The sequence below is a fragment of the Mycobacterium sp. genome, from assembly GCF_032159765.1.
In the GTDB taxonomy this organism is placed as follows: Bacteria; Actinomycetota; Actinomycetes; order Mycobacteriales; family Mycobacteriaceae; genus Mycobacterium.
This window is the reverse complement of the sequence record NZ_JAVHWM010000026.1, coordinates 55,459-100,242: the sequence shown is the minus strand read 5'-3', so window position 1 is coordinate 100,242 and position 44,784 is coordinate 55,459. Positions and strand designations below refer to the sequence as shown.

Annotated in this window: 46 protein-coding genes and 1 pseudogene (1 of these 47 only partly in view); 20 read left to right on the top strand and 27 right to left on the bottom strand. The window is 67.1% G+C overall.

Annotated features, from left to right (window positions below):
- Window positions 1-162: 162 nt before the first annotated feature.
- The 5 genes from QOH60_RS03420 to QOH60_RS03400 form a co-directional block, all read right to left on the bottom strand.
- Window positions 163-2,100 (bottom strand): peptidoglycan D,D-transpeptidase FtsI family protein, encoded by a 1,938-nt coding sequence (locus QOH60_RS03420; RefSeq protein WP_526417089.1) that lies wholly within the window; start codon window positions 2,098-2,100, stop codon window positions 163-165.
- Window positions 2,097-3,011, bottom strand: a complete 915-nt coding sequence (gene ftsL / locus QOH60_RS03415; RefSeq protein ID WP_526417087.1) for a cell division protein FtsL — start codon at window positions 3,009-3,011, stop codon at window positions 2,097-2,099. The genes QOH60_RS03420 and ftsL overlap by 4 nt, the downstream gene beginning before the upstream one ends.
- Window positions 3,008-4,213, bottom strand: a complete 1,206-nt coding sequence (rsmH, locus tag QOH60_RS03410) for a 16S rRNA (cytosine(1402)-N(4))-methyltransferase RsmH (protein WP_526417085.1) — start codon at window positions 4,211-4,213, stop codon at window positions 3,008-3,010. The genes ftsL and rsmH overlap by 4 nt, the downstream gene beginning before the upstream one ends.
- Window positions 4,188-4,619 carry a division/cell wall cluster transcriptional repressor MraZ gene (mraZ, locus tag QOH60_RS03405; RefSeq protein ID WP_526417101.1) on the bottom strand — a complete coding sequence of 144 codons (432 nt, stop codon included), beginning with the start codon at window positions 4,617-4,619 and terminating at the stop codon, window positions 4,188-4,190. Before mraZ ends, rsmH begins: the two co-directional genes overlap by 26 nt.
- 204 nt (window positions 4,620-4,823) lie before the next feature.
- Window positions 4,824-5,216, bottom strand: coding sequence for an SCO2097 family morphological protein (locus QOH60_RS03400; RefSeq protein WP_526417082.1), 393 nt, complete (start codon window positions 5,214-5,216; stop codon window positions 4,824-4,826).
- Between the two features lie 181 nt (window positions 5,217-5,397).
- Between QOH60_RS03400 and QOH60_RS03395 the strand changes: the two genes are divergently transcribed.
- The 4 genes from QOH60_RS03395 (at window position 5,398) to QOH60_RS03380 (ending at window position 9,376) form a co-directional block, all read left to right on the top strand.
- The gene (locus QOH60_RS03395) at window positions 5,398-5,985 is read left to right on the top strand and encodes a GNAT family N-acetyltransferase (protein ID WP_526417080.1); all 588 of its coding nucleotides are present in this window, start codon (window positions 5,398-5,400) and stop codon (window positions 5,983-5,985) included.
- A gap of 9 nt (window positions 5,986-5,994) precedes the next feature.
- Window positions 5,995-6,669, top strand: a complete 675-nt coding sequence (locus QOH60_RS03390) for an LppM family (lipo)protein (RefSeq protein WP_526417078.1) — start codon at window positions 5,995-5,997, stop codon at window positions 6,667-6,669.
- Window positions 6,670-6,818: 149 nt separating this feature from the next.
- Complete coding sequence (gene idsA2, locus QOH60_RS03385) at window positions 6,819-7,835, top strand: bifunctional (2E,6E)-farnesyl/geranyl diphosphate synthase (RefSeq protein ID WP_526417099.1); 1,017 nt, start codon at window positions 6,819-6,821, stop codon at window positions 7,833-7,835.
- The gene (locus tag QOH60_RS03380) at window positions 7,832-9,376 is read left to right on the top strand and encodes an alpha-(1->6)-mannopyranosyltransferase A (protein ID WP_526417076.1); all 1,545 of its coding nucleotides are present in this window, start codon (window positions 7,832-7,834) and stop codon (window positions 9,374-9,376) included. Before idsA2 ends, QOH60_RS03380 begins: the two co-directional genes overlap by 4 nt.
- Here QOH60_RS03380 and QOH60_RS03375 read toward each other — a convergent pair.
- Window positions 9,294-9,698 carry an Rv2175c family DNA-binding protein gene (locus QOH60_RS03375; protein WP_526417074.1) on the bottom strand — a complete coding sequence of 135 codons (405 nt, stop codon included), beginning with the start codon at window positions 9,696-9,698 and terminating at the stop codon, window positions 9,294-9,296. The two genes, QOH60_RS03380 and QOH60_RS03375, sit on opposite strands and share 83 nt — an antisense overlap.
- Window positions 9,699-9,733: 35 nt before the next feature.
- On the opposite strand from QOH60_RS03375, the gene QOH60_RS03370 reads away from it, so the two are divergent.
- Window positions 9,734-11,011 carry a protein kinase domain-containing protein gene (locus QOH60_RS03370; protein ID WP_526417072.1) on the top strand — a complete coding sequence of 426 codons (1,278 nt, stop codon included), beginning with the start codon at window positions 9,734-9,736 and terminating at the stop codon, window positions 11,009-11,011.
- Window positions 11,012-11,041: 30 nt separating this feature from the next.
- On the opposite strand, the gene QOH60_RS03365 is transcribed toward QOH60_RS03370, so the two are convergent.
- Genes QOH60_RS03365 through QOH60_RS03355 form a run of 3 tightly spaced genes read right to left on the bottom strand, consistent with a single transcriptional unit; the run spans window position 11,042 to window position 13,847 of the window.
- Entirely contained in the window at window positions 11,042-12,430 is a 1,389-nt protein-coding gene (locus tag QOH60_RS03365; protein ID WP_526417070.1) for a class II 3-deoxy-7-phosphoheptulonate synthase, read from the bottom strand.
- A gap of 34 nt (window positions 12,431-12,464) precedes the next feature.
- A complete protein-coding gene (locus QOH60_RS03360) occupies window positions 12,465-12,962 on the bottom strand; it encodes a polyadenylate-specific 3'-exoribonuclease AS (protein ID WP_526417068.1) in 498 nt (165 codons plus the stop codon).
- 9 nt (window positions 12,963-12,971) lie between these two features.
- On the bottom strand, window positions 12,972-13,847 hold the full coding sequence (locus QOH60_RS03355; protein ID WP_526417066.1) for a hypothetical protein: 876 nt from the start codon (window positions 13,845-13,847) through the stop codon (window positions 12,972-12,974).
- 64 nt (window positions 13,848-13,911) lie between these two features.
- Between QOH60_RS03355 and QOH60_RS03350 the strand changes: the two genes are divergently transcribed.
- Complete coding sequence (locus QOH60_RS03350) at window positions 13,912-15,063, top strand: glycosyltransferase 87 family protein (protein ID WP_526417064.1); 1,152 nt, start codon at window positions 13,912-13,914, stop codon at window positions 15,061-15,063.
- The gene (locus QOH60_RS03345; RefSeq protein ID WP_526417062.1) at window positions 15,060-16,325 is read left to right on the top strand and encodes a glycosyltransferase 87 family protein; all 1,266 of its coding nucleotides are present in this window, start codon (window positions 15,060-15,062) and stop codon (window positions 16,323-16,325) included. Before QOH60_RS03350 ends, QOH60_RS03345 begins: the two co-directional genes overlap by 4 nt.
- Here QOH60_RS03345 and QOH60_RS03340 read toward each other — a convergent pair.
- The 5 genes from QOH60_RS03340 to QOH60_RS03320 all read right to left on the bottom strand — a co-directional run bounded on the left by QOH60_RS03340 (window position 16,285) and on the right by QOH60_RS03320 (window position 19,565).
- Entirely contained in the window at window positions 16,285-16,983 is a 699-nt protein-coding gene (locus tag QOH60_RS03340) for a lysophospholipid acyltransferase family protein (protein WP_526417060.1), read from the bottom strand. The genes QOH60_RS03345 and QOH60_RS03340 overlap by 41 nt on opposite strands.
- A gap of 100 nt (window positions 16,984-17,083) precedes the next feature.
- Window positions 17,084-17,449 (bottom strand): hypothetical protein, encoded by a 366-nt coding sequence (locus QOH60_RS03335; protein ID WP_526417058.1) that lies wholly within the window; start codon window positions 17,447-17,449, stop codon window positions 17,084-17,086.
- Window positions 17,446-18,693 carry an ArsA family ATPase gene (locus QOH60_RS03330; protein WP_526417097.1) on the bottom strand — a complete coding sequence of 416 codons (1,248 nt, stop codon included), beginning with the start codon at window positions 18,691-18,693 and terminating at the stop codon, window positions 17,446-17,448. Before QOH60_RS03330 ends, QOH60_RS03335 begins: the two co-directional genes overlap by 4 nt.
- A 25-nt stretch (window positions 18,694-18,718) precedes the next feature.
- A complete protein-coding gene (locus QOH60_RS03325) occupies window positions 18,719-19,156 on the bottom strand; it encodes an SRPBCC family protein (protein WP_526417056.1) in 438 nt (145 codons plus the stop codon).
- A 19-nt stretch (window positions 19,157-19,175) separates the two neighbouring features.
- Window positions 19,176-19,565, bottom strand: coding sequence for a polyketide cyclase / dehydrase and lipid transport (locus QOH60_RS03320; RefSeq protein WP_526417054.1), 390 nt, complete (start codon window positions 19,563-19,565; stop codon window positions 19,176-19,178).
- A gap of 16 nt (window positions 19,566-19,581) precedes the next feature.
- Between QOH60_RS03320 and QOH60_RS03315 the strand changes: the two genes are divergently transcribed.
- Both QOH60_RS03315 and QOH60_RS03310 read left to right on the top strand, forming a co-directional pair.
- Complete coding sequence (locus QOH60_RS03315; RefSeq protein WP_526417052.1) at window positions 19,582-20,388, top strand: CDP-diacylglycerol diphosphatase; 807 nt, start codon at window positions 19,582-19,584, stop codon at window positions 20,386-20,388.
- Window positions 20,389-20,416: 28 nt separating this feature from the next.
- Window positions 20,417-22,213, top strand: coding sequence for an AMP-dependent synthetase/ligase (locus QOH60_RS03310; RefSeq protein ID WP_526417050.1), 1,797 nt, complete (start codon window positions 20,417-20,419; stop codon window positions 22,211-22,213).
- 6 nt (window positions 22,214-22,219) lie between these two features.
- Here QOH60_RS03310 and QOH60_RS03305 read toward each other — a convergent pair whose 3' ends face one another.
- The 4 genes from QOH60_RS03305 to QOH60_RS03290 form a co-directional block, all read right to left on the bottom strand.
- Window positions 22,220-23,350, bottom strand: coding sequence for a glycosyltransferase family 4 protein (locus tag QOH60_RS03305; protein WP_526417048.1), 1,131 nt, complete (start codon window positions 23,348-23,350; stop codon window positions 22,220-22,222).
- Window positions 23,351-23,361: 11 nt separating this feature from the next.
- Complete coding sequence (locus QOH60_RS03300; RefSeq protein ID WP_526417046.1) at window positions 23,362-24,189, bottom strand: hypothetical protein; 828 nt, start codon at window positions 24,187-24,189, stop codon at window positions 23,362-23,364.
- Entirely contained in the window at window positions 24,158-25,318 is a 1,161-nt protein-coding gene (gene ripC / locus QOH60_RS03295; RefSeq protein ID WP_526417044.1) for a peptidoglycan hydrolase RipC, read from the bottom strand. The genes QOH60_RS03300 and ripC overlap by 32 nt, the downstream gene beginning before the upstream one ends.
- Window positions 25,319-25,467: 149 nt before the next feature.
- Window positions 25,468-25,671: a hypothetical protein gene (locus tag QOH60_RS03290; protein ID WP_526417042.1), complete on the bottom strand. Its 204-nt coding sequence runs from the start codon at window positions 25,669-25,671 to the stop codon at window positions 25,468-25,470.
- 69 nt (window positions 25,672-25,740) lie between these two features.
- Between QOH60_RS03290 and QOH60_RS03285 the strand changes: the two are divergent.
- Window positions 25,741-27,510 (top strand): annotated as a pseudogene (locus QOH60_RS03285) (DEDD exonuclease domain-containing protein); the annotation flags it as partial.
- Here the strand turns inward: QOH60_RS03285 and trpD are convergent.
- On the bottom strand, window positions 27,439-28,494 hold the full coding sequence (gene trpD, locus QOH60_RS03280) for an anthranilate phosphoribosyltransferase (RefSeq protein ID WP_526417040.1): 1,056 nt from the start codon (window positions 28,492-28,494) through the stop codon (window positions 27,439-27,441). The pseudogene QOH60_RS03285 and the gene trpD sit on opposite strands and share 72 nt — an antisense overlap.
- Before the next feature lie 85 nt (window positions 28,495-28,579).
- On the opposite strand from trpD, the gene ctaE reads away from it, so the two are divergent.
- The 4 genes from ctaE to qcrB are packed head-to-tail and all read left to right on the top strand — an operon-like array spanning window position 28,580 to window position 32,878.
- A complete protein-coding gene (gene ctaE, locus QOH60_RS03275; protein WP_526417038.1) occupies window positions 28,580-29,191 on the top strand; it encodes an aa3-type cytochrome oxidase subunit III in 612 nt (203 codons plus the stop codon).
- Window positions 29,188-30,030 (top strand): cytochrome bc1 complex diheme cytochrome c subunit, encoded by an 843-nt coding sequence (gene qcrC / locus QOH60_RS03270; RefSeq protein WP_526417036.1) that lies wholly within the window; start codon window positions 29,188-29,190, stop codon window positions 30,028-30,030. The genes ctaE and qcrC overlap by 4 nt, the downstream gene beginning before the upstream one ends.
- Window positions 30,027-31,202: a cytochrome bc1 complex Rieske iron-sulfur subunit gene (gene qcrA / locus QOH60_RS03265; RefSeq protein ID WP_526417034.1), complete on the top strand. Its 1,176-nt coding sequence runs from the start codon at window positions 30,027-30,029 to the stop codon at window positions 31,200-31,202. Before qcrC ends, qcrA begins: the two co-directional genes overlap by 4 nt.
- A complete protein-coding gene (gene qcrB, locus QOH60_RS03260) occupies window positions 31,199-32,878 on the top strand; it encodes a cytochrome bc1 complex cytochrome b subunit (RefSeq protein ID WP_526417032.1) in 1,680 nt (559 codons plus the stop codon). The genes qcrA and qcrB overlap by 4 nt, the downstream gene beginning before the upstream one ends.
- On the opposite strand, the gene QOH60_RS03255 is transcribed toward qcrB, so the two are convergent.
- The 4 genes from QOH60_RS03255 to ctaC all read right to left on the bottom strand — a co-directional run bounded on the left by QOH60_RS03255 (window position 32,875) and on the right by ctaC (window position 36,073).
- The gene (locus QOH60_RS03255; RefSeq protein WP_526417030.1) at window positions 32,875-33,522 is read right to left on the bottom strand and encodes a DUF2561 family protein; all 648 of its coding nucleotides are present in this window, start codon (window positions 33,520-33,522) and stop codon (window positions 32,875-32,877) included. The genes qcrB and QOH60_RS03255 overlap by 4 nt on opposite strands.
- On the bottom strand, window positions 33,522-34,427 hold the full coding sequence (locus tag QOH60_RS03250; protein WP_526417028.1) for an MmpS family transport accessory protein: 906 nt from the start codon (window positions 34,425-34,427) through the stop codon (window positions 33,522-33,524). Before QOH60_RS03250 ends, QOH60_RS03255 begins: the two co-directional genes overlap by 1 nt.
- Window positions 34,428-34,574: 147 nt before the next feature.
- Entirely contained in the window at window positions 34,575-34,994 is a 420-nt protein-coding gene (ctaF, locus tag QOH60_RS03245; protein WP_526417026.1) for an aa3-type cytochrome oxidase subunit IV, read from the bottom strand.
- A gap of 11 nt (window positions 34,995-35,005) precedes the next feature.
- A complete protein-coding gene (gene ctaC, locus QOH60_RS03240; protein WP_526417095.1) occupies window positions 35,006-36,073 on the bottom strand; it encodes an aa3-type cytochrome oxidase subunit II in 1,068 nt (355 codons plus the stop codon).
- A 45-nt stretch (window positions 36,074-36,118) separates the two neighbouring features.
- Here ctaC and asnB point away from each other — a divergent pair, with 45 nt between their 5' ends.
- Window positions 36,119-38,050, top strand: a complete 1,932-nt coding sequence (gene asnB / locus QOH60_RS03235) for an asparagine synthase (glutamine-hydrolyzing) (RefSeq protein ID WP_526417024.1) — start codon at window positions 36,119-36,121, stop codon at window positions 38,048-38,050.
- Window positions 38,051-38,088: 38 nt separating this feature from the next.
- On the opposite strand, the gene QOH60_RS03230 is transcribed toward asnB, so the two are convergent.
- A complete protein-coding gene (locus QOH60_RS03230) occupies window positions 38,089-39,063 on the bottom strand; it encodes a carbohydrate kinase family protein (protein WP_526417022.1) in 975 nt (324 codons plus the stop codon).
- 93 nt (window positions 39,064-39,156) lie between these two features.
- On the opposite strand from QOH60_RS03230, the gene QOH60_RS03225 reads away from it, so the two are divergent.
- The gene (locus QOH60_RS03225; RefSeq protein WP_526417020.1) at window positions 39,157-39,768 is read left to right on the top strand and encodes an Rv0361 family membrane protein; all 612 of its coding nucleotides are present in this window, start codon (window positions 39,157-39,159) and stop codon (window positions 39,766-39,768) included.
- A 3-nt stretch (window positions 39,769-39,771) separates the two neighbouring features.
- On the opposite strand, the gene QOH60_RS03220 is transcribed toward QOH60_RS03225, so the two are convergent.
- Complete coding sequence (locus tag QOH60_RS03220; protein ID WP_526417018.1) at window positions 39,772-40,134, bottom strand: HesB/IscA family protein; 363 nt, start codon at window positions 40,132-40,134, stop codon at window positions 39,772-39,774.
- 56 nt (window positions 40,135-40,190) lie between these two features.
- A complete protein-coding gene (locus QOH60_RS03215) occupies window positions 40,191-41,252 on the bottom strand; it encodes a glycerate kinase (RefSeq protein ID WP_526417016.1) in 1,062 nt (353 codons plus the stop codon).
- A gap of 35 nt (window positions 41,253-41,287) precedes the next feature.
- On the opposite strand from QOH60_RS03215, the gene QOH60_RS03210 reads away from it, so the two are divergent.
- Genes QOH60_RS03210 through QOH60_RS03195 form a run of 4 tightly spaced genes read left to right on the top strand, consistent with a single transcriptional unit; the run spans window position 41,288 to window position 44,287 of the window.
- Complete coding sequence (locus QOH60_RS03210; RefSeq protein WP_526417014.1) at window positions 41,288-41,962, top strand: DUF3043 domain-containing protein; 675 nt, start codon at window positions 41,288-41,290, stop codon at window positions 41,960-41,962.
- 4 nt (window positions 41,963-41,966) lie between these two features.
- A complete protein-coding gene (locus tag QOH60_RS03205) occupies window positions 41,967-42,509 on the top strand; it encodes a bifunctional adenosylcobinamide kinase/adenosylcobinamide-phosphate guanylyltransferase (protein ID WP_526417012.1) in 543 nt (180 codons plus the stop codon).
- On the top strand, window positions 42,496-43,548 hold the full coding sequence (cobT, locus tag QOH60_RS03200) for a nicotinate-nucleotide--dimethylbenzimidazole phosphoribosyltransferase (RefSeq protein ID WP_526417010.1): 1,053 nt from the start codon (window positions 42,496-42,498) through the stop codon (window positions 43,546-43,548). Before QOH60_RS03205 ends, cobT begins: the two co-directional genes overlap by 14 nt.
- Before the next feature lies 1 nt (window position 43,549).
- Window positions 43,550-44,287: an adenosylcobinamide-GDP ribazoletransferase gene (locus QOH60_RS03195; protein WP_526417008.1), complete on the top strand. Its 738-nt coding sequence runs from the start codon at window positions 43,550-43,552 to the stop codon at window positions 44,285-44,287.
- Here the strand turns inward: QOH60_RS03195 and QOH60_RS03190 are convergent.
- Window positions 44,284-44,784, bottom strand: the 3' portion of a protein-coding gene (locus QOH60_RS03190) for a branched-chain amino acid aminotransferase (protein WP_526417006.1). 606 nt of this gene lie beyond the right edge of the window; 501 of the gene's 1,107 nt are visible here — the last part of the coding sequence; its start codon lies beyond the right edge, outside the window; the stop codon is at window positions 44,284-44,286. The genes QOH60_RS03195 and QOH60_RS03190 overlap by 4 nt on opposite strands.

Below are 44,784 nucleotides of genomic sequence, written 5' to 3'. Positions count from 1 at the left end.
GTGTCCTGCGCGCGCAGAGTCACACCCGAGACGTCGATAGCGGCATCACCATCGCGCTCGACGCCGATGCATTCGGCGAGCTCGCGCAGCGTGACGGACACCGCCGAGCGAGGCTTGTCCGAGCGAGCATTCACTGAAGAACCGTACCGAGTCGCCCCGACGTCACGCTTGCAGCGTCAGGCGCGGTCCCGGATCGGGCGACAGCGGGATCTTCTCGCGCTGTAGCAGCCACGCGGCGATGTTGTGAAACAGCGGCGCCGCAGAACTGCCGGGATTGCCATCGGCGGCGCGATGTGGGTTGTCCATCATCACCCCGACCACGTATCGCGGGTCGTCGGTGGTGGTAATGCCTGCGAACGTCGTCCAGTAGACGTCGTCGTAGTAGCAGCCGCAGCCCGGGTTGATCTGCTGTGCCGTCCCGGTCTTTCCGCTGATCTGGTAGCCGTCGACGGCGCCCGACGCCCCGGTGCCCTGCTGCACTCCTGTCGGGTCACGTTGCAACACAGCGCGCAGCATGTTGCGCACGGCCACGGCGGTTCCGGCGTTCACCACCTGAACTCCATCGGGCCTCGGCTCCTGCGTGCGCTTGCCGTCCGGGCCGATCGTCGCCCGAATGATCCTCGGCGGCACTCTGATCCCGTCGTTGGCGATCGTCTGGTACATCCCCGTCATCTGCAGCAGGGTCATCGAAAGGCCCTGCCCGATAGGAAGGTTGGAGAACGTCGAGCCCGACCACTGGTCGATCGGCGGGACAAGGCCTTCGCTCTCACCGGGCAGCCCGACGCCGGTGCGCTGACCGAGACCGAACTTGTCGAGCATCTCGGAGTAGCGCTGGGGGCCGATTCGCTGCGCGAGCATCAGCGTGCCCACGTTCGACGACTTGCCGAAGATTCCGGTGGTGGTGTACTGCGCGGTGCCGTGTTCCCACGCATCGTGGATTTGCACGCCGCCCATGCTGATCTCTCCCGGCACCGAGAGCACCTCGGTGGGGTTCGACAGGTCGTATTCGATCACGGTCGCCGCGGTGACGATCTTGTTCACCGAGCCGGGCTCGAACGGGCTGGACACCGCGAGGTTGCCGAGCTGCCTGTCGTCCTGGCGCCCGATATCCTGCGACGGGTCGAACGTATTGTCGTTGGCCATGGCCAACACCTCGCCGGTCTTCGCGTCGAGCACGACCGCGGCCACATTGCGCGCCCCGGAGTTGCTCTTGGCGACCTCGACCTGTTGCTGCACGAGGAACTGGATGTCGTCGTCGATCGTCAGCTCGACCGTGGATCCGTTCACCGCGACGTGCCTGTTGCGGTAGCTGCCCGGAATCACCACCCCGTCGGAACCGCGGTCATAGGTCACCGCGCCGTCGGTGCCGGCCAGCTGGCCGTCCATCGCGCTTTCGAGTCCGAGCAAGCCGTGGCCGTCCCAGTCGATGCCGCCCACGATGTTGGCGGCCAGCGAGCCGCCGGGGTATTGGCGAATGTCCTGGCGCTCGGCGCCGACTTCCGGGAACTTCGTCGTGATCGCCGTCGCCACAACAGGATCCACCGCGCGCGCAAGATAGACGAAGTTGTCGTTGCCCTGCAATTTCTTCAGAATCGTTGCCGCATCGGGCTGGTTGTTGAGGCGCCCGGCCACCCCGTTTGCGATGTCACGCAGGCGCACCGCGGGGTCGGGCGAATCCGGCTTCTTCTGCTTGGCCTCGGTCAGTTGCTTGCGTATCTTGACCGGCTGGAAAGTCAGCGCGCGGGCTTCGGTGGTGAACGCGAGCTTGTTGCCGTTGCGATCCGTGATGCTGCCGCGGATGGCCTTCTCGGCGTCTGTCACCTTCAGCTGGCTCGCCGCCTCAGCGCGTAGTTTCGCCGCACCGGGCACCTGGAGGTAGAACAGCTGCGCCGCCGCGAGGACGAGCAGCAGCAGGATCACGACGTTCCCGGCCCGGTGCCGCGCGACGAACGACGCACCCTGTCGGCTGGCATGCACGATCGGGCGGATGCGGCGGTCGCGTGCCGAGTGCGGCGCCTGGCGGGCCTTCGGCCGTGTGCGTGCGTCTTTCCGCCGGGCAGCGGCGGTCCGACCATCGCGCGATCGGCCGCCTGTTCTCACGTCCGCGGCACAGTGGTTGGGACAGCCACGTTGAGCGATTGTTCCGGCGCAGGCTGCGGACTCGGCGCATTTGCCGGCGGCGGCGCGTCGGGCGCGGGTCCGGGCAGCGGGCCGGTGGGCACGATCGGCTCAGCCAACGGCACGCTCACGGGCGGACGTACCAAGACCTCTGGGTTGGGAACTCCGGGAATGCCTTCCGCCGTCACCGCGGGCTGTTGCGGGCGGGGCACGAGCACGGGGACCTCGGTGCGATTGACCGGCACCGGCGGCGGAGCGGGCGTGGGATCCGGCAGCTTGGTGTTGAGCGGCGGCGCGGGCGCGCCCTGCGCGGGCTTGGGATCACCGACCACCACCCAGTTGCCGGACGGGTCCTGCACGAGGTGAGCGGTGTCACGCGACGGGATCATTCCCAGGTTTCGGGCGGACTCGGCGAGCGCAGGGGCGGCCTGCGCCTCGAGGACCTGACGCTCCAGCGATTCCTTCTGCTGGGTAAGCGCCCGGTTGCGTTCGCGGGCGTTGCCGAGCTCGTAGGACCGCTCCGCAGAGTCGGTGGACAGCCACAACGTCAGCGCCAGGCCGATACCGAGCGATCCGATGACCAGCACGACGAACGGCACCTTGGTCGCCAGCGTGCGAGGGTCCAGCTCGATGGAGGAGATTCGCGCGATCAGCCGTTCGCGCAGCGGCACACGAACGACCTTTGGCGCCTTGGCTTTTCGCGCCTTCGCCCGCGCCCTTGCCTGGCCGGTACTTGCTGCGGGCGACGTGCGCCCGACGCCGGTGGCGGGCGGGCCGGGGCGACGTGGACGCGTGGCCCGTTCGTCGCTGGTGCTGCGTTCGGGTCGCTTGCGTGCGTTTCGGTCCCGCACAGGTGCACCCCTGCCCGAGGGTGTTTGGCGCTTGGTCGTCATGAATCCCCCTTCGGGTCAACCTTTTCCAGTGCGCGCAGGCGCACCGAGGCACTGCGCGGATTGCTTTTCACCTCGGCGGCGCCGGCTTTCTCTGCACCACGGGTCAATGCCACGAACGGTGCCTCGTGACCGGGCAGCTCGACGGGTAGGCCGTGCGGCGTTCGCGACGACGACGCCTCGGCGAACAGATTCTTCACAATCCTGTCCTCCAGCGACTGGTACGCCATGACCACGATGCGGCCGCCGGGCGTGAGTGCCGACATCGCCGCCGGAAGGGCGTCCCGCAGCGAGTCCAGCTCGCCGTTGACGGCGATGCGCAGCGCTTGGAAGGTCCGTTTCGCCGGGTGCCCGCCGGTGCGCCGCGACGCCGCGGGGATCGCCTCGTAGAGCAGCTCGACGAGCTCGCCGGTCCGGGCGAACGGCTGCGCGGCCCGGCGGCGGACCACCCGCGCGGCGATGCGCCGGGCGAATCGCTCCTCGCCGAACCGGTGCAGGACGTCGGCCAGCGCCGCCTCGTCGTAGGTGTTGACGATGTCGGCCGCGGTCAGCTCGGCATCCGGGTCCATCCGCATGTCCAACGGCGCGTCGGCGGCGTAGGAGAATCCGCGGTCCGCGCGATCCAGCTGCATCGAGGACACGCCGAGGTCGAAGAGCACCCCGTCGACGGATTCGCCTGCCCAGTAACCGGATTGGGCCAGCACACCCGGGATCGCGTCATAGCGGGCCCTGACCATGACGACACGGTCGGCAAACGGCGCGAGTCTTTCGCCCGCGATCCACAACGCGTCCGGGTCGCGGTCCAGGCCGATGACCTTCACACCGGAGAACTCCGAGAGAAACCGCTCAGCGTGCCCGCCGGCACCCAACGTGGCATCCACCAGCACTGCGCCCGACCCGTCAGCGCTGTGCCGGGTCAACGCGGGCTCGAGCAGCTCGACGCATCGGTCGAGCAGCACCGGAATGTGCGCGGTCACCACTGATGAGCCCTTGCGCGAAGAGGAAACAAGCGATGAGCGCTTGCGCGAACAGGACACAAGCGATGAGCGCTCGCGCGAAGAGGAGACGACGATCGCCGCCCGCGCACCCTGGTCCCTGTCCGATGACACGGACCTGGCGTTGGGGAAGTACGCCAGGGCCGGATCGGGCAGAGGCCACGGTGCACGGGCGGCATGCTCCTTAAAGGAGGTCACGCAGCGTGTCATGGGTGGCCGCGGAGAAGTCGTCTTCGTGGGCCTGCTGGTATTCCTGCCAGGCCTGTGCATCCCAGATCTCCATGTAGTCAACTGATCCCGTCACCACGCAGTCCTTCGTCAGGTTCGCGTAGCCGCGGTGCTCGGCGGACAGGGTGATCCGGCCCTGCGCGTCGGGGTGCTGCTCGTCGGTCCCGGCCGCCAGGTAGCGCAGGAACGCCCGTGCCTCCGGGTTGCTCCGCGAGGCAGCCGATGCCCGCCGCGCCATCTGTTCGAACGTCTCGCGTGGATAGACGGCGAGGCTGCGGTCTTGGCTCTTGGTGACCATCAACCCTCCCGCCAGCGCATCCCGGAACTTCGCGGGCAGAGTGAGCCGCCCCTTGTCGTCGAGCTTGGGTGTGTACGTGCCGAGGAACACGTCGCGTCCTCCTGCCACACCCTCGGAGCCCCTGGGGGCCCCGATGACCGCCACTTTACCCCACAATCCCCCACTTCGCTCCCCATCGTACCAATTATGGGTGTGTCTTCACCACTGCTCCCCACACGCAGGACAGAGCCAGGCGCGTCAAACCACAAAAAAGGGGCGACCCGAGTGGGTCACCCCTCCAGAGGAGGCAGGTGGTTAGTCGTCGAAACGGCGCCGGAACCGGTCTTCCATCCGGCTGGTGAAGGAGCCACCACCCTTGGTCCGCCGCTGCTTGCCGCCCGACGACGTGCGATCCCCCGTCTTCGATACCCGGGGACCGGTGATCGCGTAGACGACGCCGCCGAACATGACCAGGAAGCCGATCACCGACAGAACCGGGAAGCCGTGAATGATGGTGGCCCGAATCGCAATTCCGGATACCAGCATCGCCAGCCCGATCACGAAAAGCGCAGCGCCCTGGATCCGTCGGCGCGTCGACGGCGCGCGCAGCGTTCCGCCGCGAACGCTCGAGGCGAATTTGGGATCCTCGGCATACAGCGCGCTCTCGATTTCGTCGAGCATGCGCTGCTCATGATCGGAGAGTGGCATACGTCCCTCCTCTTGCCGCCGATTTGAATCCAATGATACGAGGCCACCGGACGCCGTACCACCCAGTTGATCGGCCGATTCTATCGGTGTCCCAAGGGGTGGCGGGCAGCACGGGTCAGTGGCGCCACACCCAATGATAATGATCGGTGACCGATGCGGACGCTTCAGGGAGGACCGCCACGTGGCGACATTTCTCGTCGATCTGTTGCCGCACGACATGCAGCGCCGACTATCCGAGGCGCTCGCGATCTACGTCGACGCGATGAGATACCCGCGGGGAACCGAGGAACACCGCGCGTCGATGTGGATGGAACACACTCGACGGAAAGGCTGGCGGGCAGTCGCTGCGGTCGACGCGCCCGAGGATCAGGCCGGCGGCGAGCTTGTCAACGCGCCGATGATCGGCGTCGCCTACGGCTATGGCGGAGCCCCCGACCAGTGGTGGCAGCAGCAGGTCGTGGCCGGCATGCGCCGCGCCGGGCTGGCGCCGTCGGCGATCGGCTCGTTGATCAGCAACTATTTCGAACTGACCGAGCTGCACATCCGCCCGCAGGCACAAGGCCGGGGTCTCGGCGAGGCGCTTACCCGACGGCTTCTGGCCAACCGCAGCGAGAACAACGTGCTGCTGTCGACGCCGGAGATCCGCGGCGAGAACAACCGGGCCTGGCGCCTCTACCGCCGGTTGGGCTTCGCCGACATTGTGCGAGGGCACCACTTCGCCGGGGACCCACGACCGTTCGCAATTCTAGGCCGCCAGCTCCCCCTCTAAGATGAGCCGGTGAGAATCCCGCGGCGTCGTCTTGTGTCTGCGCTTCTGGTGTTTTTCATCCTCGTGCCGCTGGCGTCCGGCTGCGTCAGGGTCCACGCCACCGTCACGATCTCGCCCGACGACCGGGTGTCCGGCAATATCACCGCGGCGTCGAAACCGCGCGACGGCAACGACAAAGGCCCGCAATTCAACGGCGGCGGCCTGCCGTTCAGCGACAAGGTGGCGATCTCCGAATACTCCAACGACGGCTACGTCGGATCACAGGCCGATTTCTCGGATTTGACCTTTGCCGAGCTGCCCCAGCTCGCCAACATGAACCACGACGCGGCGGGGGTCGACGTGTCGCTGCGACGCGCCGGCGACTCGGTGATTCTCGAGGGCAGAGCCGATCTGACGTCACTGACCGACCAGAGCGCCGAGGTGTCGTTCACCGCCTCGTTCCCGGGTGAGGTGACATCGACCAACGGCAATCAGCTCGACACCCAGGTGGTCGAGTGGAAGCTCAAGCCGGGGGTCGTCTCGACGATGAGCGCAGCGGCCCGCTACACCGATCCGAGCGCCAGGTCGTTCACCGGCGCGGCGACGTGGATGGGGGCCGCGGCCCTGCTGGTGGCCGTGCTGATCGGCGGCCTGGCCTGGACGAGTCGCGATCGGTCGCCGCGGGTAGGCCAGCCAGAGGATTAGTCGACCTGCCGCGATCGGTTGGCGCACCTTACCCTGAATGCGGCCCTGGGACGTAAGGAGCAACTGGACTGAGCGTGAAAACAGAGGAATCGGCCGCACCGTCGGCTGTGCAGCTCGCCGCGGCGATCACCGATCACCTACGCGAGTACATGCGCGGGCGACGCGAAGACGCCGCGTACATCGGCGCCGAGTACGCCGCGATCACCGGCGCGCTCGAAGAGTTCGTCCTGCGCGGCGGCAAACGACTGCGGCCGGCGTTCGCGTACTGGGGCTGGCGCGCGGTGGCCACGCCCTCGCAAGAGAACCCGGAGGTGCTGCGGCTGTTCTCGGCCCTGGAGCTCCTGCACGCGTGCGCGCTGGTGCACGACGACGTCATCGACGAGTCCGGAACCCGCAGAGGCCTGCCGACCGTGCACATGCAGTTCGCCGACGTACACCGCGAGAGCGGCTGGCGGGGATCGGCGCGGCAGTTCGGAATCTCTGCGGCGATCCTTCTCGGGGACCTGGCGCTGGTCTGGGCCGACGACATCGTCGCCGCCGCCTCGCTGGCCGCCGACGCGCGCCGCCGGGTCCAGCAGGTGTGGGCCGACATTCGCACCGAAGTCCTCGCCGGCCAGTACCTCGACATCGTGGCCGAGGCCAGCGGGGCGCATTCCATCGCGTCGGCGATGACCGTCAACACTTACAAGACGGCTTCCTACACGGTGTCGCGTCCCCTGCAGATGGGAGTCGCGGCGGCCGCAGACCGCCCGGACGTCCTGCGCGCCTTTCACCAATTCGGCACTGATCTCGGGGTGGCGTTTCAGCTCCGCGACGACGTGCTCGGGGTGTTCGGCGACCCGGAGGTGACGGGAAAGCCCTCCGGCGACGACCTGCGGTCCGGCAAGCGCACCGTGCTGCTCGCCGAAGCGGTCGAACGCGCAGAGCGCGACGATCCGGCGGCCGCCGAGATGCTGCGCACGTCGATCGGCACCGACCTGACCGAGGGCCAGGTACGCCAGCTGTGCGACGTGATCACCTCTGTGGGAGCACTGTCGGCGGTCGAATCGCGAATCGAGTCCCTCACCCGCCGTGCGGTCGACGTGCTGGATACCGCCTCGATCAACCCGCAGGCGAAGGTCGGGCTCTTGGAGCTCGCCAGATTGGCCTCTAACCGGTCGGCATGACCATCATCTCGCGGTTGATGAGCCGCTTGCGCGAAGAGCCAAAGGTGGAGCATTTCATCGCATCTCGCGCCGGCCGACCGGCGCTGCTCGGCTTTGTCGGCGCACTGCTGATCACCCTGGGCGGCCTCGGCGCGGGCAGCACCCGGCTGCACGATCCGGTGCTGGAGCACCTGCACCTGGCGTGGCTTCGCTTCGGTCACGGTCTGGTCTTCGCGTCCGTGCTCCTGTGGGTCGGCGTGGCGCTCATGCTGGCCGCGTGGGTTTCGTTGGGGCGCTGGGTAATCGAGGGCACAGCCGATGCCCGTTCGATGATCGCCACGACGGGCGTCTGGCTGGCGCCGCTGCTGCTGTCGGTGCCAGTGTTCAGTCGGGACACCTACTCTTATCTCGCGCAGGGCGCATTGCTGCGTGACGGTTTCGACCCCTACTACGTCGGCCCCGTGGACAACCCGAACGGGTTGCTGGACAACGTGAGTCCGATCTGGAGCACCACGACGGCACCATACGGCCCGGCATTCATTCTGGTGGCCAGGTTCGTCACGATGCTGGTGGGCGACAACGTCGTGGCAGGCACGCTGGTGCTGCGGCTGTGCATGCTGCCGGGGCTGTTGTTGCTGATCTGGGCCGCTCTGCGGATCTCTCGCCACATCGGCGCGAACGGTGCTGCGGCACTGTGGATTTGCGTCCTGAATCCGCTGGTGATCATTCACCTCATGGGCGGTGTGCACAACGAGATGCTGATGGTCGGCGTGATGATGGCCGGCATCGCCCTCACGCTCGACCGCCATCCCATCGCCGGTGTCGCGGTCGTCGGCCTGGCGGTCGCCGTCAAGGCCACCGCCGGAGTGGCATTGCCGTTTCTGGTCTGGGTGTGGATGCGCCAGATGCAGCAACGGCGCGCGATGAGCCCGACGGCCGCGTTCGCCTCAGCCGCCGCTGGGTCGGTGGCGGTGTTCGGCGCTGTGTTCGGGGCGTTGTCGTGGATTGCGGGCGTGGACCTCGGATGGCTCTCGGCGCTCGCCGGGTCGGTGAAGATCATCAACTGGCTCACAGTGCCCACCGCGGCGGCCAACGTCATCAGCCTCGCCGGTGGACTTTTCACCACGGTCGACTTCTATGCCGTGCTCGAGATCACGCGTCTGCTGGGCATCGGCGTGATCGTCGTGGCCCTGCCGTTGCTGTGGTGGCGATTCCGTCACGACGACCGCGAAGTGCTCACCGGTATCTCGATCGCGATGGTGGTTGTCGTGCTGTTCGTGCCCGCCGCATTGCCGTGGTACTACACGTGGCCGCTGGCCGTGATGTCGGCACTGACGCAATCACAGCGGTGGATCGCCGCGATCGCGGGATTTTCGACGTGGGTCATGGTGATCTTCAACCCGGACGGCTCGCATGGCATGTACTCGCCCGTGCATGCGGCGGTCGCTACCGTGTGCGCGGTGGTCGCGTGGCGGATGCTCAGTACGCCAACGCCTGAGCCCGCCGCACCACCTCGCGAGCCTGATGAGAGTGCAGCGCATCGACAGGCCGAGCATTCGTAAGCTGTTCGCGCGACTTGTCGGTGGTCACCGTCAGCGACTCGTCGGCGGTGAACAGCCACCGCAGGATCTCCGTGTCGTGATAGCCGCCGTCACGCAGCACGGCAAGCAGCCCGGGCAGGCTTTTGACCACGTGCCCGGTGTCGGTGAAGAAGGCCTGTGGCACCGCCACCGCGCCGTCGCGGCGGATCGCGAGCAGGTGGCCGTCACGCAGATGTTGATGGACTCTGGTCACCGGAATGCCGAGCAGCTCGGCCACTCTGGGCAGGTCGTAGCACGGTTCGTTGGGGTCCAACACATCGTCACCAGCTGGAACACTGCTCACCGCGCTGAGTCTAGAACGGTGCGCGCCTGACTACCATGAATCCGGTGGAGGCTCCCCAGATGAAACCCGGCCCGCTGGTGGGCGTGGTTCTGGACAGCCGCTACCGAGTCGACGCGATCATCGCCACCGGAGGAATGTCCTCGGTGTACCGCGGCCTGGACACCCGCCTCGACCGCCCGGTCGCGATCAAGGTGATGGAGTCCCGCTACGCCGGGGATCAACAGTTTCTGACTCGTTTCCAACGCGAGGCCCGTGCCGTCGCCCGGTTGAAAGACCCTGGCCTCGTGGCGGTTTACGACCAGGGTGTCGACGGGCAGCACCCGTTTCTGGTGATGGAGCTGATCGAGGGCGGCACGTTGCGGGAACTGCTGCGCGAGCGCGGCCCCATGCCGCCGCACGCCGTCGCCGCCGTGCTGCGCCCGGTGCTGAGCGGATTAGCTGTCGCCCATAGAAGAGGGCTCGTGCACCGTGACGTCAAACCGGAGAACGTCCTGATCTCCGACGACGGCGACGTGAAGATCGCCGACTTCGGGCTGGTGCGCGCAGTCGCCGAAGCGAAGATCACCTCGGACAGCGTGATTTTGGGCACCGCGGCCTACCTTTCCCCCGAACAGGTGAGCACCGGCGACGCGAGTCCCCGAAGCGACGTGTACTGCTGCGGAATTCTCGTCTATGAGCTGCTGACAGGCGCCACCCCGTTCTCCGGCGACAGCCCGCTAGCCGTGGCCTACCAGCGGATGGACAACGACGTGCATCCGCCGAGCGAGAAAATCCCTGGAGTGCCAAGGCAATTCGACGAGCTGGTTGTTCAATCGACCGCGCGCGATCCCGCCCTCCGGTTCGCCGACGCGCAGGAAATGGGCGCGCAGCTGGATCAGATCACCGACGAACTCGGACTGCCCGATTTCTGCGTTCCCGCCCCTCGCAACTCGGCTCAGCACGCGTCGGCGGCGCGGTACTTCAGCCAGCGGTACGCCGCACCGCCCGCGCCCGACCCCACGCAACCGGCAGCGCCACCCGCACCGCTGCCACCGCCGCAGCCGGCAGCGCAGCCGCCTCGGCAACCGACGAAGCAGCTGACCCGTGGCCACGGGGACTGGCCGTCTGCCCAATCCGTTGCCAAGCAACCCGTCGCTGCCCAACCCAGCACAGCGGCAGGACAATTCGCGGGCATCGACCTCCAAGAATTCCACTCGGCACGGCAACGGGCCAGACGCATGATGGGGTACTGGATCGCAGCCGTGCTGATCCTGACGGGCATCGTCTCGGTCGGCGCGTGGGTGCTCGGCACCAATATCGGCAGTTTGTTCTAGGGCGGCTAGCGGGCCGGATTGCCGGGCTAGCTAGCCGCGCAACATCTCCGCCACGAGGAACGCCAGCTCCAGCGACTGCTGGGTGTTCAGCCGCGGATCGCACGCGGTTTCGTAACGGCCGGCCAGGTCGCTGTCCGAAATGTCCTGTGCCCCACCAAGACACTCGGTGACGTTCTCACCGGTGATCTCGACGTGGATACCTCCTGGGTGTGTGCCCAGCGCCCGGTGCACCTCGAAGTAACCCTGCACCTCGTCGACGATCCGGTCGAAATGCCGCGTCTTGTAGCCGGTGGACGACTCGTGGGTGTTGCCGTGCATCGGATCGCACTGCCAGATCACCTGGTGACCTGTGGCCTGCACCTTCTCGATGATCGGCGGCAGCAGATCGCGAACCTTGTTGTTGCCCAACCGACTTACCAACGTGAGCCGTCCGGGTTTGTTGTTGGGGTCGAGGCGTTCGACGTATTCGACAGCCAGCTCCGGGGTCATCGTCGGGCCGATCTTCACGCCGATCGGGTTGGCAATCACCTCGGCGAAGGCGATGTGAGCGCCGTCGAGCTGACGCGTGCGCTCCCCGATCCACACATAGTGGGCCGAAAGGTCGTACAGCGCGGGCTCCCCGGCTTCGTCCTGCGCGAGCCGCAGCATCGCGCGCTCGTAATCGAGCACCAGCGCCTCATGAGACGCGTAGATCTCGGCGGTCTGCAGGTTGCGGTCGTCGACGCCGCACGCGCTCATGAACGTCAGGCCCCGGTCGATCTCGCTTGCCAGCGCCTCGTAGCGGGCACCCGCGGGTGACGTCCGGACGAACTCGCGGTTCCAGTCGTGCACCAGGTGCAGCGATGCCAGGCCTGACGACGTCAGCGCCCGGACCAGGTTCATCGCCGCGCTGGCGTTCGCGTAAGCGCGGACGAGGCGGGACGGGTCGTGCTCGCGGGCAGCGGCGTCCGGCGCGAACCCGTTGATCATGTCGCCGCGGTAGGACTTCAGCCCCAGCGCGTCGGTGTCCGCCGAGCGCGGCTTGGCGTACTGGCCCGCGATCCGCGCGACCTTGATCACCGGCATGCTGGCGCCGTACGTCAGCACCACCGCCATCTGCAGCAGCGCGCGGATATTGCCGCGAATGTGCGGCTCGGTGTTGTCTACGAAGGTCTCCGCGCAGTCGCCGCCCTGCAGCAGAAACGCCTTGCCCTGCGCGACGTCGGCAAGTTGACCCTGCAGTTTCTGGATTTCCGATGGCACGGTGACCGGCGGCACGCTCTCGAGCACGGTGCGCATCGCCTTGGCCGCGTCGGCCGGCCAATTGGGCTGCTGGGCCGCCGGCTTCGCCAGCGCGGCGTCCAGCCGTGCCCGCAGATCCGCAGGCAGCGGCGGTAGCGACGGCAACTGGTCGATCGGTACGTCAACGGTCCAGTTCACCCGTCCATGGTAACCAGGCGAGACCAGCGAGTTTTCATGCCTGGGCGGCTGCGTCCCCCGCGGTCATCAGCTGGAACCGTCGCAGGTTGTGCCGTGCGTCGACCAGCGCGTCATGCGCATCGCGGGGTCGGGGCGGCATCCGCGGGCACCCCCGCTCCTCCCAGAACTGGCGCAGCTCGCGGGTGAACCGTGGAATCGCCGGCGGCAGGCTGGTCATCGGCCCCCACAACTGGCACAGCACCACGTGGTCGTAGGCGCCCACCCACGCCCAGAGCTCGATCTCCTCGTCGCCGTCTACCCCGAGGAAGTTCTCCAGTTCGTCGCGGATCTGCGAGCGCGAGCGCCACAGCTGCGACGACGGCGACGGCAGTTTGGGCAGCACGTTGGTGCGAACCCAGCGGCCTGCACTCTCCGGATTGAATTCTGTTGATATGGCGTAGTATTCGCGGCCATCCTCGGCGACGACGCCGATGGAGATCAGATCGATGACGCGGCCGTTGTCGATGAATTCGGTGTCATAGAAGTACCTCACGCCGCGCCCCTAGACCGCGACTTCAATGTCGTCTCGCAGCCGCCTCGCCGGCGGCGGAGCGGCGTGGATCTCACGGTCCAGCTGCTCGTTGACTTCCTTGTCGTCGGGAAAGTGCGGCATCCCCGCGAGCGCGTCCTGCAGCCACAGTTTGGCCTGCACCACGGGCCGGCGCATGTACCGCTCCCGCTCGAGCGCCCGGTGCATCTTCTTGGGCTTGTGGCTGTAGCGCCAGCGCGCCCACGGCGCGTGGGGGCGCGACAGCCGGATGGCACCCACCAGCAGAAGAGGTGTGATGAACATCCCGACCAGCCCAGTCCACACCTTGCCTTTGAGCAACACGATCACTGCCAGCAGCAACGTGAGAACGGCGAACGCGACCACGGACACCCTCTGCCAGATGCCGCTGTCGTCGCGCCACACGGTGATGTCGAAGAACGACAGCGGGTTGAAGCCCAGGATGAGCAGCCCCGCCACGCCCACCGCGGCGAACACCGCGTCCACCGACGTGCGGCCGTCTTCGGACCAGTACACGTCGTCGAGGTGCAGGATCAGCGCGAACTCATCCAGGACGAGCGCCGCTCCGATCCCGAAAACGATTGCCGTGACTCTGAATTCGGTTTCACCGCCGTTGACTGCCAGCGTCACCATCGTTACCCCGGACAGCATCACGAGGATCACACCGAACACCACGTGGTGAATGTGCAGACCACCGTGCCCGATGTTGCGCGGCTGCCACCACTTCCGTGGGGCGTCGCTGTTGGCGTGAGCCCGGATATACCGAACGATCGTCCGCGTGATCAGAAACGTCGCCAAGAACGCCACCAGGCACAACAGCAGCGGCAGCCGTCCTCGATCAACGAGGCTCTGCCAGAACGAATGAAACACCGGGCCTGCCCTTCGCGTCGCAGTCAAACTACCGGGTTGGCGCCTCGATAGGCTGCTCTCCGCAATGAATCCATGGCTGCGCCGTCTCGCGCTGGTGGTCACATTTGCGGCGCTGGCATATCTGACGTGGCGCGCCGTGTTGTCACCGCCGGAATACCACGTCGACACCGATGTCTACCGCGACGGCGCGCGTGCGTGGCTGGACGGCCGGCCGCTCTACGGCGACGCCGTGTTCCCGACCCAGACCCCCGACGGTCCGTTGCCGTTCACCTACCCGCCGCTGGCCGCGATCGTTTTCACCCCGCTCACCTGGGTATCGCTGCCCACGGCATCGGCGGCGCTGACGGTGACGACGATGGTGCTTCTCGTGGTGTGCCTCGCGATCACGCTGCCCGGTCGATGGGCGCTGTGCGCGGGCTTCGCGGCGGTGGCCCTGTGGCTGAAGTTCGAGCCACTGTGGGCGACATTGGCATACGGGCAGATCAACGTGGTGCTGATGACGCTCGTGCTCGCCGATTGCGTACCTCGGCGACCATGGTGGCCGCGGGGTATGGCCGTCGGGCTGGCGATGGCGGTGAAGTTGACCCCTGCGGTGTTTCTTCTCTATTTCGTGCTTCGCCGCCAGTACCGGGCGGCGGCGACCGCCGTCATCACGTTCCTAACAGCGACCGGCGTGGCAGCGGTATTGGCACCCGCCGACTCGTGGGAGTACTGGACGAAAAGCGTGCGGCAGACCGGGCGGATCGGGTACATCGCGTTGTCCACGAACCAGAACATCACGGGCGCGCTGGCGCGGCTGGCTGTCCCGTCCACAACCGCCACCGTGATCTGGGTGATCGCGAGCGTGGCGATGCTGGCGCTGGCGGTCTGGGCCGCCCGCCGGGCGTTGGAGGCCTCGGAGCCTGTCCTGGCGCTGATGTGCGTCGCGTTGTTCGGGCTCGTCGTCTCTCCGGTGTCGTGGTCCCACCACTGGGTGTGGCTGTTGCCCGCGGTGGCCAGCGCGGCTGCGGTGGGCTACCGGCGCCGCAGTGTGCCGTTGATGGCCGTGGCGCTGATCGGTTTGCTTCTGGTGGCGTCGCCAGCCGTGCTGGCGCTTTTCGACGAGCGCTCCGAGGCGTTGTTCTCCTACCTGGGCCTGCCGTACGTATTGTTCGCGATTGCTTACTGTTTCGCCGTTCGGAGTTCTCGAGTGCCCGATAAGCTGGCCGGGTCATGACGAGTTGGCGCACCCGTGTGTGGACCGCGTGCTGGTGGGTCTTTACGGTCGTGACGGTTGTCGCCGTGGTGCTGTCCACCTGGAAGCTCTTCACGCACCTGCCGTACCAGATCGACGTCGACGTGTACCGGCTCGGCGCGCGGGCCTGGCTGGACGGCCATCCGCTCTACCAGGACCACACGGTGTTCCCCACCCAGGTGGGCCTGGACCTTGCGTTCACCTATCCGCCCGTTTCGGCCATCGTGTTCAGTCCATTGGCGTGGCTCTCGCTTCACGGAGCCACGGTCGCGCTGACGGCGGTGATCCTGGTCCTGTTGGTGGTGTCGACGATGCTCGTGCTGAGCAGGCTCGACGTTCCACCGACGTCACACGGGCCCATCCGCGACGTCTGGCTGCGGCGGGGCGTGCTCGCACTGGCGATCTCGTTCGCGGCACCGTTTTTGGAGCCGTTCGAATCGAACCTCACGTATGGCCAGATCAACGTGATCCTGATGACGTTGGTCCTCGCCGACTGCCTCCCGCGCCGGACCCCGTGGCCACGCGGACTGCTGGTGGGACTCGCGATTGCGCTGAAGCTCACCCCGGCGGTGTTCTTGCTGTATTTCGTGCTGCGGCGCGACGGCCGGGCCGTGTTGACCGCGGTCGCGTCATTTGCCGGAGCGACGTTGTTGGGGTTCGCGCTGGCGTGGCGCGACTCAGTCGAGTACTGGACGACGACGGTGCGCGACACAGGCCGGATCGGTACCGTCGGATATCGCAAGGACCAGAACATCGCGGGCGCATTGGCCCGCCTCGACCTCACGCACACACAGCAGTTCGCGATCTGGGCGGTGGCCGGTTGTGCGCTATTCGCGGTGACGGTGTGGGCGACGCGGCGGGTGCTGCGCGCCCAGGAGCCGGTGTTGGCATTGTGCTGCATCGCGTTGTTCGGCCTGGTGGTCTCACCGGTGTCGTGGTCGCACCACTGGGTGTGGGTGCTCCCGACGTTGATAACGACCAGCGTGCTGGCCTACCGGCGCCGCAGCCTCCCGCTGGCCGCGGTCACGGCGGTGGGGCTGGCGTTGTTGGTGTGGGCGCCGATGGACTTGATGCCGGCGAACCAGGAGTTCACCGCCACGGCGTGGCGCCAGATCCTCGGCGCTTCCTACGTGTGGTGGGCGGTCGCCGTGATCGTGGTGGCCGGCGCCACGATGACGGCGCCGAAACTCACCCAGCCGCGACCTACGCGGCAACCGCGGGCGGCTGCGTCGCCTGTTCCTTGACGTCGGCGGCGTAGAGGTCGACGTACTCCTGGCCCGACAGCTGCATCAGCTCGTACATCACTTCGTCGATCACGGCGCGCTCGATGAACCGGTTGCCTGCGAGCCCCTCGAACCGGGAGAAGTCCAGCGGCTTGCCGACCCGAACCGTGACCCTTCCGAACCGCCACATCGTGCTGCCCGGCGGGTTGACTGCGTCCGTTCCGATCATCGCGACGGGAATCACCGGCACGCCGGTTTCCAGCGCGAGCCGCGCCAGTCCCGTCTTGCCCTTGTACAACCGGCCGTCTGGTGACCGGGTGCCCTCGGGATACATCCCCATCAGCTTCCCGTCGTCGAGCAGCCTCTTGGCGGTGTCCAAGGCCGCCTGGGCGGTATCGGCGTCGCTGCGGTCGATCGGCACCTGCCCGGCCACGGTGTAGAACCAGCGCTGGAACCACCCTTTGAGTCCGGTGCCGGTGAAATATTCGGACTTCGCCAGGAAAGTGATGCGGCGTGATTCGACCAGTGGCAGGTAGAAGCTGTCCGCGACGGCGAGGTGATTGCTTGCCAGGATTGCCGGGCCGGAGTCCGGAATGTGTTCAAGCCCTTCGGTTTTGGGCCGCCCCAACAGCCGCAGAAGTGGACCCATGAAGATGTACTTGAACAGCCAATACCACATGGACCCTCCTTGCTTGGGGCACCCCGTTGAGCAGCTTTGGGCCAACTGTACCCAGGCGTTGTTGGCTCGACCACAATTACGCGGCTTCTCCCAATGAGATTTACGGGTCTTCTACGGAGATGGGAATGTGCTCATACCGGCCGTTCGGCGGCGGTTGGGGAGGACCGCCGTCCGGCCCGTCGCCGTCGGGTGGCGGGGGCGGGTCTGCGTCGACGAGCGCGCGCACCACGGTGAGTAGCGCGATGCTGTGTTCGGCGATCACATCGAGCATCGGGTGTTGTTCACCCGAGGCCAGCGCGGCCAGCGCGCACACCGGGCACCAGACCAGCTGGCAGGGTCCCGGCGAGTCGGACCGGCCTGCTGCGACGGCAGCGGCGGCCCGCACCGCCGGGTCGAGACGGTCGAGGATCGCCTGCGCCAATTGCCGAAGCTCCGGCGGGAGGTCGGGATGACGACGGCCACTCATACGGGCCACACGTTCGGATCGGGTCGGAATCGCACCGTCAGCTCACTCCCCCGCAGTTGTGCGTCGGTGACAATGCATCGTCGAAGCACTGACGCGAGCCGTACCCGGCGCTTCATGCCCGAGGCGCCGATGATCAGGTCGTCCTCGACGCGGCCCAGCGTGAGCGAGCCGGCGTCGACCTGCGGCAACTCTAGCCGCAACCGGTAGACCGCATCGACTCCCGATCCCGACTCCCGATCGACTACGGGCCGAAGCGGCCCTGGCGGAGCGGCTCCGTCGTGCCGGCGCACCGTGTCGAGCAGCTCGATGAGCCCCTTCGGGCCGATCGGCTCTATCGCGAGGTGCGGTGCCAGCACCAGTGCGGTCCCGCCGATCTTTGCGGCCAATTCGTCGAGCACAACCCGCTGCTCGGCGATCCGCTCGGCGTACCAACCGAATGCCGGATGATCGGGCAGATTCTGATACTCGTACGAATCGTCTTTCATCAGAATCTGATTCACGATGAGTTCCTCGACCCGCACCCCCATCAACGACAACGCTCCCAGTGTGCGCACGGCTTCTGCCGCGACCACGCGTTCGGCGGTCAGCACCAGGTGTGCCCCCACCCGCGACCCGTCCGTCAGCAGCGCGTTGAGGTTTTCCAGCTCGGCGGTGACGTTCTCGAGCGCGTGCACGATTGCCGCCGACGCGGGATTCTCAGCAGGGGCGGCCAGCCTGCGGTGCCGTGGCCACGCGCGCTCCAGGTACAGGCCGAATGTCGAAGGCAGGGTGAGCATTCGCAACGCGTCGGCCGTCGACGCGCAGTCCACGACCACGTGATCCCACTGCCCCGACGCTGCCAGTTCGCCCACCTCGTACAACCCGAGAACCTCCTGGACCCCGGGTAGCGCTGACAGTTCTTGGGGCGCAACGTCTCCCAGGTCCGAGTCGGGAAAGCGGCGCGCGAGCGGCTGCACGGCCTGCGGCCATCGAGACTCGAGCAGGGCCAATGTGTCCAGTGCCAACGCATCGAGGAAGCCGCCACCGGCGTCGGCGTCGTCCTCGAGGATGCGTGTGACATTGCGCTCACCGGTCGGGATCACCGGCACCCCGAGCACGTCGCCGAGCGAGTGCGCCTGATCGGTGGACAGCAGCAGCACCCGGAACCCGGCGCGCGCGTCACTGACCGCGGTGGCCGCGGCCAGCGTCGACTTTCCTACCCCGCCCTTGCCTACGAAAAGACTGATCCGAAGCGCAGCGGGCAGCTTCTCACGCGGGGCGGTCGGGAACTCACTCAGCCTCGACTCGTTTCTTCAGGTCCTTCAATGCGGTGTCGGTCAACCTACGCTCGGCTTTGCGCTTGAGCAATCCGATCATCGGGATAAGCAGGTCGACCGAGAGCTCGTAGGTTACTTCGGTACCAGATCCCTTGGGGGACAGTCGATATGCGCCGTTCAGCGACCGCAGTAAGGAACTGGAAACCAGGTGCCATCGTACCGACTTGTGGTCGGGCGGCCAGTCGTAGGACAGCACCATGGTGTCCTTGAGCACCGTCGCGTCCAGCAACAGCCGTGCCGTCTTCGGATACCCCTCGTCGTCGGCTTCGAGTACCTCGGTCTCCTTGTACTCCGACACCCACTGCGGGTAGGAGCCGATGTCGGCGATTACGTCCATCACTGTTTTCGGATCCGCGTCGATGTAGATCGTCTGCGCCGTCGTGTCCGCCACGTCAGGAAACGGTACCCGCTCAGAGAAGCACTGATCCCCCGAGCGGCCGAGAGGCCTCGAGCGTCGCCTTGACCTCGAACGCCATCCGTTTTCCCGCCACCCTGCGTTGGTGGGTCATCTTGGCCAGCTTCATCCGCGCCACCTGCCATGCCGCAGCGCCTGCGGGCTCGGCGTGCAGGAAATAGTTCATCACCACGCCGTCGAGCATCGGCTCGAGCCACACCTCCATGGTCCCCGTCAGCGCGCCGGTGACTGTCCACCGGATGCCCTTCTCGCCGCGGTTCTCGACCACTTCCAACAGCAGGTCGGGCCACCAGCGGCGCCAGTTCGCGGCGTTGCTCACCGCGTTGCCGACCGCGGCGGGCGCGGCGGCCACGAATGTCTGGTCGGCGACCTGGATGCTGTGCATGGCCTAACAGCATCCCATGGCGGATGATGCGGCGGTGTTATGCGTGAGGCGCAGCGCTCGTGGCCTTCTCATCGCGGTTGTGCTCGCCGTCTGTGGCGCGGGCGGCGCGCACGCAGGCGGACCGACCGATCCCGATGCGCTATGGAAGATCGTTGCCGGCCAATGCGTTCCCGACGAGACCGCGCATGGCGATCCTGCCCCTTGCGCCGACGTGGACGTGGCCGCCGGGCAGCCGCGCGGCTACGCCGTCCTCAAGGACATCGTCGGGGCGACGCAGTTCCTGCTGATCCCGACCGCACGCGTCGCAGGCATCGAAAGCCCGGAGCTGTTGGCGCCGGGCGCGCCGAACTACTTCGCGGCGGCATGGCGGGCTCGCAGGTTCGTCGAGCAACGCGCCGGACGGGCGCTGCCGCGGGACTGGGTCAGCCTTGCGGTCAACTCGGCGATGGCGCGGACACAGAACCAGCTGCACATCCACATCGACTGTGTCGCCGACGACGTGCGCGACGCACTCGCCGAACACACCGGCGAGGTGGGCACGTCGTGGGCGCCGTTCACGGTGCCGCTGCGCGGGCACCGCTACGACGCGATCGCGGTCCAGGGCGACGACCTGGACGGCACCGACCCGTTCACGGTGCTGGCCGACGGCCTGGCGGGTGCTCGCGCGAACATGGGCGCCCAGACACTCGTCGTGGTGGGTGTCCTGCGCGCCGACGGCCAACCGGGTTTTGTCATCCTTGCCGATCGCGCAGATCCCGCCGCTGGCGATCCCGCTGCCGGCGAAGAGCTGCAGGACCATTCTTGTGCCCTCCTCGGTCGGTAGCTGGCAATTCGATAGCTAGGCTGGACGCGTGAAAGAGCTGACCGCAGAAGCCGCCTTCACCGTCGGCGAACACGACAGCGTTGTGCACGCCGTGTTCGCACACGAACGCGAGGATCCCGACTACCCGCTCTTCCAACGCGTCGTCGACGGCACCTGGACCGATGTGACGAGCGCCGAAGCCGTGGCCCAGATCCGTTCAGCCGCTCTGGGATTGATCGCCGAAGGCATACAGCCCGGAGACCGGGTGTCGATCTTCTCGGCCACCCGCTACGAGTGGGCGATCCTCGACTACGCGATCCTGTCGGTCGGCGGGGTCACTGTCCCGATCTATGAGACGTCGTCGGCCGAGCAGGTGCGCTGGGTGCTCGAGGACTCCGGCGCGGTGCTGGCGTTCGCGGAGTCCGACGCGCACGGCAAGAAGATCGACCAGTTGCTCACCGACCTTCCCGGCCTGCGCAAGGTGCTTCGGATCGACGGAGCCGGAACCGCGGCGCTGGACACCCTCGCCGAGGCCGGCAAGTCGGTGGACGCATCCGAGCTCGAGGCGCGGCTCTCCGCGATCAAGTCGTCCGACCCGGCGACGCTGATCTACACGTCGGGCACCACGGGCAGGCCGAAGGGCTGCCAACTCACCCACACAAACTTCGTCTCCGAGACCCGCGGCGCGAAGGCCTGCTTCCCGACGCTGCTCGGGGAGGGAGAGCGAATGCTGGTGTTCTTGCCGCTGGCGCACGTCTTGTCACGGGCGATCTCGGTGGCTGCGGTCGAGAACAAGGTGACGGTCGGCTACACCAGCGACATCAAGAACCTCGTCGGCATGTTCGGGGCGTTCAAGCCGACGCTGGTGGTGTCGGTGCCCCGGGTGTTCGAGAAGGTCTACAACACCGCCGAGCAGAATGCGCGCAGCGACGGCAAGGGCCGCATCTTCGCGATCGCCGTCGACACGGCGATCGAGTGGAGCAAGGCGCAGGATTCCGGCGGGCCCGGCATCGTGCTGCGGGCCAAGCACGCGGTGTTCGACCGGCTGGTGTACGGCAAGCTGCGCGCCGCGCTCGGCGGCAACTGCCGCGCGGCGATCTCCGGCGGGGCGCCGCTGGGTGTCCGGCTCGGCCACTTCTACCGCGGCGTCGGGCTGACCATCTACGAGGGCTATGGGCTTACCGAGACCAGCTCGGCAATCACGGTCAACCGGCTCGACGACATGAAGGTCGGCTCGGTGGGTAAGTTGTTGCCCGGCAACAGCATGCGTATCGCCGACGACAACGAGCTGCTGGTCAAGGGCGGCGTGGTTTTCCACGGCTACTGGCACAACGACCAGGCCACCAAGGAAGCGCTCGTCGACGGGTGGTTCCACACGGGCGACCTCGGTGCGATCGACGAGGGCGGGTTCCTCACGATCGTCGGCCGCAAGAAGGAGATCATCGTCACCGCCGGCGGCAAGAACGTCGCACCGGCGGTCCTCGAGGACCGGCTGCGCGCTCACCCGTTGATCAGCCAGGCGATGGTCGTGGGTGACGCGAAACCCTTCATCGCGGCGCTGATCACGATCGACCCCGAAGCCTTCGCCGGCTGGAAGCAGCGCAACGGCAAGTCCGCCGAAGCGTCGTTGGGCGATCTCGCGGACGACCCCGACCTCACAGCCGAGATCGACCTGGCCGTCAAGGACGCCAATCAGGCTGTCTCGCATGCGGAGTCGATTCGCAAGTTCACGATCCTGCCGGTCGATTTCACCGAGGACACCGGCGAGCTGACGCCGACCATGAAGGTCAAGCGCAAGGTCGTCGCCGAGAAGTTCGCCAGCGAGATCGAGGCGCTGTACGGCTGACGCGCACTAGCGCAACAGCTGGGCCAGCCGGACCGCGCGCAGCGGCCATCGCCACTTCTCGACAATCCAGCTGCGGCCCGCGGCACCCATGCGGCGGGCGAGGTCGCGATCGGCCAGGATGGCACTGACCGCGTCGGCGATCTCGTCGACCGACGTGCCGTCGACGACAAGCCCGGTGCGTCCGTCCTGGACGGCTTCGGGCGCACCTCCTGATCGGCCCGCGACGACGGGCACTGCGCTGGCCGACGCCTCGAGGTAGACGATTCCCAGCCCTTCGACGTCGAGCCCGGCGCCGCGCGTGCGGCACGGCATCGCGAACACGTCGGCCATTGCGTGGTGTGCGGGCAGCTCGTCCGGCGCGACGCCCTCGGTGAAGATCACGTGGTCGGTGACACCGGCGCGATCTGCGAGGGTCCGCAGCGTACCCAGGTACGGCCCCCCGCCGACGACGACGAGCGCGGCACCGTCGACGCGCGACCTGATCGCGGGCAACGCACGGATAAGCATGTCCTGGCCTTTGCGCGGAACGAGCCGCGACACGCACACGATCACCGGCCGCTCCCCCAGCCCGTACCGGGCCCGCATCTCGTCTCGCGCCGCGGTATCGGGGAAAAACCGCTCGACGTCGACTCCGGGCGGCAGGGCCTCGAGCGCGGCGCGGGCACCGAACGCCGACGCGAAGCGGTCGCGGGTGTAGCGGCTGATGTAGGTGACCACATCAGCGTCCTGGCCGATCCGGCGCAACGCCGAACGTGCCACCGGCAGCATCGACCAGCCGACCTCGTGCCCGTGAGTGCTGGCCAGAACGCGATGTGCCCCGGCCCGCCGTGCCCTGCCGGCGAGCAGCCCGAGCGGCGCCGCCGCACCGAACCACACGGTGTCGATGTCGCGGTCGGTGATCAGCCGCCGAATGCGCGCCTCCACGTCCGGGACCGGCAGCATCAGCGTGCCCGGGTGGCGGACGACCTCGAAAGGCGCACTGGCATCGTATTGTTTGGCGCGCTTCCACCGTGGCGCATACACCGTGAGCTCGTGTTCGCCGAGCTGCGCCAGGTTCGTCGTCAACGCCTCCAGATATGCCTGGATGCCGCCGGGACGCGGCGGAAAGTCATTGGTGACCAACAGGATCCGCGTCACGGGTGGTCAATCTACCCAGCGAGCCAGCGCTGCCAGCCCGACACCAGGTCGGGCAGCGACACGCCGAGCGCTGTGCGCGTGGCGGTGTCGGCGTCGGGGTGGCCCGGCTGGCATGCCGCAACGTAGAGCCTTCGCAGGCCGTCGGACCCATACGTGTGGGCGACGAACGTGGCAAACCACCACGCCCGGTCGTAGGCCGCCGATTCGGCGGTGCCTCCTGCGTCGAGTTCGACATCGGACGGCAGCTGCACGAGCCCGGCGGGCGCGCGCGGACGCGAGTCGGCTGGACGGCCGACGTAGTCGGCGACGCCTTCTTGCAGCCATCGCGGCGCATCGGACGCGGTCTGCGCGCGGCTTGCATAGTGAAAAAGCTCGTGGCGCAACACGATCCGCAATGACGCGTCGCTCATCGAATTTGCCCCCGGCGCGAACACGATTCGCTGACCGAACGCCTTCCGGCGGTCGGGGTCCACCCGATCGGCCACCGCGACCGCGGCGACACCCGTCCAGTTCCGGTCCGGCATCCCGGTATGTGCCGCGAACTCCTCATCGGTTCCCGTGGTGACGACGACGATCTCGCGCGGCCAGTCGTCGCCCCAGAACGCCGACACCGCGTCGATTGCGCCCGGCATCTCGGCAGTGATCCGCGCCGACAGCGCCGCGGGACCACCCCGGTCCACGAGCAGCAGCTGGTGCGCATTAACAGGATCCGACACCGATCGCGCGAGCAACGTTGTCGCGGTGACCAATTCAGCGATCAACGCAAAGCCCAGGACGACGGCAAGAACCCGTCGCGACGGACGAACCTCAGTAACGGCGGACGTTGTAGATCGGGGCATTCCCCACCGGCGCCACCCTCACCGGCGTGCCATACGTGGACGCGTGCACCATCATCCCGTCGCCGATGTAGATCGCGGCGTGGCTGGCATCGCCGTAGTAGGTGACCACATCACCGGGCTGCATCTGAGACAGGTCCACAGGCTGGCCGCCGTGCGCCAAGGCCTGGCTGGAGTGCGGAAGCGCGATGCCTGCCTGCCGGTAGGCCCACATCACCAGGCCGGAGCAGTCGAACGCGTTCGGGCCGGACGCGCCCCACGAGTACGGCGAGCCGATCCGGCTCAGCGCCGCCTGGACGACGATCGCACCCTCCGGTGCGCTGCCGCCGCCGTGCGGCTGCTCGCCCATGTCGCCGGGCGGGATCGCGCCGTCGGGCGACGGCGCCATCGCGTTGATGTCTACCTCGGGGGGCGGCGGGAGGTCGGTTGGCAGAGCTTCCGGCGCGTCGGGCAGCGTCGTCGGTGGCGGCACACCGGGGCCGGCCAACGTGGCCCGCTGGGTGGGACTGAGCGCCAGGTATTGCGACTTCACGATCGCGATCTGGACCTGCAGCTTGGTCTGCTTGGCCTGGACATCCGACCGGACGGCCGCGGCCTGCTGCGCAGCCGTGCGGGCATCATCCGCGGATTTCGACGACGTGGCCTCGGCGGCGGCGGTCTTCGCGCTCAGCGCGCGGTAACTGGCCATCTGGGAGGCCATCTCGTTGGCTACCGATGCCTGGGCGGTCATCTGATCGATGAGGTTCTGCGGCGAGGTCGCGGTCAGGATCGCGCTCAGGCCGTCGGTGCGTCCGCCCATGTACATCGCGGCGGCCAGCTTGTCGACCACGACTTGGTACGAATCTAACTCCGTCTTCGCGCTGCCGGCGGCGGCGACGTCGGCGTCGTGCTTGTTCTCAGCAACCTTTTGCGCGGCGAGCTTCTTGTCGAGATCGACCTGCGCGGTGTGCATTTCCTCGGTGGTCTGCTCGGCCTGGCGCGACAATTCGTTGAGTTTGGCTAACGCGTCGGCCGCCGGATCGGCGTGCCCGGTGCCCGTGACGAGAGCCCCGGTCACCGAAACCACTGCGATCGCAGCGAATATCGCTCGTCGGGGTCGACGACTCGTCCACTGCGCACGGTCGAAGCTCAAGCTGGAGATTCCTTAAGGTGCCGCGGCCAAGGCCATCGCTGCTTAGGTCTCAGATAGGTTACGAAACGGCTTCCGGCTTGTCCAACAAGACAGCAAATCTAAGACGCAATCTTAGAAGTTACATCTGACCGCGTGTTTGCCACGTCGGCTCAGGCGACTCCTGGATTGTCCCGCCGATGGATCGGCACGAGCCGAAGGCGCGGCGCCATGCCCGCGTCGGCCAGCGCTTCCAACGCCGCGCATTCGTCCTGGCTGAACGAGGGCGCAGCATCGGGTTCGCCGATCAACACACTGATGACACAGTCCTTGCAAGCCGCGCCGCGCACCGCGCAGTTGTCGCAGTCGATGATCATGTCTGCGACGGTAGCGGCACCCACCGACAAGAGAGCAACGTTGTCGGTGCTGGTGCCTACGGTCAGGCCATGCAGCAGCTCAGCTTCGCTGACGTCGACCCTTCGGCGGCAGTGACGCTACGGGCTACGACGTTCGTCGTGGTCGACCTCGAGACCACTGGCGGCAGGCACACCTCCGCCACCGGCCGATGCGACGCGATCACCGAAATCGGGGCGGTCAAGGTGCGCGGCGGGGAGGTACTCGGCGAGTTCGCGACGCTGGTCGATCCGGGTCGCGACATCCCGCCTCAGATCGTCCAGCTCACGGGCATCACCTCGGCGATGGTGTGCGACGCGCCGAAGATCGAGGCGGTGCTGCCGATGTTCCTGGAGTTCGTGCGCGGCGCGGTGCTGGTCGCCCACAACGCCGGGTTCGACGTCGGATTCCTCCGGGCGGCGGCGAGGCGTTGCGACATCGTGTGGCCGCGGCCTGCCGTGCTGTGCACGGTGCGCCTGGCCCGCCGGGTGCTTTCGCGTGAGGAAGCACCCAGCGTGCGGCTGGCCTCGCTGGCGAAGTTGTTCGCCGTGTCCACCCAGCCCACCCACCGCGCGCTCGACGACGCCAGAGCCACCGTCGATGTACTGCACGCGCTGATCGAGCGGGTCGGCAACCAGGGCATCCACACCTACGCGGACTTGCGTGCATATCTGCCGAATGTGACTGCGGCGCAACGACGCAAGCGCGTGCTCGCCGAGGGGCTGCCCGAGCGGCCCGGTGTGTACCTCTTCCGCGGCCCAGCCTCGGAAGTGCTGTACGTCGGTACGGCCGTGAACCTGCGCCGGCGGGTCGGTCAGTACTTCACGGGCGGCGACACCCGCGCCAGGATCACCGAGATGGTGACCCTGGCCACCGCGGTCGATGTGGTGGAGTGCGCACACGCGCTGGAGGCTTCGGTCCGCGAGCTGCGGCTGCTGGCGGCCCACGCGCCGCCCTACAATCGCCGGTCGCGCTTCCCTCATCGCTGGTGGTGGGTGGTGCTGACCGAGGAACCCTTCCCCCGGTTCGCGGTGGTCCGCGCTCCGCGGCAAACCCGCGCGGTCGGGCCGTTCTCCTCCCGCGCCGACGCGGTCGATACCGCCGAATTGCTTGCCCGCTTCACCGGGGTCCGCACGTGCAGGGCGCGGATTGGCCGCAGCGCGACGCACGGCCCGGCATGTCCGGAACGGGAGGTGGCGCCGTGCCCGGCTGCTCGCGGCATCGCGGCCGCCGACTACGCCGGGTTCCCGCTGGCCGCCGCTGCGCTCATCGACGGCCACGACGACACCGCCTTGACCGAAATCGTGGCGAGAATCCAGGATCTCGCTACGCGCAAGCGCTACGAGACCGCGGCCAGGCTGCGTGACCACGCGGCGATGACGATGGAGGTGCTGTGGCGAGGACAGCGGCTGCGTGCGCTGGCCGACGTGAGCGAGCTCGTGGCCGCGGCTCCCGACGGCCAGGGCGGTTGGCACATCGGCGTGATCCGGCACGGTCAGCTGGCGGGTGCGGCCACGGCGCGCCGCGGCGTGCCGCCGATGCCTGTGGTCGACTTCGCGTGTGCGAGTGCGCAGACCGTCCTGCCACTGCCGATGCCGCTCGGCGGGGCACTGGTTGAGGAGACCGCGCTGATCGCCCGGTGGCTGGCCGAGCCCGGGGTGCGCATCGTGGCTGCCGAGCCGGGATATGCCACGCCCGCCTCTTCGGCCGGCCGATGGAGCGCGTGGGCGTCGGCGGCACGCTCGGCAAAGCTAGCCGCTTCCGACCTTCTGGGTGAACCGCGCCCAACGCGCGAGTTGTTGTTCGGCGGCGCCGGAGTCGATGGCGCCAGTGGCCTTCTCGAGCGCCGACTCCCACGCGGGCAGCCATTTGGCGTCGCTGGCTAGCCCGGCATGTGCCACCAACGCGCCGGCGGCATTGAGTACCACGGCATCTCGCACCGGCCCCGTTGCGCCGGCGAACACCGCGCGTGCCTCGGCGGCGTTGGCCCCGGCGTCACCGCCGATCAGCTCTGCCAGATCAGCTCGCTCGAAGCCGAACGCGGCGGGATCCAGTGTCAGCCGCTCGATGGTCCCGGCCTGTACGCGCCAGATCGTGCTCGTCGTCGTCGTGGTCAGTTCGTCGAGCCCGTCGTCGCCATGCACCACGAGCACGCTTGATCGGCGGGTCGCGAATACCCCGGCCATCACTTCGGCAAGTTCCGCCCACGCGCAGCCGATCAGCCCCGCCCGCGGGCCGGCTGGATTAGTCAGGGGGCCAAGCAGATTGAAGACCGTCGGGATGCCGATCTCCCGACGTACCGCCGATGCGTGCCGGTACGACGGGTGAAATTGCGGTGCGAAGGCGAAGCCGATACCCACTTCGGCGACGCTGCGGGCCACATCTTCTGGGCGCAGATCGATACGCACGCCGAGTGCCTCCAGCGTGTCCGCGCCGCCCGACAGCGATGAGGCCGCGCGGTTGCCGTGCTTGATCACCGGAACGCCGCAGGCGGCCACCACGATCGCGGCCATCGTGGACAGATTCACCGTGTTGGCGCCGTCGCCGCCGGTGCCCACCACGTCGACGGTGTCGTTGCCGATGACGTCAGTGGGCACCCGGCGGGCGTGTTTGAGCATCACGTCGGCCAGCTCGGTGACCTCAGCGGCAGCCGGGCGTTTCATGGTCATCGACACCGCGAAGCCCGAGATCTGGGCCGGGGTGGCTGAACCGGACATGATCTGATCCATCGCCCAGGCCGCCTGGCCCCTCGCGAGGTCGTGTCCGGTGGTCAGCCGACCGAGAATCTGCGACCAGGACAAATCCACGCCGCTGATGGTGCCATGCCGACTTTGTGACGAAATACTGCGCCCCCGCTGGATATCGACAACTACAAAGCGTCATACTTCTTCTGTGACGAGCGCCGTAGGGACCTCCGGAACCGCGATCACGTCGCGAGTGCATTCGCTCAACCGCCCGAACATGGTCAGCGTCGGCACCATCGTGTGGCTTTCCAGCGAGCTCATGTTCTTCGCCGGGCTTTTCGCGATGTACTTCACCGCCCGGGCACAGAATGGCAAACCCTGGCCGCCGCCTCCCACGGAGCTGAACCTGTACCAGGCGGTGCCGGTGACGCTGGTGCTGATCGCCTCGTCGTTCACCTGCCAGATGGGCGTGTTCGCCGCCGAGCGCGGTGACGTGTTCGGACTACGGCGCTGGTATCTGATCACGCTGGCAATGGGCACGTTCTTCGTCTTGGGCCAGGGCTATGAGTACATCCACCTGGTGCAGCACGGCACGACGATCCCGAGCAGCGCGTACGGCTCGGTGTTCTACCTCGCCACCGGCTTCCACGGACTGCACGTCATCGGCGGCCTGGTCGCGTTCGTGTACCTGCTCGCCCGAACCACGATGACCAAGTTCACTCCCGCGCAGGCGACCGCGGCGATCGTCGTGTCGTACTACTGGCACTTCGTCGACATCGTCTGGATCGCACTGTTCGCCACCATCTACTTCGTCCGGTGAGGGGAGTTCGGGAGTTGATCAAGAAGACCAGCAGCTCCGGCCGGTCCCGCCGCCGGTTGCGGCGTCGGGCGTCGGCGGCCCTGCTGCTGCTGATCGGCCTCGTCGTCGCCGGTGGCCTCGCTGCCACACTGACACCCAAGCCCCAGCTTGCCGTCGCCGACGAGCCGACGCTGTCTGACCAGGTCAAACAGGGCAGGCAGATCTACGAGACGTCGTGCATTTCCTGTCACGGCGCGAGCCTGCAGGGTGTCACCGACCGAGGCCCCGCGCTGGTCGGCGTCGGCGACGCAGCCGTCTACTTCCAGGTCTCCACTGGCCGGATGCCGGCGATGAGCCAAAGCGCCCAGGCGCCGCAGAAACCGCCGAACTTCGACGACAAACAAATCGACGCCCTGATGGCCTACGTCCAGGCCAACGGCGGCGGCCCCCAGGTGCCGCGGGTGGACGGCAGGATCGACCAGCAGTGGTTCGTCGGATCCGATGTGGCCCGCGGCGGCGACCTGTTCCGGCTCAACTGCGCCTCATGCCACAACTTCACCGGCAAAGGCGGCGCGCTGTCGTCCGGCAAGTACGCGCCGCCGCTCGTCGACGCGAACCCAGCGCAGGTCTACACCGCGATGCTGACCGGCCCGCAGAACATGCCGAAGTTCTCCGATCGCCAGCTCACCTCTGACGAGAAGCGGGACATCGTCGCATACGTGAAGATGGCCACCGACACCAAGGACCCGGGCGGCTACGGCCTCGGCGGCTTAGGGCCGACGTCTGAGGCGTGGGCGGCCTGGCTCATCGGCGTCGTCGGTGTGCTCGCCGTGGCCCTATGGGTTGGATCACGCTCATGACGACTGACGCTCCCAAGGTTCCCGACGACCGCGAGCTGGCAGAGATGTCGCGCGACGATCTGGTGAAGCTCGGCACGGGACTCGACGGTGTCGAGGTCATTTACTCCGAGCCTCGGTGGCCGGTGCCTGACACCCGCGCCGAGAAGCGCGCGGAGCGCGGTGTCGCGTTCTGGTTGCTGCTCGGAGGGTTCTCCGGGCTGGCATTGCTGATCATCTTCTTGTTCTGGCCCTGGGAATATCCCAAGGATGATCCGAACAACCTCTTCTACGTGCTGGCCACGCCGCTGTACGGGTTGACGTTCGGCCTGTCGATCCTGTGCATCGGCATCGGTGCCGTGCTGTACCAGAAGAAATTCATCCCCTACGAGATCGCGGTGCAGGACCGCCACGACGGACAGTCGTCTGACGTGGACCGCAAGACCATCGTCGCCCAGCTGTCCGACACCATGGACAAGTCCACCATCGGCAGGCGCCGGCTGATCAAGATGTCGCTGGGCGTGGGGCTGGGCGCGTTCGGGCTAGGCACACTGGTCGCGTTCGCCGGCGGCCTGATCAAGAACCCGTGGCGCAAGCTCCAGTTCTCTCCGTACGAGGACCCGAGGGCTGAGCTGTTGCTGACCGGGTGGACGCCCCGCTGGAAGGGCGAGACCATCTACCTGGCCCGCTCCGTCGGCAAGGTCGGCGACCGGCCGGCCGTGCTGCTCAAGATCAGGCCCGAGGACATCGATGCGGGCGGCATGGAGACGGTGTTCCCGTGGCGCGAGTCGGACGGCGACGGCACCACGATCGAGTCGCACGAAAAGATCAGCCAGATCCTGATGGGCGTGCGCAACCCGGTCATGTTGATCCGCATCAAGCCCAACGACATGAGCAAAGTGGTGAAACGTCAAGGGCAGGAAAGCTTCAACTACGGCGATCTGTTCGCGTTCACCAAGGTCTGCTCGCACTTGGGCTGCCCCGCATCGCTGTACGAGCAGCAGACCTACAAGATCCTGTGCCCGTGCCACCAGTCTCAGTTCGACTTGATCCATTTCGCGAGGCCGATCTTCGGGCCGGCCGCAAGGGCGTTGGCACAGCTGCCGATTACAGTTGACGCCGAAGGGTATCTGGTTGCCAACGGCGACTTCATCGAACCCGTCGGGCCGGCATTCTGGGAACGGAAGACGACATGAGTCCCAACCTGAAACCCCCTCCGCTCAGCCAGATCGCGGCCGACCAGGCCGATGCGATGGATCAGCGTTACCACCTCGCATCGGGGATGAAGCGCCAGATCAACAAGGTATTCCCCAGCCACTGGTCGTTCCTGCTGGGCGAGATCGCGCTGTATTCCTTCATCATCCTACTGATCACCGGTGTCTACCTCACGCTGTTCTTCGACCCGTCGATGCAGGAAGTCGTGTATCACGGTGTCTACCAACCACTCAACGGCCTGGAGATGTCGCGGGCGTACGAGACCGCGCTGAACATCAGCTTCGAGGTACGCGGCGGGTTGTTCGTCCGTCAGATCCATCACTGGGCCGCGCTGTTGTTCTCCGCGTCGATCATGGTGCACCTGGCGCGCATCTTCTTCACCGGCGCATTCCGCAAGCCCCGCGAAACCAACTGGGTGATCGGCTCGCTGCTGCTGATCCTCTCGATGTTCGAGGGCTATTTCGGCTATTCGCTGCCCGACGACCTACTCTCCGGCATCGGCCTGCGCGCGGCGCTGTCCTCAATCACATTGGGAATGCCGGTGATCGGCACCTGGCTGCATTGGGCTCTGTTCGACGGTGACTTCCCCGGCCAGGTCCTGATCCCGCGCCTGTACATGCTTCACATCCTGCTGATCCCGGCAATCATCTTGGCGCTCATCGGCGTTCACCTCGCGCTGGTGTGGTATCAGAAACACACCCAGTTCCCCGGGCCGGGCCGCACCGAATCGAATGTCGTTGGCGTGCGGATCCTTCCGGTGTTCGCGGTGAAATCGGGTGCGTTCTTCGCGATGACGGTGGGCATCCTGGGGTTGATGGGCGGGCTCCTGCAGATCAACCCGATCTGGCAACTCGGTCCGTACAAGCCGTATCAGGTGTCGGCGGGCAGCCAACCCGACTTCTACATGATGTGGACCGAGGGGCTGGCCCGTATCTTCCCCGCCTGGGAGCTCTACCCGTTCGGACACACGGTTCCCTCGCCCGTCTGGGTGGCGCTGATCATGGGCCTGGTGTTCATCCTGCTGCCGATCTACCCCTTCGTCGAAGCAAGGCTGACCAAAGATAAGGCGCACCACAACCTTTTGCAGCGGCCGCGAGATGTGCCGGTGCGCACCGGTATTGGGGCGATGGCGATCGCGTTCTACTCGGTGCTGACGTTGAGTGCGATGAACGACATCATCGCGCTGAAGTTCCACATCTCGCTGAACGCGACCACCTGGATCGGCCGCATCGGCATGCTGGTGCTTCCCCCGATCGTGTACTTCATCGCCTACCGGTGGGCAATTGCGTTGCAGCGCAGCGACCGCGAGGTGCTCGAGCACGGCGTCGAAACGGGCATCATCAAGCGACTGCCGCAAGGCGCTTACATCGAGCTGCACCAGCCGCTCGGACCCATCGACGAGCACGGCCACGCGATCCCGTTGGAGTACCAGGGTGCCGCGGTACCGAAGCGCATAAACAAGCTCGGTCTCGGCGGCGCGCCAGGCTCGGGCAGCTTCCTGCGCGCCGATCCGCCGGCCGAGCAGCAGGCGCTCACCGAGGCCGAACACGCTTCCGAACAGCGTGCGCTCACCGCCCTGCGTGAACGGCAGAACAGCAACGGAGACGGCTCACCCAACGGATCGGGGAACGGCTCCTCGCCCAACGGGCACCATTAGCCGAATGCGCCGCCATCAAGCCGACGCAGATGCCACCACGGGATGGCAGGCATTGCCGCGGTGATGAGCCCGGCGACCACCAGCGCGGCCCACGCCATCCCGTCGGAGTGATCGGCCATCAGGTACACCGCAATCGCGACGGCCAGCGTGGCCAGGCCGATCGCCGTGGCCATCGTCGTGATGAAGCGCAGCCACACCCGGTCGACGAACTCGGTGGACGGCCCACCGAGAAACCGGGACCGCTCATCGGTGAGTCGTTCAGTGAGCCGGTCGCGCTGGGTTGAGTCGGTCACGGTGCCGAACACGCGCAGCTTCTCCGTCGCAGGCTCCGGCGCGATACGGCCCCTCGGCGCGGGCGGCTCCGCGCGCGGCGCGGCGGCCGGCTCCCGGGTCGGCGGCTCCTGCTGAGAGACACGGCGGGCCCGCAGCAACAGCGGAATCGACGCCAGGATGACAACGGCGGAGATCCCGATCACCACATACAGCACCCAGGGCGTGTTCGCGTTCGGTTCGGGCTGGCTGGCCTGGCCAGAGCCGAGCCCGACGAGTGCCACGGTGGCTGCGACGCTGACGCCGATGACGGCGAGCCACACCGCGGCGCACAGTCCCAGCAGCGCACGGTCGACGTTTTCGGGTTTGTCCATCAGCAGTTCGTCTCTGGCGAATTGTCCTGTTGTTGGGAGAGCACCGTGCCGTCGCTCGCAGTGATCGAGCAGTTCAGCCTGCTGGCCCGGAACAGGCTCGAGGCCTTCACCGAGCCGACATCCGACGTAGCGATCGGGGTCAGCGTGAACGACCACGGGATGTACACATTGCGCTGAGTGCGCGCGCGTCCGGACGCGTCGGTGAACGTGATCGAGATGATGTCTCCTGGAGCCTTGGTGCCCGTGATCGTGTAGGTCACCTGACGGGGCGCGGCAGGCGGCGGCGGGGTGGAAGCCGACGACGGCGGCGCAGGCGAGGATGGCGGCGCCGGGGCCGGCGCGGGTGGCGGGGGCGCCTCGCTGGGTGAGGGCGGCGGCGAAGGCGGCGGCTCCGGGGTGACGGTGACGGTCTCGGTCGACGGTGGGGGCGGGGGCGGGGGCGGCGGGGTCGAGGGCGGGGTGCTCTCGTCCTGCACCGGCGAGGTCGAAGTGGTTGGCTTTGTCGTCGTCGACGTGCTCGGCGGTGCGGACACGTTCGACGTGCGCGTCACGACCAGTGATACCGACGTCACGAGTGCGACCGCGGCGAGAATGGCGACGACGCCGACCACCCACGGCCACCTCGGCGTCGCGCGGCGGCCGTCGTAATCGCCGTCAGCCTCATACGCGTCGTAGTCGTACAACGCGTCGGCCGGGACATAGGGACCACTGCGAATCTGCTCCGATTCCGGCGCGGAATACGCCTGGACGTCCTGGGTGGGATGGTCAAGAGGCTCGTCGAGGGACACCTCGATCTGCTCCGAGACGGGATTGCTGCCGGGCTCGTCATCAGGCTGCTCGGAGATGCTTTCGCTGCCTGGTTCGTCCCCGAGTGACTCCGGCCCAGGGGGATTTGGCCCGCTCATCTCTGCGTGTCCTTCTCAACTGCTGCCTTACAGGGTGTACGCGCCACGCGCCCTCGGCAACACTACCCAACGGCTCACGGCAATCGAGTCGAGCGACGGGCGGGATCCCCAACTAGGTGCTGGATTGTGACCTTTTCGTGGGCCTGACTAGTGCTTCTCGGGGCCGATGTAGTACTCGAAGACCAACCCTGCTGCACCACTGAGCACAAACACCGCACCAGCCACAATCAGCCACGGCAACCACAGCGCGACCCCGACGGCCGTGACTGATGCGGCCAGAGCGATCATCACCGGCCACCAGCTGTGCGGCGCGTAGAAACCGAGCTCCCCCGCGCCGTCGGCGATCTCGGCGTCTTCGTAGTCCTCCGGCCTGGTGTCCAGCCGGCGCGCGACGAATCGGAAGAATGTTCCGATGATCAACGTGAGCCCGGTGGTCATCACCATCGCGGTGGTTCCGGCCCACTCGATGCCGCCGAGAGAGAAGTAGGCGGTCAGGAAGGCGTACACAACCGTCGCCAGAGCAAAGAAAGCGGTCAGGATCTCGAACAGCCGGGCTTCGATATGCATGGTCTGCCTTACTACTGCGGGATACCGGATTGTTCGCCGCGGCGCGTCTCGAACGGTTTGGTGGTGACGGCCGTGGCGGGCAGGCCGACGTGGCGCATCGCATCAGCATTCGTCGCGTTCGGGTTCGCAAGCCGGTAGTCGATGTACTCCCTGAACTGCCCCTCCGGCACCACCCGCACCTCGAAATTCATCATCGAGTGATACGTGCCGCACAGTTCCGCGCACCGACCGACGAACGCGTCCTCCTTCTCGATCTCGGTGACCTGGAACACATTGTCGGAATGGTTGGCCTGCGGGTCGGGCATTACGTCGCGCTTGAACAGGAAGTCGATCACCCAGAACGCGTGAACGACGTCGGCGGAGGCCAGCTGGAATTCGATCCGCTTGTGCGACGGCAACACCAGGACGGGGATCTCGTCGCTGGTGCCCACCGTCTCGATCTTGTCGAAGTTGAGGTAGCTGCGATCCTCGGGGTTGCGGCGCTTGACCGCGCCGACGAGTTCCTCGCCGTGGGTGTCTTTGCCCTCGGGCTCGGACTCCTCGGCCTTCTTGCGATCCGGGTCGCGGAGGTCGTGCTGCCAGTTCTTGTCCGGGAAGTTCACACTCTGGTAGCCGAACTTCCAGTTCCACTGAAATGCAGTGACGTCGACGACGACCGCGGGGTCGCCCGTCTTGTTGGAGATCATCCGTTCCTGCACGACGATCGTGAAATAGAACAGCACCGCGATGATCAGGAATGGCGTGACCGTCAGCACCAGTTCGAGCGGCATGTTGTAGCCGAACTGGCGGGGCAGCTCGGTGTCGGTCTTCTTGTGCCGGTGAAAAGCCGCGGCCCAGAACATCAGCCCCCAGACGATCACGCCGACCACCAGCGCGGCGATGAGCGAGCCGATCCAGAGCTTGAGGTTGTCGTGGCCCTCCGGCGTAATGCCCTCCGGCCAGCCCAGCCGCAGTGCCTCCTGCGGGGTGCAACCGCTGAGCGCGAACGCCGCGGCACCAAGCGTGCCGGTCACACCGAGCAGCCGCAGCCGTCTCACGTCGGCGCCTCCTGTGGTCGGGCGAACTAGGAGCTGTCGAATACTACAGAGCGTAGACCACCTCTGGCGTGCGGCATACTTGGCCCGATGTGCGGACTGCTGGCCCTGATGCGAGACCCCTCGTCAGCAGTCACCGCCGAGGTGGTCGAGGCGGTCTCGAACTCGTCGCATGTGATGCGGCACAGGGGACCTGACGAGCCGGGCACGTGGTCTGATCCCGATGTCGTGTTCGGTTTCAACCGTCTGTCGATCATCGATATCGAGCACTCTCATCAACCGCTGCGGTGGGGTCCAGCGGACACGCCCGACCGCTACGTGCTGGTGTTCAACGGCGAGATCTACAACTACCTGGAGCTGCGCGAGCAGCTCGCGGCCGAGCACGGTGCCGAGTTCACCACCGACGGCGACGGCGAGGCCATCGTCGCTGCCTACCACTACTGGGGTGTCGCCGCACTTGCGCGACTGCGCGGGATGTTCGCCTTCGCGTTGTGGGACACCGAACGACGCGAACTGTTCTGTGCCCGCGACCCGTTCGGCATCAAGCCGCTGTTCCTGGCCAGTGGGCCCGGCGGAACCGCGGTGGCAAGCGAGAAGAAGTGCCTGCTGGATTTGGCCGGGATTCTCGGGATCGACCTCGCGATCGACGAACGTGCCGTCCAGCACTACACGGTGCTGCAGTACGTGCCGGAGCCGGAAACACTGCACCGCGGCATTCGGCGGCTGGAGTCCGGCTGCGCCGCGGTGATCCGGCCGGGCCGGCCGCCCGAGATCACCCGGTATTTCTTCCCGCGCTTTGCCGCCACACCGTTCGCCGGTGGAGCCGAGAAGGCCCGCTACGACGAAATCACCGCGGTGCTCGAGGATTCGGTGGCCAAACACATGCGCGCCGACGTCACGGTAGGCGCGTTCCTGTCCGGCGGCATCGACTCGACCGCGATCGCGGCGTTGGCGATCCGGCACAATCCTCGCTTGATCACGTTCACGACGGGCTTTGAGCGGGAGGGCTTTTCAGAGGTCGATGTGGCCGTCGCATCGGCGGAGGCGATCGGTGCCCGGCACATCGCCAAGGTGGTCAGTCCGGCCGAGTTCGTCGAGGCGCTGCCCCAGATCGTGTGGTATCTCGACGAGCCCGTAGCCGACCCTGCGCTGGTGCCGCTGTACTTCATCGCCCGCGAGGCGCGCAAGCACGTCAAGGTCGTGCTGTCCGGCGAAGGCGCCGACGAGCTGTTCGGCGGCTACACCATCTATCGAGAGCCGTTGTCGCTGAAGCCTTTCAACTATCTGCCCGGCAAGCTGCGCCGCTCGATGCGGAAGGTGTCTGCTCCCCTGCCTGACGGCATGCGGGGAAAGAGCCTGCTGAACCGCGGGTCACAAACGCTCGAGGAGCGCTACTACGGCAATGCGCGCAGTTTCACCGACCCGCAGCTGAGGGCGGTGCTGAAGAACTTCCGCCCGGAGTGGACGCACACCGACGTCACCGCACCGCTCTACGAGCAGTCGCGAGAATGGGATTCGGTGGCGCGTATGCAGCACGTCGACCTGTTCACGTGGCTGCGCGGCGACATTCTCGTGAAGGCCGACAAGATGACGATGGCCAACTCGCTGGAGTTGCGGGTGCCGTTCCTGGACCCCGAGGTGTTCGCGGTGGCCTCGCGCCTGCCCGTCGAGCAGAAGATCACCCGAACCACCACCAAGTACGCGCTGCGCCGGGCGCTCGAGCCGATCGTGCCCGCACACGTGCTGAACCGGCCGAAACTTGGCTTCCCCGTACCGATCCGGCACTGGCTGCGCGCCGGCGAGCTGCTGGACTGGGCGCACACCATGCTGGCGACCTCCCAGGCGGGCGATCTGGTCGACATCGCTGCCGTCCGTCGCATGCTCGACGAACACCTGGCCGGGGACAGCGATCACAGTCGCCGGCTATGGACGGTCCTCATCTTCATGTTGTGGCACGCGATCTTCGTCGAGGGAAGCATCGTGCCCCAGATCAGCGAACCGGCGTACCCGGTCCACCTGTAACACTTGAATCTAGGACGCGGCTCCGCAGGCTCCGCGCCTCAGCCCAGCGCAGAGCCGATCTCATCGGCGGCCTCGGGCCCAAACGCACCGGCGAGGCGGGACATGGCGGCGTCGCGGTCCCACGTCCACTGTTGGGTTCCATTGGTTTCCAGCACCAGCACCGCGACCAGCGAACCGAGCTGCGCCGAACGCTCCAGGCTCAGATCGGCGCTGCGCCCGGTGAGGAAGCCCGCGCGGAACGCGTCGCCCACGCCTGTGGGGTCGACCTTGCCCGTCTCGGGCACCACGCCTACGTGAAGTGACGCCCCATCCGCGCTTATTATGTCAACGCCCTTGGCGCCCAACGTCGTAACCCGCAGGCCTACCTGGCTGAGCACGTCGTCCTCGGTCCAACCCGACTTCTTCAGCAGCAAGTCCCACTCGTAATCGTTCGTGAAGAGGTAAGTGGCACCGTCGATCAGGGCCCGGATCTCGTCGCCGGACAGCCGGGCCAGCTGCTGCGACGGATCGGCGGCAAAGGCCAGCCCCAGCTTCCGGCATTCCTCGGTATGCAGGAACATCGTCTCAGGATCGTTGGCGCCGATGATCACCAATTCAGGTGTGCCGACCGACGATACGATGTTCTCCAGCGAGATGTTGCGGGCCTCCGACATCGCGCCTGGATAGAACGACGCGATCTGAGCCATCTCCTCGTCGGTGGTGCAGACGAATCTCGCGGTGTGCGCGGTTGTCGAGATCAGCACGTGATCACAGTTCACGCGATGGGATTGCAGCCACTTTCGGTAGTCGGCGAAATCCGTTCCGGCGGCCCCCACGAGCACTGCATCTCCGCCGAGCGCACCGATCGCGTATGCGATGTTCCCCGCGACCCCGCCCCGGTGCACCACAAGGTCATCGACAAGAAAGCTCAGCGAGACCTTCTGCAGGTGTTCGGCGAGCAGCTGCTCGGAGAACTTTCCAGGGAAACGCATCAAATGATCGGTCGCAATGGAACCGGTCACCGCAATCGTCACGCGCTCACCCTCCGTCTCTCCCCGTCGCTTCGCTCGCCCCGGGCCCCAATGCCCCCGTCGCCTCGCTCGCCCGGGACCAGTAGCCTGCCTACCATGGCCGGTCCGCAGTACACCGACGCGGCGCTTAGCCAGCCAAACTACAGCCAGCCCGGCCCAAGCTACCCGTCTCCACCGAGATCTGCCGAATTGCAGCCCGCGCTGCCGTACCCCAGCCAGCACCGATGGCGGATGATCGCAATCATCGCGCTGGTGGTCGCGGTGCTGGGAGCAACGACCGCAGCGGTCGTCTACGCCGTGGCCAACTCTTCGGACAGCAGCACGAGCAGCGGCCCGATCAGCGACGCGACGGCGAAGAGTGCGATTCAGAACTACCTCGATGCAATGCTCAAGGGCGACACCGAAACCGTGGCCCGCAACATGGCGTGCGGCATTTACGACGAGGTCAAAGACCAGCGGTCGGACAAGGCGCTTGCCCGTCTTGGCAGTGAGACGTTTCGCAAGCAGTTCACGAAGGTCGACGTGACGTCGATCGACAAAATTGTGTTTTTGTCACCGAATCAGGCTCAGGTGCTGTTCTCCGCGGAGTTCACAGGCATCAGCCGAAACTCGAAAGGCCGTGAGCAGCAAGCGGTTGTTCAATTGCTGCTGCAGGGCGACGACGTGCTTGTGTGTTCTTACCTACCGAAAGCGACCGGTCAGATTTGACGGTCAATTGAACGAGTCGCCGCACGCGCACGAACCAGACGCGTTCGGGTTGTCGATCGTGAAGCCCTGCTTTTCGATGGTGTCGGCGAAGTCGATGACGGCGCCCTGCATGTAGGGGGCGCTCATCCGGTCCACGGTCAGCGCCACCCCGCCGAATTCGCCGGTCAGGTCGCCGTCCATCGAACGGTCGTCGAAGTAGAGCTTGTACTTCAGGCCGGCGCAGCCGCCCGGCTCGACCTCGATGCGCAAGAACAGGTCGTCGCGACCTTCCTGGTCGAGCAGCGCCTTGGCCTTTGCGGCCGCAGCGTCGGTCAAGAGCACGCCGTGGGTGGCGGTAGCGGTGGCCGACTCGTCCTGAACAGTCATTACGTCTCCTAGAGGAATTTCTCGCGTTCAGTATCCAACGGTACCTTGTCGGCGCCCTATTCCTGTACGCGAAGGGCCGCACGACGCGCCAGGCCGACCAGCTGATTGGCAGCGTCATCAATGGCCCGCTGGACCGACCCGGCATAATCGGCCAGCGCGAACGCCTCGGTGATGCCGGCCGCCCGCAGTGTCGCGTCGTCGAGGGCGACCTGTCCCGCCAGTACCAGCACCGGGGTTCCCCGCCGGGCAGCCCCCGACGCCAACGCGCTGATCACCTTGCCGTGCAGTGACTGGTCGTCGAACCGGCCCTCCCCGGTGATCACCATGTCGGCCACCGCCAGGTCGTCGGCGAGGCGGGTGTGAGAGGCAATGATTGCGGCGCCGGACTCACGACCACCGCCGAGCGCGAGCAGCGCAGCGCCCAGCCCACCTGCCGCGCCCGCACCAGGAACGTCGCGGACAGGGTCACCCGCAACGCTGTCCAGCTCGTCGGCCCACTCTGCGAGACGCTTCTCCAGGACGGCGACGGTGTCCTCGTCGGCTCCCTTCTGCGGTCCGAACACCCGGGCAGCACCCATCGGGCCCAGTACCGGATGTTCGACGTCGGTGGCCGCGATCAACTCGACGCCGTCAAGTCGGCGGCGGGCAGCCGAGAGGCCGCCGAGCGCCTCGACCATGCCGCGTCCGCCGTCGGTGGTCGCGCTGCCGCCGAGGCCCACGACCACGCGCGTCGCGCCGGCGTCCAGGGCCGCGCCGATCAGCTGACCGACTCCGCCGGTGCGCGCCGCGAGCGCGGTCTGCACGGTCGGTGGCCCACCCAGCACCGCGAGGCCGCAAGCCTGCGCAGACTCGATGTACGCGGTCGGCTTGTCAGAACTGGGATCGAACACCCAGCTCGCGGAGACCGCGGTGTCCAACGGCCCGTCGACAATCGCCGTTCGGACCTCACCGAGCCTGCTGGCGAGCACGTCGACGAAGCCGGGGCCGCCGTCGGACTGCGGCGCCAGCGTCAGCGCGTCGCCCGGACGGCCCATGCCCCACCCGGTGGCGATCGCTTCGGCTGCGGCCACCGCAGACAGGGAGTCGCCGTAAGAATCAGGAGCGATGAGTACGCGCATAATGACCGCAATTTAAGCCGAAGTACCCTGGCGACGTGAGTTTGCTTGGCCGCAAGAGGGACGCAACACCCAGCGATGCGCCCGATCCGGACGCCGCGGAACCCGACGACGAGGCTGCCGCGCCCGTGAAGACCACAGCGCCCAAGGGACGGCCGACCCCCAAGCGTGACGCGGCCAGACGCCGGGCTCCTGTCTCACCGGCGCCGATGACCAACGCCGAGGCGCGGCGGCGGCGCAAAGAGGTCGCCGGACGCAAACTGACCAAGGCTGAGCGCAAAGAGAGCAAGGACGCGCAGCGGCAGCGCATCGCGGACCGTCGGCAGAGGATGATGGCGGGCGACGAGGCCTACCTGATGCCCCGCGACAAGGGCCCGGTGCGCCGGTACGTGCGCGACCTGGTGGACTCCCGGGGAAATCTCCTCGGCCTGTTCATGCCGCTGGCGCTCCTGCTCGTCGTCCTCTCTTACGCAGCGCAGGGTTGGCCGCAGATCGCCGCGAGCTCCTCGGTGGCCATGATGGCTCTGGTGGTGATCATGATCATCGATGCCATCTTCCTGGGCCGCAGGATCAACAAAGCGGTAGACGTGAAGTTCCCCCAGAACACCGAAACCGGTTTCAAACTAGGGTTTTACGCAGCTAGCCGGGCGACGCAGCTGCGCCGCATGCGTGCACCGCGGCCGCAGGTCAAGCGCGGCGACGACGTCGGCTGAGGCCGTGCGGACGTTGGTGCTCGGCGGGATCCGGTCGGGCAAGTCGCAATGGGCCGAACGCCTGGTCACCGACTCGGTTCACGCTGGCGATCCGGTGCGCTATGTGGCCACCGGACCCAGCGACGATACGGACGGCTCGTGGCCGGCGCGGGTCGCGGCGCATCGGCAGCGTCGCCCCGCTGGCTGGCTGACCGTCGAAACCGCTGACGTCGCAACGGTATTGCGCAAGGACGCGACGACCGCGACCCTCGTGGACGACGTGGGCGGTTGGCTTACCGCCATGCTCGACCGCCGCGACGCGTGGGTGACCGGATCGGTGTGCGCTGATACTGACGAATTGCTTTCTGCAATAAGCGATTTCGGTGCGCCGCTGGTGATGGTCAGCCCTGAGGTGGGTCTGGCTGTGGTGCCGGCCACCGCGTCCGGGCGGCGATTCACCGACGAACTCGGTGCACTCAACCAGCGCCTGGCCGGTGTCTGCGAACGCGTGGTGCTTGTCGTGGCGGGCCAGCCCGTCATGGTCAAGGAGACCGATGACGATCAGTGAGTTCGATCCCGTCACGGCTCCCGACCAGGATGCTGCGGATGCGGCTCGCGCACGGCAGAAGTCGCTCACCAAGCCGCCCGGCTCGCTCGGCCGGCTGGAAGACCTTTCGATATGGGTGTCGGCATGCCAGGGCATGTGCCCACCACGGCAATTCGAGCGCGCTCGTGTGGTGGTGTTCGCGGGTGACCATGGTGTGACGGCGGCCGGGGTCTCGGCGTACCCCGCCGAGGTCACCGCGCAGATGGTGGCGAACATCGAGGCCGGGGGCGCCGCGGTCAATGTGCTTGCCGGACTGGCGGGGGCGGGGGTGCGGGTCGTTGACATCGCGGTCGACTGCGACAAGCCGCTGACGCCGGCCATCGGTGCGCACAAGGTGCGTCGGGGCAGCCGCAATCTTGCCGTGGAGAACCCGCTCACCACCGATGAAGCGCGTGCCGCGGTACAGGCAGGCAGGCAGATCGCCGACGAAGAGGTCGACGCAGGCGCGGACCTGCTGATCGCAGGCGACATGGGCATCGGAAATACTACAGCGGCAACAACTTTGGTGGCGGCGATCACGGCGAGCGAGCCGGTCGCCATCGTCGGCCGAGGCACAGGGATCGACGACCAAGGCTGGATGCGCAAGACCAGTGCCGTGCGCAACGCCATGTACCGGGCGCGCGAACACGCGGGCGACCCGATCGGCCTGCTCGCCGCATGCGGTGGTGCCGACCTGGCGGCCATGGCCGGCTTTTTCGCGCAGGCGGCCGTCCGGCGCACACCAGTTCTGCTCGATGGCGTGGTCGTGACGGCGGCGGCGCTGGCCGCAGATCTGCTCGCGCCTGGCGCAAGGCAGTGGTGGCAGGCGGGTCACCGGTCGACCGAACCGGCTCACTCAACCGCGCTTGCGCACCTGCACCTGGTGCCCATCCTCGATCTGAAGATGCGGCTGGGCGAGGGCACGGGCGCGCTCACGGCGTTGCCGGTCGTCCGCGCCGCGGTGGCCACGCTCGCATCGATGGCGACCTTCGGCGAGGCTGCCGTCACCGATCGGTCCTGACGTGATCGGATCTGTTGCAAACGCTTTCGCGTTCGCCACCGTGATCCCGGCGAACGGGGGGAAGATCGGACGCGGGACGATGGCCGCGCTGCCGGTCGTCGGGCTCGCGGTCGGGGCGATCGCCGCCGCAGTGTTGTGGGCTGGGTCGTGGGCGTTCGGGCCGCACAGCGCGCTCGCCGGGGTGCTGGCGGTCGCGGCGCTGCTGGCGGCCACGCGCGGCCTGCACGTCGACGGGCTTGCCGATACCGCGGATGCGCTGGGCTGTTACGGACCCGCGGACCGGGCTCTGGTGGTGATGCGTGACGGGTCGACGGGCCCGTTCGGCGTGGCGGCGGTGGTGGTGGTGCTCGCGCTGCAGGCGCTGGCGTTCGCGCGGCTGCCCTCCGGGCCGGCGGGCTTCGCGGCTGTCGTGGTCGCGGTGGTGACGGGCCGGGTCGCGGCGGTCTGGGCATGCCGCCGCGCAGTGCCCGCCGCCGAGGGCAGCGTACTGGGTAGCCAGGTGGCCGGTACTCAACCGGTAATTGTCTGCGCGGCATGGACTTTGGCGGCAGCCGCCGCGTCGGTGCCCGTCGCGCCACGGCTCTGGCAGGGCCCAGCGGCCGTGCTGGTCGCGCTCGCGGCGTCCGCCGTGCTCGTGGCCCATTGCGTGCGCCGGTTCGGCGGCATCACCGGCGACGTGCTCGGCGCCGCGATCGAAACCACGACGGCGCTGACGGCCGTGGGTTTGGTTATTCGCTAGCCAAGGCGCGTCATCCAGCCGTGGGTGTCGACGAACGTGCCGCGCTGAATACCTGTCAGCGTGTCGCGCAGCGCCATCGTGACCTCACCCGGTTCGCCGTCGGCGATGGTGAATTCGCCGTCGGCGAATCTGACCAGCGACACGGGCGTGATCACTGCGGCGGTCCCGCACGCGAAGACCTCGGTAATCTCCCCCGCGGCCGCCTTCTTCTGCCACTCGTCGACGTCGATCTTGCGCTCCTCGACCGCGAACCCGGCGTCGGTGGCCAGCTGCAGAAGCGAATCGCGGGTGATCCCGGGCAACAGCGTGCCGGTCAGCTCGGGGGTGACCAGCCGGGCCGTCCCGCCGCTGCCGAACACGAAGAACAAGTTCATGCCGCCCATCTCTTCGACGAAGCGGCGTTCCAGGGCGTCGAGCCAGACCACCTGGTCACAGTCGTGCGCGGCCGCCTCGGCCTGCGCGAGCAGCGAGGCGGCGTAGTTCCCGCCGAACTTGGC

What these genes read in the sequence shown, in the direction of transcription:
- ftsL (WP_526417087.1), bottom strand. Translation starts at nt 3,011, where the DNA reads ATGACGACCAAGCGCCAAACACCCTCGGGCAGGGGTGCACCTGTGCGG.
- rsmH (WP_526417085.1), bottom strand. Translation starts at nt 4,213, where the DNA reads ATGACACGCTGCGTGACCTCCTTTAAGGAGCATGCCGCCCGTGCACCG.
- QOH60_RS03400 (WP_526417082.1), bottom strand. Translation starts at nt 5,216, where the DNA reads ATGCCACTCTCCGATCATGAGCAGCGCATGCTCGACGAAATCGAGAGC.
- idsA2 (WP_526417099.1), top strand. Translation starts at nt 6,819, where the DNA reads ATGCGCGGGCGACGCGAAGACGCCGCGTACATCGGCGCCGAGTACGCC.
- QOH60_RS03380 (WP_526417076.1), top strand. Translation starts at nt 7,832, where the DNA reads ATGACCATCATCTCGCGGTTGATGAGCCGCTTGCGCGAAGAGCCAAAG.
- QOH60_RS03370 (WP_526417072.1), top strand. Translation starts at nt 9,734, where the DNA reads ATGAATCCGGTGGAGGCTCCCCAGATGAAACCCGGCCCGCTGGTGGGC.
- QOH60_RS03350 (WP_526417064.1), top strand. Translation starts at nt 13,912, where the DNA reads ATGAATCCATGGCTGCGCCGTCTCGCGCTGGTGGTCACATTTGCGGCG.
- QOH60_RS03345 (WP_526417062.1), top strand. Translation starts at nt 15,060, where the DNA reads ATGACGAGTTGGCGCACCCGTGTGTGGACCGCGTGCTGGTGGGTCTTT.
- QOH60_RS03340 (WP_526417060.1), bottom strand. Translation starts at nt 16,983, where the DNA reads ATGTGGTATTGGCTGTTCAAGTACATCTTCATGGGTCCACTTCTGCGG.
- QOH60_RS03335 (WP_526417058.1), bottom strand. Translation starts at nt 17,449, where the DNA reads ATGAGTGGCCGTCGTCATCCCGACCTCCCGCCGGAGCTTCGGCAATTG.
- QOH60_RS03320 (WP_526417054.1), bottom strand. Translation starts at nt 19,565, where the DNA reads ATGCACAGCATCCAGGTCGCCGACCAGACATTCGTGGCCGCCGCGCCC.
- QOH60_RS03315 (WP_526417052.1), top strand. Translation starts at nt 19,582, where the DNA reads ATGGCGGATGATGCGGCGGTGTTATGCGTGAGGCGCAGCGCTCGTGGC.
- QOH60_RS03300 (WP_526417046.1), bottom strand. Translation starts at nt 24,189, where the DNA reads ATGCCCCGATCTACAACGTCCGCCGTTACTGAGGTTCGTCCGTCGCGA.
- QOH60_RS03290 (WP_526417042.1), bottom strand. Translation starts at nt 25,671, where the DNA reads ATGATCATCGACTGCGACAACTGCGCGGTGCGCGGCGCGGCTTGCAAG.
- qcrA (WP_526417034.1), top strand. Translation starts at nt 30,027, where the DNA reads ATGACGACTGACGCTCCCAAGGTTCCCGACGACCGCGAGCTGGCAGAG.
- qcrB (WP_526417032.1), top strand. Translation starts at nt 31,199, where the DNA reads ATGAGTCCCAACCTGAAACCCCCTCCGCTCAGCCAGATCGCGGCCGAC.
- QOH60_RS03255 (WP_526417030.1), bottom strand. Translation starts at nt 33,522, where the DNA reads ATGGACAAACCCGAAAACGTCGACCGTGCGCTGCTGGGACTGTGCGCC.
- QOH60_RS03250 (WP_526417028.1), bottom strand. Translation starts at nt 34,427, where the DNA reads ATGAGCGGGCCAAATCCCCCTGGGCCGGAGTCACTCGGGGACGAACCA.
- ctaF (WP_526417026.1), bottom strand. Translation starts at nt 34,994, where the DNA reads ATGCATATCGAAGCCCGGCTGTTCGAGATCCTGACCGCTTTCTTTGCT.
- asnB (WP_526417024.1), top strand. Translation starts at nt 36,119, where the DNA reads ATGTGCGGACTGCTGGCCCTGATGCGAGACCCCTCGTCAGCAGTCACC.
- QOH60_RS03225 (WP_526417020.1), top strand. Translation starts at nt 39,157, where the DNA reads ATGGCCGGTCCGCAGTACACCGACGCGGCGCTTAGCCAGCCAAACTAC.
- QOH60_RS03220 (WP_526417018.1), bottom strand. Translation starts at nt 40,134, where the DNA reads ATGACTGTTCAGGACGAGTCGGCCACCGCTACCGCCACCCACGGCGTG.
- QOH60_RS03215 (WP_526417016.1), bottom strand. Translation starts at nt 41,252, where the DNA reads ATGCGCGTACTCATCGCTCCTGATTCTTACGGCGACTCCCTGTCTGCG.
- cobT (WP_526417010.1), top strand. Translation starts at nt 42,496, where the DNA reads ATGACGATCAGTGAGTTCGATCCCGTCACGGCTCCCGACCAGGATGCT.